The sequence below is a fragment of the Amycolatopsis sp. NPDC006125 genome (genome assembly GCF_040614195.1).
GTDB lineage: Bacteria > Actinomycetota > Actinomycetes > Mycobacteriales > Pseudonocardiaceae > Amycolatopsis_E > Amycolatopsis_E tucumanensis.
In genome coordinates, this window is the sequence record NZ_JBEXTZ010000003.1 from 54,088 (window position 1) to 101,227 (window position 47,140).

At 70.8% G+C, this 47,140-nt stretch carries 49 protein-coding genes and 1 tRNA gene (1 of these 50 cut by a window edge); 20 read left to right on the forward strand and 30 right to left on the reverse strand.

All coding sequences use genetic code 11. The annotated features are described in order from the left end of the window. Window positions 1-1,253, reverse strand: partial view of a PAS domain-containing protein gene (locus ABZ193_RS02665; RefSeq protein WP_237338315.1) — the 5' portion only. The gene continues 250 nt to the left of window position 1, outside the view; the window shows 1,253 of its 1,503 coding nt (coding positions 1-1,253); its start codon is at window positions 1,251-1,253; the stop codon falls past the left edge of the window. 75 nt (window positions 1,254-1,328) lie between these two features. Between ABZ193_RS02665 and ABZ193_RS02670 the strand changes: the two genes are divergently transcribed. The 8 genes from ABZ193_RS02670 (at window position 1,329) to ABZ193_RS02705 (ending at window position 11,155) form a co-directional block, all read left to right on the forward strand. Then, complete coding sequence (locus ABZ193_RS02670) at window positions 1,329-1,667, forward strand: PadR family transcriptional regulator (RefSeq protein ID WP_027931529.1); 339 nt, start codon at window positions 1,329-1,331, stop codon at window positions 1,665-1,667. Then, window positions 1,664-2,464, forward strand: a complete 801-nt coding sequence (locus ABZ193_RS02675; RefSeq protein ID WP_354708613.1) for an ATP-binding cassette domain-containing protein — start codon at window positions 1,664-1,666, stop codon at window positions 2,462-2,464. The genes ABZ193_RS02670 and ABZ193_RS02675 overlap by 4 nt, the downstream gene beginning before the upstream one ends. Next, window positions 2,461-3,153: a hypothetical protein gene (locus ABZ193_RS02680; RefSeq protein ID WP_020416651.1), complete on the forward strand. Its 693-nt coding sequence runs from the start codon at window positions 2,461-2,463 to the stop codon at window positions 3,151-3,153. The genes ABZ193_RS02675 and ABZ193_RS02680 overlap by 4 nt, the downstream gene beginning before the upstream one ends. Window positions 3,154-3,807: 654 nt before the next feature. Then, window positions 3,808-4,026, forward strand: a complete 219-nt coding sequence (locus ABZ193_RS02685; RefSeq protein ID WP_017981277.1) for a helix-turn-helix transcriptional regulator — start codon at window positions 3,808-3,810, stop codon at window positions 4,024-4,026. 44 nt (window positions 4,027-4,070) lie between these two features. Then, window positions 4,071-7,625, forward strand: a complete 3,555-nt coding sequence (locus tag ABZ193_RS02690) for a ThuA domain-containing protein (RefSeq protein ID WP_354708614.1) — start codon at window positions 4,071-4,073, stop codon at window positions 7,623-7,625. 65 nt (window positions 7,626-7,690) lie between these two features. Further along, complete coding sequence (locus ABZ193_RS02695; RefSeq protein ID WP_354708616.1) at window positions 7,691-9,286, forward strand: chitobiase/beta-hexosaminidase C-terminal domain-containing protein; 1,596 nt, start codon at window positions 7,691-7,693, stop codon at window positions 9,284-9,286. Window positions 9,287-9,311: 25 nt separating this feature from the next. Continuing rightward, window positions 9,312-10,232: a multicopper oxidase domain-containing protein gene (locus ABZ193_RS02700; protein ID WP_020416648.1), complete on the forward strand. Its 921-nt coding sequence runs from the start codon at window positions 9,312-9,314 to the stop codon at window positions 10,230-10,232. 20 nt (window positions 10,233-10,252) lie between these two features. After that, the gene (locus ABZ193_RS02705) at window positions 10,253-11,155 is read left to right on the forward strand and encodes a sugar phosphate isomerase/epimerase (protein ID WP_020416647.1); all 903 of its coding nucleotides are present in this window, start codon (window positions 10,253-10,255) and stop codon (window positions 11,153-11,155) included. A gap of 188 nt (window positions 11,156-11,343) precedes the next feature. On the opposite strand, the gene ABZ193_RS02710 is transcribed toward ABZ193_RS02705, so the two are convergent. The 5 genes from ABZ193_RS02710 to ABZ193_RS02730 all read right to left on the reverse strand — a co-directional run bounded on the left by ABZ193_RS02710 (window position 11,344) and on the right by ABZ193_RS02730 (window position 15,506). Continuing rightward, entirely contained in the window at window positions 11,344-11,547 is a 204-nt protein-coding gene (locus tag ABZ193_RS02710; RefSeq protein ID WP_354708618.1) for a LuxR C-terminal-related transcriptional regulator, read from the reverse strand. Between the two features lie 56 nt (window positions 11,548-11,603). Then, window positions 11,604-12,068 carry a hypothetical protein gene (locus ABZ193_RS02715; protein WP_354708620.1) on the reverse strand — a complete coding sequence of 155 codons (465 nt, stop codon included), beginning with the start codon at window positions 12,066-12,068 and terminating at the stop codon, window positions 11,604-11,606. A gap of 11 nt (window positions 12,069-12,079) precedes the next feature. Beyond that, window positions 12,080-13,183, reverse strand: coding sequence for a glutamate--cysteine ligase (locus ABZ193_RS02720; RefSeq protein ID WP_354708622.1), 1,104 nt, complete (start codon window positions 13,181-13,183; stop codon window positions 12,080-12,082). After that, window positions 13,180-14,985, reverse strand: coding sequence for an FAD/NAD(P)-binding protein (locus tag ABZ193_RS02725; RefSeq protein ID WP_354708624.1), 1,806 nt, complete (start codon window positions 14,983-14,985; stop codon window positions 13,180-13,182). Before ABZ193_RS02725 ends, ABZ193_RS02720 begins: the two co-directional genes overlap by 4 nt. A 448-nt stretch (window positions 14,986-15,433) precedes the next feature. Then, window positions 15,434-15,506: transfer RNA gene (locus tag ABZ193_RS02730), tRNA-Asn, on the reverse strand. Between the two features lie 143 nt (window positions 15,507-15,649). On the opposite strand from ABZ193_RS02730, the gene ABZ193_RS02735 reads away from it, so the two are divergent. Further along, window positions 15,650-15,892 carry a hypothetical protein gene (locus tag ABZ193_RS02735; RefSeq protein WP_017981268.1) on the forward strand — a complete coding sequence of 81 codons (243 nt, stop codon included), beginning with the start codon at window positions 15,650-15,652 and terminating at the stop codon, window positions 15,890-15,892. Window positions 15,893-15,946: 54 nt separating this feature from the next. Here ABZ193_RS02735 and ABZ193_RS02740 read toward each other — a convergent pair whose 3' ends face one another. Next, a complete protein-coding gene (locus ABZ193_RS02740; protein WP_237338337.1) occupies window positions 15,947-16,123 on the reverse strand; it encodes a replication initiator in 177 nt (58 codons plus the stop codon). A gap of 276 nt (window positions 16,124-16,399) precedes the next feature. Between ABZ193_RS02740 and ABZ193_RS02745 the strand changes: the two genes are divergently transcribed. Both ABZ193_RS02745 and ABZ193_RS02750 read left to right on the forward strand, forming a co-directional pair. After that, window positions 16,400-16,993: an XRE family transcriptional regulator gene (locus tag ABZ193_RS02745; protein WP_237338338.1), complete on the forward strand. Its 594-nt coding sequence runs from the start codon at window positions 16,400-16,402 to the stop codon at window positions 16,991-16,993. 5 nt (window positions 16,994-16,998) lie between these two features. Further along, on the forward strand, window positions 16,999-17,469 hold the full coding sequence (locus ABZ193_RS02750; RefSeq protein ID WP_237338339.1) for an NUDIX domain-containing protein: 471 nt from the start codon (window positions 16,999-17,001) through the stop codon (window positions 17,467-17,469). Here ABZ193_RS02750 and ABZ193_RS02755 read toward each other — a convergent pair. Together ABZ193_RS02755 and ABZ193_RS02760 are read right to left on the reverse strand one after the other, a co-directional pair. Continuing rightward, window positions 17,438-17,974, reverse strand: coding sequence for an HD domain-containing protein (locus tag ABZ193_RS02755; RefSeq protein WP_308191185.1), 537 nt, complete (start codon window positions 17,972-17,974; stop codon window positions 17,438-17,440). The genes ABZ193_RS02750 and ABZ193_RS02755 overlap by 32 nt on opposite strands. 57 nt (window positions 17,975-18,031) lie before the next feature. Further along, window positions 18,032-18,328 (reverse strand): winged helix-turn-helix domain-containing protein, encoded by a 297-nt coding sequence (locus ABZ193_RS02760; protein WP_237338340.1) that lies wholly within the window; start codon window positions 18,326-18,328, stop codon window positions 18,032-18,034. A 220-nt stretch (window positions 18,329-18,548) separates the two neighbouring features. Between ABZ193_RS02760 and ABZ193_RS02765 the strand changes: the two genes are divergently transcribed. After that, the gene (locus tag ABZ193_RS02765) at window positions 18,549-18,710 is read left to right on the forward strand and encodes a helix-turn-helix transcriptional regulator (RefSeq protein ID WP_308191186.1); all 162 of its coding nucleotides are present in this window, start codon (window positions 18,549-18,551) and stop codon (window positions 18,708-18,710) included. Window positions 18,711-18,749: 39 nt separating this feature from the next. Here the strand turns inward: ABZ193_RS02765 and ABZ193_RS02770 are convergent, their stop codons facing one another. From ABZ193_RS02770 to dnaG, 5 genes are all read right to left on the reverse strand, one after another. Next, complete coding sequence (locus tag ABZ193_RS02770) at window positions 18,750-20,993, reverse strand: hypothetical protein (protein ID WP_354708626.1); 2,244 nt, start codon at window positions 20,991-20,993, stop codon at window positions 18,750-18,752. A gap of 753 nt (window positions 20,994-21,746) precedes the next feature. Continuing rightward, complete coding sequence (gene lexA, locus ABZ193_RS02775) at window positions 21,747-22,406, reverse strand: transcriptional repressor LexA (RefSeq protein WP_020416640.1); 660 nt, start codon at window positions 22,404-22,406, stop codon at window positions 21,747-21,749. Window positions 22,407-22,423: 17 nt separating this feature from the next. Beyond that, window positions 22,424-23,179, reverse strand: coding sequence for a trans-aconitate 2-methyltransferase (locus ABZ193_RS02780; RefSeq protein WP_354708627.1), 756 nt, complete (start codon window positions 23,177-23,179; stop codon window positions 22,424-22,426). A 15-nt stretch (window positions 23,180-23,194) separates the two neighbouring features. Further along, complete coding sequence (locus tag ABZ193_RS02785) at window positions 23,195-23,716, reverse strand: hypothetical protein (RefSeq protein ID WP_354708628.1); 522 nt, start codon at window positions 23,714-23,716, stop codon at window positions 23,195-23,197. Between the two features lie 3 nt (window positions 23,717-23,719). Further along, the gene (gene dnaG, locus ABZ193_RS02790) at window positions 23,720-25,606 is read right to left on the reverse strand and encodes a DNA primase (RefSeq protein ID WP_020416637.1); all 1,887 of its coding nucleotides are present in this window, start codon (window positions 25,604-25,606) and stop codon (window positions 23,720-23,722) included. Between the two features lie 13 nt (window positions 25,607-25,619). On the opposite strand from dnaG, the gene ABZ193_RS02795 reads away from it, so the two are divergent. Then, the gene (locus ABZ193_RS02795; RefSeq protein ID WP_354708630.1) at window positions 25,620-26,603 is read left to right on the forward strand and encodes a sigma-70 family RNA polymerase sigma factor; all 984 of its coding nucleotides are present in this window, start codon (window positions 25,620-25,622) and stop codon (window positions 26,601-26,603) included. Here ABZ193_RS02795 and ABZ193_RS02800 read toward each other — a convergent pair. Both ABZ193_RS02800 and ABZ193_RS02805 read right to left on the reverse strand, forming a co-directional pair. After that, window positions 26,563-27,132 carry a carboxymuconolactone decarboxylase family protein gene (locus tag ABZ193_RS02800; protein ID WP_020416635.1) on the reverse strand — a complete coding sequence of 190 codons (570 nt, stop codon included), beginning with the start codon at window positions 27,130-27,132 and terminating at the stop codon, window positions 26,563-26,565. The genes ABZ193_RS02795 and ABZ193_RS02800 overlap by 41 nt on opposite strands. A gap of 219 nt (window positions 27,133-27,351) precedes the next feature. Then, on the reverse strand, window positions 27,352-28,530 hold the full coding sequence (locus ABZ193_RS02805) for an MFS transporter (protein WP_354708632.1): 1,179 nt from the start codon (window positions 28,528-28,530) through the stop codon (window positions 27,352-27,354). 65 nt (window positions 28,531-28,595) lie between these two features. Between ABZ193_RS02805 and ABZ193_RS02810 the strand changes: the two genes are divergently transcribed. Next, complete coding sequence (locus ABZ193_RS02810) at window positions 28,596-29,039, forward strand: MarR family transcriptional regulator (protein WP_237338350.1); 444 nt, start codon at window positions 28,596-28,598, stop codon at window positions 29,037-29,039. A gap of 116 nt (window positions 29,040-29,155) precedes the next feature. Beyond that, window positions 29,156-30,124, forward strand: coding sequence for an IS481 family transposase (locus ABZ193_RS02815; RefSeq protein ID WP_354708692.1), 969 nt, complete (start codon window positions 29,156-29,158; stop codon window positions 30,122-30,124). Here the strand turns inward: ABZ193_RS02815 and ABZ193_RS02820 are convergent. The 10 genes from ABZ193_RS02820 to ABZ193_RS02865 all read right to left on the reverse strand — a co-directional run bounded on the left by ABZ193_RS02820 (window position 30,121) and on the right by ABZ193_RS02865 (window position 40,370). After that, the gene (locus ABZ193_RS02820) at window positions 30,121-31,905 is read right to left on the reverse strand and encodes a glycosyl transferase (protein WP_020416632.1); all 1,785 of its coding nucleotides are present in this window, start codon (window positions 31,903-31,905) and stop codon (window positions 30,121-30,123) included. The two genes, ABZ193_RS02815 and ABZ193_RS02820, sit on opposite strands and share 4 nt — an antisense overlap. A 10-nt stretch (window positions 31,906-31,915) precedes the next feature. Beyond that, window positions 31,916-33,028: a serpin family protein gene (locus ABZ193_RS02825; protein ID WP_354708634.1), complete on the reverse strand. Its 1,113-nt coding sequence runs from the start codon at window positions 33,026-33,028 to the stop codon at window positions 31,916-31,918. Window positions 33,029-33,121: 93 nt separating this feature from the next. Then, a complete protein-coding gene (locus ABZ193_RS02830) occupies window positions 33,122-34,015 on the reverse strand; it encodes a YwqG family protein (RefSeq protein WP_354708636.1) in 894 nt (297 codons plus the stop codon). Beyond that, entirely contained in the window at window positions 34,015-35,265 is a 1,251-nt protein-coding gene (locus ABZ193_RS02835; RefSeq protein WP_354708638.1) for a deoxyguanosinetriphosphate triphosphohydrolase, read from the reverse strand. Before ABZ193_RS02835 ends, ABZ193_RS02830 begins: the two co-directional genes overlap by 1 nt. Before the next feature lie 212 nt (window positions 35,266-35,477). After that, window positions 35,478-36,110, reverse strand: a complete 633-nt coding sequence (locus ABZ193_RS02840; RefSeq protein ID WP_237337296.1) for a YdcF family protein — start codon at window positions 36,108-36,110, stop codon at window positions 35,478-35,480. Between the two features lie 25 nt (window positions 36,111-36,135). Further along, window positions 36,136-36,741 (reverse strand): response regulator transcription factor, encoded by a 606-nt coding sequence (locus tag ABZ193_RS02845; protein WP_020416627.1) that lies wholly within the window; start codon window positions 36,739-36,741, stop codon window positions 36,136-36,138. Then, window positions 36,738-37,853 (reverse strand): sensor histidine kinase, encoded by a 1,116-nt coding sequence (locus tag ABZ193_RS02850; RefSeq protein WP_237337297.1) that lies wholly within the window; start codon window positions 37,851-37,853, stop codon window positions 36,738-36,740. The genes ABZ193_RS02845 and ABZ193_RS02850 overlap by 4 nt, the downstream gene beginning before the upstream one ends. A 14-nt stretch (window positions 37,854-37,867) precedes the next feature. Then, complete coding sequence (locus ABZ193_RS02855) at window positions 37,868-38,596, reverse strand: ABC transporter permease (protein ID WP_020416625.1); 729 nt, start codon at window positions 38,594-38,596, stop codon at window positions 37,868-37,870. Then, complete coding sequence (locus tag ABZ193_RS02860; RefSeq protein WP_020416624.1) at window positions 38,593-39,510, reverse strand: ABC transporter ATP-binding protein; 918 nt, start codon at window positions 39,508-39,510, stop codon at window positions 38,593-38,595. The genes ABZ193_RS02855 and ABZ193_RS02860 overlap by 4 nt, the downstream gene beginning before the upstream one ends. Before the next feature lie 68 nt (window positions 39,511-39,578). Next, entirely contained in the window at window positions 39,579-40,370 is a 792-nt protein-coding gene (locus tag ABZ193_RS02865) for a hypothetical protein (RefSeq protein ID WP_354708641.1), read from the reverse strand. A 79-nt stretch (window positions 40,371-40,449) separates the two neighbouring features. Here ABZ193_RS02865 and ABZ193_RS02870 point away from each other — a divergent pair, with 79 nt between their 5' ends. Both ABZ193_RS02870 and ABZ193_RS02875 read left to right on the forward strand, forming a co-directional pair. Beyond that, on the forward strand, window positions 40,450-40,998 hold the full coding sequence (locus tag ABZ193_RS02870) for an XRE family transcriptional regulator (protein WP_354708693.1): 549 nt from the start codon (window positions 40,450-40,452) through the stop codon (window positions 40,996-40,998). Beyond that, complete coding sequence (locus tag ABZ193_RS02875; protein WP_354708642.1) at window positions 40,995-41,504, forward strand: GNAT family N-acetyltransferase; 510 nt, start codon at window positions 40,995-40,997, stop codon at window positions 41,502-41,504. The genes ABZ193_RS02870 and ABZ193_RS02875 overlap by 4 nt, the downstream gene beginning before the upstream one ends. Window positions 41,505-41,565: 61 nt before the next feature. Here ABZ193_RS02875 and ABZ193_RS02880 read toward each other — a convergent pair whose 3' ends face one another. Next, the gene (locus ABZ193_RS02880) at window positions 41,566-42,951 is read right to left on the reverse strand and encodes a glycine--tRNA ligase (protein WP_020416620.1); all 1,386 of its coding nucleotides are present in this window, start codon (window positions 42,949-42,951) and stop codon (window positions 41,566-41,568) included. A 173-nt stretch (window positions 42,952-43,124) separates the two neighbouring features. On the opposite strand from ABZ193_RS02880, the gene ABZ193_RS02885 reads away from it, so the two are divergent. From ABZ193_RS02885 to ABZ193_RS02895, 3 genes are all read left to right on the forward strand, one after another. Then, a complete protein-coding gene (locus ABZ193_RS02885; protein ID WP_020416619.1) occupies window positions 43,125-43,508 on the forward strand; it encodes a metalloregulator ArsR/SmtB family transcription factor in 384 nt (127 codons plus the stop codon). After that, window positions 43,505-43,933 carry a Fur family transcriptional regulator gene (locus ABZ193_RS02890; RefSeq protein ID WP_026152974.1) on the forward strand — a complete coding sequence of 143 codons (429 nt, stop codon included), beginning with the start codon at window positions 43,505-43,507 and terminating at the stop codon, window positions 43,931-43,933. The genes ABZ193_RS02885 and ABZ193_RS02890 overlap by 4 nt, the downstream gene beginning before the upstream one ends. 108 nt (window positions 43,934-44,041) lie before the next feature. After that, a complete protein-coding gene (locus tag ABZ193_RS02895; RefSeq protein ID WP_237337300.1) occupies window positions 44,042-44,458 on the forward strand; it encodes a nuclear transport factor 2 family protein in 417 nt (138 codons plus the stop codon). Window positions 44,459-44,590: 132 nt separating this feature from the next. On the opposite strand, the gene ABZ193_RS02900 is transcribed toward ABZ193_RS02895, so the two are convergent. From ABZ193_RS02900 to ABZ193_RS02910, 3 genes are read right to left on the reverse strand one after another with little or no spacing between them, the layout of a single operon-like run. Next, a complete protein-coding gene (locus tag ABZ193_RS02900) occupies window positions 44,591-45,313 on the reverse strand; it encodes a TIGR03943 family protein (protein WP_354708644.1) in 723 nt (240 codons plus the stop codon). Between the two features lie 12 nt (window positions 45,314-45,325). Further along, the gene (locus ABZ193_RS02905) at window positions 45,326-45,685 is read right to left on the reverse strand and encodes a hypothetical protein (protein ID WP_020416615.1); all 360 of its coding nucleotides are present in this window, start codon (window positions 45,683-45,685) and stop codon (window positions 45,326-45,328) included. Next, on the reverse strand, window positions 45,682-46,692 hold the full coding sequence (locus ABZ193_RS02910) for a permease (RefSeq protein ID WP_354708646.1): 1,011 nt from the start codon (window positions 46,690-46,692) through the stop codon (window positions 45,682-45,684). The genes ABZ193_RS02905 and ABZ193_RS02910 overlap by 4 nt, the downstream gene beginning before the upstream one ends. Between the last annotated feature and the right edge of the window lie 448 nt (window positions 46,693-47,140).

Sequence of the window (47,140 nt, forward strand, 5' to 3'; positions counted from 1 at the left end):
GCGATCAGGTGCTGCTCGGCCCGTTCGCCGAGCACGCCGTTGAGGCGGGGGTCCAGCCGCGAGGTGGTGGCGAACCCCTGCGCCTCGGCGGCGTGGTCGATGAGGTCCTGCAGCCGCTCGCGGAAGGTCCGGCCGTCCGGGCGCACTCCCGCGGTGCGGAACACCGCGGAATGCAGCTCCTGTACCACACCGTCCAGCGCGACGACCACACCGCGCACGCGCCGCGCCGGCTCGTCCCGGATGATCAGCTCGGCCGCGGAGCTCAGCTCGAGCCCGAGCTGGAACAACCGGCTCACCACCGACCCGTGCAGGTCGCGGGCGATCCGGTCGCGGTCCTCCAGCAGCAGCAGGCGAGCGGTGTCCCGCCGCCGGTCGCCCAGTTCCAGCGCCAGCTCGGCCTGCGTGGCGAACGGCTCCAGCGGCACGATGGCCGGGCTGCCCAGCCCGCTCCGGCCCGGCGGGTTCGTGACGACCAGGACGCCACGGACCTCCTCCTCGTGGCGCAGCGGCACCGCCACCGCGACGCCGTCGCCGGTCACCCGCACGCCGGGCCTGCCGGTGCGGCGGACCTCCTCGGCCAGCGCGGCCGGGTCCACGGCGGCGTCCCCGGCCTCCGCGGCGACGGCGAACCGGTCGCCTTCCCGCAGGAGGACGCACCCGCTCGCGGCGTCGGCGATCTCCTTGGCCCGCAACGCGATCAGCCGCAGCACCACCTCGGGTGGCGCGTCGGCGAGCATCGCGGTGGTGATGTCCGTGGCGGCGGCCAGGCGCTGGTTGGTGCGCTCCAGTTCCTTGCTGCGGGCGTAGACCTCCGCCTGCCCGGCCTGCATCTCGGCCGCGTCCTGCCGCGGCAGTCCCAGTTCGCGGAGGACCTCGGTGACCTCCTCGACGCGGTGCAGGATCATCCGGACGCTGCCGTCGTCGTCCAGGACCGGCACGTTGACCGGGCTCCAGAACCGGTGCTCGACCTCGTCCGGTCGGCCGGCCACGGCCACGTCGAACTTGAGCAGCGCCATCACGTTCCGCTCGGCGGTGGCCAGCACGCGGTCCAACGAGGCGCGCAGCGCGCGGGCCGCCTCCGGGTCGTCCGGGAAGGCCTCGAACACGTCGTGGCCCACGAGCTCGGCGCGCGGGCGCCCGGACACCTTCTCGTACGCGTCGTTGACCGCGACGATCACGAAGTCCCTGGACAGCAACGCACTCGGCGTCGCTCCCGCGCGGAACACCGCCTCGAAATCGACACGGTCCGACATCTCCACATTCCAGCTCACGCGACGCCGGGCGGGTAGGTAGCGGCGCAACCTAGATGGCTCTGCTACTTTGTCGGCGTGGATCAGGAGCGGCGGGCCCAGTGGTTGCGCGGCGTGCTGGACCCGTGCGTGCTGGCGCTGGTCGAGCGGCGCGAGTCCTACGGGTACGAGCTGGCGCAGGCGCTGGACGCGGCCGGGCTCGGCCCGATCCAGGGCGGCACGCTGTACCCGGTGCTGCTGCGGTTGCAGCGGACCGGGCTGCTCACCGCGAGCTGGCGGGAGGGCTCGGCCGGTCCCGCGCGCAAGTACTACCGGATCACCGCCGCCGGCGCCGAGAAGCTGCGCCTGACCAGGGCCGACTGGCGCGAGTTCACCGCCGGCGTCGCCGCGGTGCTGGGGGAAGGAGCGACGCGATGAACGTCGACAACTGGCTGACGGCGCTGGCCGGGGAGCTGCACCGGCACGGTGTCAGCCCGGACGTGGGCCGCAACGTGGTCGCCGAGGCGGCCACGCACCTGCGCGACAGCGGCGAGCACCCGTTGCGGGTGTTCGGCCCGCCCGCGGCCTACGCGGCGGCGGTCGTGGACAGCGTCGGCCGTGCGCCGCGCCGGGGCGGGCGGGTGCTGCTGGAAGCCGTGGGGATCACGAAGAAGTACGGCAAGCGGGTCGTGCTGTCCGATGTGGACCTGACGGTGCGGTCCGGGCAGATCGCGGCGGTGGTGGGCGCCAACGGCTGCGGCAAGAGCACGTTCCTGCGGATCTGCGCGGGCATGGTGGGCGCGGACGGCGGCGAGGTGCGGGTGCACGGCTCGCTGGGCTACTGCCCGCAGGCCGGTGGCACGGCGGACTTCCTGACGCCGGACGAGCACTTCGTGCTGATCGGCGCGGGCCGCGGCCTGACGCGGGAGGAGGCGCGCTCGTCCGGGCGCTCGCGCGCGGCGGTGCTCGACTGGCGGGCCGAGCCGGCGCAGGCGCGGCACCTGTCCGGCGGGACGCGGCAGAAGCTGAACCTGGTGCTGGCCGGTCTGGGTGATCCGGACGTGCTGCTGCTGGACGAGCCGTACCAGGGGTTCGACCGCGGGACCTACCTCGACTTCTGGGAGCAGGCGTGGCGGTGGCGCGACGCCGGGAAGGCCGTCGTCGTGGTGACGCACCTGCTCAACCAGGCCGACCGGGTCGACCTGGTGCTCGACCTGACCGGGAGGAACCGATGACCAGGTTCGCCACCGTGGCGGAGATGGCGCTGCGCGAGATGCTGCGGCGCCGGTCGGTGCTCGTCATCCTGGCGGTGCTGCCGCTGGCGTTCTACCTCAGCAGGCGGGGCGACCACCTGGGCCAGTCCGTGCGGTTCGTGTGCCTCGGGCTGGGGTGGGCGCTGAGCACGGCGGCGTTGTTCGCGGGGAGCGCGGCGCGGGAGATCGAGCCGCGCCTGCGGTTGTCCGGGTACCGCAGCCACCACCTGTACGTCGGGCGGCTGGCGGCGCTGTGGGCGGTCGGGGTCGCGCTGGCCGTGCCGTACTTCCTGTTGATCCTGGTGGACCAGGACGGCGTGCGGCACGGGCCGGTGGCGCTGATGATGGCGATCATGGTGGTCGTCTCGGCGCCCTTCGGGCTCGCCCTGAGTGCCATCCTGCCCCGCGAACTCGAGGGGACGCTGGTGCTGCTGGTGGTGGTCGGGCTGCAGATGATGACCGACCCGGGCAGCGCACTGGCGCGCGTGCTGCCGTTCTGGTTCAGCAGGGAGATCGGCACGTACGCGATCGACGGCGTGGACAGCGGGTACCTGGTGCGCGGGGTGCTGCACGGGGTGGTGTGCGCGGTGGTGCTGCTGGCCGGGGTGGCGGTGGCGTCATCCCTCCGCCTGCGGCAGCGGTCGCACCTGAAGTTCGTCGCACCCCGCTGATGGCCTGGGCCCGGCGTACCGTGGCCGGCCCATCCCGCGTGACGCCGGGCCGCCCGGGGCGAGCGCGGATTCGGCCATCCGGCTCCTGCCGGTGACGGCGCTCGTGCGGTTCCGCGACGAGCGACCGGAGGTGCCGGGGCCCGGACCGCCCGGGCCACCGACGGTTCGCCGCGCAACCTGCCCGCGCCCACTCATCCCGCCCGACGCCCGGGCCACCCGGCCCACTCCTCACCTTCATCCCGGCCCCGCCCACGAAGTGGCCTGACCACCTCGCCGGTCAACCCCTCGGCGCCCCGCCCACCCCGCGCGACGCCCGGACCGCCGACGTTCGCCACGTAATCCGCCCACCACCCGCCCACCCCGCCCGACGCCCGTGAACCCTGGTCCCCACTCGGCCCGCTCCCCCTCCGCCACCGGCGTCCGCGGAGAGGACTGAACCACCTCGCCGCTCGGCCCCACGAAAGTTGTGGTCCGAACGGAGTCACTTCTTCCTGTTCGCGACCTTCCAGTGGCCAGTTCGCGACAGACATCTTCCTACCGTGCGCAGAAGTGGTTAGTTTCCCAGAGCATCAGTAGCCCGCTGCTGGGAGGGCAGAGATCAATGTCGATCCGACCCCGAATCACGCTGCCGGCCGGTCTCCGGGCGGACGTGAAGTGACCGCGACGCTCGACCAACCCCTCAGAGTCCTCACCGGCGAGGAGCTGGCCGTCCTCGCCCTGCTCGCCGACGGCCTGCCGATCGACGCGGTCGCGCGGCGGCTCAACCTGTCCAAACGCACGGTGCAGCGCCGGATCAGGCGGATCTGCGACCGGCTGGACGTGCACGCCCCGATCCAGGCCGTGGTCTGGGCCGCGCGGCACAAGCTCATCTGAACCCGAGCGCGGGGAAAACCCGCGCAGTCCGAGCGAGGGATGGTATGCGCTACCGACGTGTCCACGAACCGAACCGGTCCAGACGCCGGTTCCGCCGGGTGCTGGCCCAGTTGTGCGGGCTGGTCCTGCTCACCGCCGTGCCAGTGCTGCCCGCACTCGCGGCGCCGGCACCCGCGCCGCAGCAACAGCAACAGGCCCCCGACCCCATCCGGGTCCTGGTCTTCCACGGCCCGTCCGACCGCCAGGCCGACCCCGTGAACACGGCCGCCGCGGCCGTCCAGGAACTCGGCCGCACCGGCGGGTTCCAGGCCGACGTGGCCGCCGACCCCGCCGTCTTCACCCCGGCCAACCTGGCCCGTTACCGCGGGATCGTGTTCCTGTCCGCCAACTCCGTCACGCTCAGCGCCGCGCAGGAGGACGCGCTCAAGGCGTTCGTCGCGGCGGGCAACGGGTTCGTCGGCGTCCACGACGCCGCCCGCGCGCAGTCCACATCGGACTGGTTCACCGGCCTGATCGGCACCCGGCCCGCCACCAGCCCCGATTCGGTGCAGCAGGCCGTGGTCGACGTGACCGACCGGCAGCACCCCGCGAACGCCGGCCTCCCGCTGAACTGGACCCGCTCCGACCAGTGGCTGAACTGGAGCCCGAACCCGGTCGGCCAGGTGCACACGATCGCGCAGGTCGAGGAGTGGAAGTACCAGCCGGGCCAGGGCAGCAACGGCGCGTTCCACCCGGTGTCCTGGTGCCGCGACTACGACGGCGGCCGCTCCTTCTACACCGGCATGGGCCGCACCGTCGAGAGCTGGACCACCGACCACCTCTTCCGCGGCCACCTGCTCGGCGCGATCCGCTGGACCACCGGCATGGTGCGCGGCGACTGCAAGGCCACGATCGCCTCGAACTACACCGTGGAGCGGCTCACCAAGCCGAACCAGCCCGGCCAGCTCGACCAGATCGGCGAACCGCACGGCTTGACCATCGCCCCCGACGGCAAGGTGTTCTACATCGGCAAGGCCGCCTGCCCGTCCGGTCCGATCGTGGACTGGAACGACCCGAACGTCGGCCTCGGCTGCGGCACCATCCACCAGTGGGACCCGAAGACCAAGCAGGTCAAGCTGCTCACCACGCTGCCCGTGATGGGCAACCGCGGCAGCGGTGACGAACTGGTCAAGAACGAGGAAGGCCTGGTCGGCATGACGCTCGACCCGGACTTCGCCCGCAACGGCTGGTTCTACGTCTACTGGATGCCGCACGAGTCCATCGACCGGGAGAAGCGGATCGGCCAGCGCACGGTGTCCCGCTTCACCTACGACGCCGCGCGGCAGACCATCGACCAGGCCACCCGCAAGGACCTGCTGCACTGGCCTGCCCAGATCCACAGCTGCTGCCACGCCGGCGGCGGCATGGCCTTCGACGACGCGGGCAACCTCTACATCGGCGTCGGCGACAACAACTCCTCCGGCGGCTCCGACGGCTACTCCGGCAACAACTGGACCGCCGAGTACCAGGGCACGTCGTTCCAGGACGCGCGCCGCACCTCGGGCAACACCAACGACCTCAACGGCAAGATCCTGCGCATCCACCCGGAGCCGGACGGCACCTACACGATCCCGCAGGGCAACCTGTTCACCGGCGCCGAGGAGGGCGGCGGCAAGACCCGGCCGGAGATCTACGTGATGGGCGTGCGCAACATCGCCCGCCTGGCGATCGACCGGCAGCACGACTGGCTCACCGCGGGCTGGGTCGGCCCGGACGCCGGCGCCCCGAACCCCGAACTGGGCCCGGCCAAGTACGAGACGGCCACCGTCATCACCTCGGCGGGCAACCAGGGCTGGCCGTACTGCATGGGGAACCGGCAGCCCTACCGCGACCGCAGCAACACCGACGCCAGCGTGCTCACCGGCTGGTACGACTGCGACAACCTGAAGAACACCTCGCCGCGCAACACCGGCCTGGTGGACATCCCGCCCGCGCGGGACAACGCGATCTGGTACTCGCCGCAGGGCGGCGGGCCGGTCTACCCGGCGCGCGCGGACGGCAGCGGCATCCCGTCCTATGTGGAGTCCGAGGCGACCTACACCGAGCCCTACCTCAAGGGCGGCGGGCAGGCCGTGATGTCCGGCCCGACCTACCACCGCGCCGAGGTGAACACCGCCAGCGGCGTCGCGTGGCCGGCGTACTGGGAGGACAAGTGGTTCATCGGTGACGAGTCCAACGGCAACAACCGCATCGCGGTGACGCTGGACCCGGCGCGCGTGCCGACTCAGGGCGCGCCCGCGTTCGCCGAGGACCTGCGGCAGATCATCAAGGGCGGCGGAGGCGAGGGCGGCCTGCAGAGCTGGATGGACGCCAAGTTCGGCCCGGACGGCGCGCTGTACCTGCTGGACTACGCCGGTGGCTTCTTCAGCCTCGACCCGAACCAGAAGCTGCTGCGCATCACCTACCACGGCGGCGCGGCGACCCCGGCTCCGGAGTCGGCGACCGTCGGGACCACCACCCAGGCCGGCCCGATGACCATGGCGTTCAACAGCGCCAAGGCCGGCGGCGTCGCGTGGCGCTGGGACTTCGGGGACGGCACCACCTCCACCGAGGCCAACCCCCAGCACACCTACCTGCGCGGCGGCACCTACTACGCGACGCTGGAGGTCACCTACGCCGACGGGACGAAGGCCACCGCGAACCTGCCGGTGACCATCAGCTGCCCGGCGCCGGACGCCCGGCAGAAGGTGTGGTTCCTGGACAACGAAACCGCGGTGCCCAACCGCAACATCGGCCTCGGCTGCACGATCAACGACCTTGTCGATGACGAGCGGCCGTGGGCGAGCCACGACGCGTTCACCACGTACGCCACCGACGTGGTCACGAAGCTGCGTGGCTTCGGGCTGCTGTCCGACAAGGAGGCCAACCAGCTGATCCGGGCCGCCTCGGCGTCCCAGGTGGGCCGGTCCACCGCCTACGAGTGGCTCTTCGACGGCACCTCGATGAACGGCTGGACCCAGGCGCCGGACGGCCGGTTCGACCTGCAACCCGACGGCACCCTGCACAGCGCCGGTGGCATGGGCATGCTGTGGTACTCCGGCAAGGCGTTCGGCGACTTCTCGGTGCGGCTGCAGTTCCGCGACGTGGCGCCGGCCGGCGACCGGGCCAACAGCGGCGTGTTCACCCGGTTCCCCGACGTGCGAACCCCGCTGGAGCAACGCCCGCCGGGCAGCTGCGGAACGGTCGGCTCGGCGCGGACGTCGCAGGCGTGGGTCGCGATCTACTGTGGACAGGAGATCCAGATCAACGACAACACCGCGGGGGATGCGCAGAAGACCGGTTCGGTCTACAACTTCTCCCAGGTGGGGCTGGACCGGGCGATGCCGACGCCGAAGGGCGTGTGGAACGACTACGAGGTGCGGGTGACCGGCCAGCACTACACGATCATCCGCAACGGCGTGGTGATCAACGAGTTCGACAACACGCCGGGCAAGCAGTCCTCGCGCGCCGGTGACCCGCCGACCGATCTGCGGCAGTTCTTCAGCGGGTTCATCGGTCTGCAGAACCACAGCGACCGCGACGTGATCGAGTTCCGCAACATCCGGGTGCGGCAGCTCTAGCAATCCCGATCCCCCGGTGGCGCCGCCGCGTGCGGCGCCACCGGCTCCACCCTGCGAGGAATCCCATGAGAATTCTGCGTGGCGCTCTGGTGGCCGCGACGGCGGGACTGTGCCTGCTCACCGGCACGACCACCGCCGCGATCGCCGAGCCCGTGCCGATCACCGCGGCGGCGGAACAGGTGCTGACCTGGACCGCCGACGACAGCCTGACCGAGTACGCCTCGGCGCCTGCCACGGCGGTCGCGGGCGCGGCGACCATCGTGTTCGAGAACAGCACCGAGACCGGCAACACCACCGGCATGACCCACACGCTGACCTTCGACACGTCGACGCCGGGCTACAACCACGACGTCGACCTCAACATCACCGCGAGCCCCCTGGACGCCGAGCACGGGCTGCACCAGGCGCAGGTGACCCTCACGCCGGGCAAGTACCGCTACTACTGCGCGATGCCCGGGCACACGATGAGCGGCGAGCTGATCGTCACCGAGAGCGGCGAGCAGGACACCACCCCGCCGGAGGTGACCGCGACCGTCGACGGCACCACCGACCCCGACGGCAACTACGTCGGCACCGCCACCCTCACCCTGACCGCGACCGACGACAGCTCCGGCGTCGGCACCGTCGAGTACACGCTCGACGACGACACCTACCGGCCCTACAGCGGCCCGGTCACCATCACCGCGCCGGGCGCGCACACCGTGCACTACCGCGCCACCGACAAGGCGGGCAACGCCAGCGACCCCAAGACGCTGGTGATCAACGTCGTGCAGCCGAACGAGGACACCACCGCGCCGGTGGTGAACGCCAGCGTCGCGGGCGAGCGCAACGACGCCGGGAACTACGCGGGCAGCGCGACCGTGACGCTCACCGCGACCGACGGCGAGTCCGGCGTGGCGAAGATCGAGTACACAATGGACGGCGGCGCGTACGCGACCTACAGCCAGCCGCTGGTGCTGGGCACCGGCACGCACACCCTGACCTACCGCGCCACCGACAAGGCCGGCAACACCAGCGAGCCGAAAACCCTGACGGTCAAGGTGGATCCGCTCGGCGACGTCACGGCGCCGTTCGTGACCGCCGACCTGGACGGTGAGCTGAACACCGAGGGCTCCTACGCCGGCAAGGCCACCCTCGTCCTGGCGGCCACCGACACCGAGTCCGGGATCGCCTCCATCGAGTACGACCTGGACGGCACCGGTTTCGTCCGCTACGGCCAGCCGGTGACCATCACCGCGGTCGGCACGCACATGCTGCACTACCGCGCGACCGACCGGGCCGGCAACACCAGCGCCGTGCAGATGCTGTCGTTCACCATCGCCGAAGCGGGCGACCTGACCCCGCCGGTGGTCACCGTGCAGCTGGCCGGGCCGCAGAACTGGTCGTGGGACTACGTCGGCCCGGTGACGGTCACCCTGGCCGCGACCGACGAGGCCTCCGGCGTCGCGCGCATCCAGTACTCCTTGGACGGCAACGTGTTCACCCGCTACAACAAGCCGTTCGTCGTCGACCGCGTCGGCACCCACACGGTCCGCTACCGCGCCACCGACGAGGCGGGCAACACCAGCGAGATCGGCAGCGTCACGTTCACCGTCGTGTCGTCGAGCGGCCCCTCGAAGCAGGAGCGGCAGCCGAACCCGGCGTTCGAACGCATGGTGTGACTCCTCTCCACGAAAGGACCTTTCCATGGCCAAGATGACGCGGCGCGCCGTGCTCGGCACCGCGGCGGCCGGGCTGGCCGCGTCGGTGCCCGGCGTCGCGGCGGCCGCCCCGGTGCGGGCGCAGGGCACGACCCGGCGGATCACGATGTACGCCGAGAAGATCTCCGACGAGCTGTACGGCTACGGGCTCGCGCCCGGCGGGGCGACGGTGCCCGGGCCGGTGCTGGAGATGTGGGAGGGCGACACCCTCGAGATCGACCTGGTCAACACGACCGACCGGGTGCTGTCGCTGCACCCGCACGGCGTCGACTACGACGTGAACTCCGACGGCACCCTGATGAACGGGTCCGCGGTGATGCCCGGCCAGACCCGGCGCTACACCTGGCGCAGTCACGTGGGTTACCGGCGGGCGGACGGGTCGTGGGCGGAGGGCACGGCGGGTTACTGGCACTACCACGACCACGCGATGGGCACCGAGCACGGCACCGAGGGTGTGCTCAAGGGCCTGTACGGGGCGCTGGTGGTGCGGCGGCAGGGCGATCTGCTGCCGAAGCGGCAGTTCACCGTGGTGTTCAACGACATGATGATCAACAACCGGGCGCACCACGACGCGCCGACGTTCGAGGCAAACCTCGGCGAGCGGGTGGAGTGGATCGCGATCGGGCACGGCAGCAACTTCCACACCTTCCACCTGCACGGGCACCGCTGGCTGGACAACCGGACCGGCATGCGCACCAGCGAGTACGACCCGAGCCCGCTGATCGACATCAAGGACCTCAACCCCGGGGTGTCGTTCGGGTTCCAGGTGATCGCCGGTGAGGGGGTCGGGCCGGGGATGTGGATGTACCACTGCCACGTCCAGAACCACTCGGACATGGGGATGGCGGGGATGTTCCTGGTCCGCAACGCCGACGGCACGATGCCGGCCGGTGTCCACGAACACTGATTTCTGGGAAGGAGAGCGTCATGTGTGGTGGAGTTCCGGTCGTCTTCGACCGGCGCAAGTTCCTGGCGGGCGTGGCGGCGACCGCGGCCGGGGTGGCGGTGGTGGGGGCTGCTCCGGTAGCGGCCGCGTCGCCGGGGCGGCGGATCCCGAACAGCCGGATCGGGCTGCAGATGTACTCGGTGCGGGACGCGTTCATGTCACAGCCGGAGGCGGTGCTGCGGGCGCTCGCGCGGGCCGGGTACCGGAACCTGGAGTTCGCCGGATTCCCCGGTGGCACGGATCCGGCGCACGCGCGGGAGATCCGGCCGCTGCTGGACAAGTACGGCCTGCGGGCGGTGTCCAGCCACCACGGGTACGCGGAGTTCCTCGACGAGGCGCGGGTCGGTGAGCTGATCGAGATGGCGCGGATCCTGGGGCAGCGCTACATCGTGTGCCCCGGCGGGGTGCCGGACACGGCGGAGGGTTTCGCCGAGGCCGGGCCCGCGTTCAACCGGGCCGGGGAGCGGATCCGCCGGGCGGGGATGAAGCTGGGGTACCACAACCACACCAGCGAGTTCACCGGTCATGGTCCGGATGGGCGGACCTTCTACCAGATCCTGCTGGACAGTTCCGATCCCGAGTTGCTGTACCTGGAGCTGGACATGGGGTGGTCGTCCGCGGCGGGGCTGAGCGCGCAGGAGAACGTCGAGCTGATCCGGGCCAACCGGGGCCGGATGCTGCTGGCGCACGTGAAGGACCTGGACGCCAACGGCAATCTGGCGGACCTGGGCACCGGGGTGGTCGACTACCGCACGATCCTCAGCGGGGCGACCCGCCTGGGCATGCGCGAGTTCATCATCGAGAACGACGACCAGAGCAACCCGCTGACCGATTCCCGGGCCGACCGCATGCACGACTACCTGGCCGCGCTGCGCCTGCGATAGCCGCGGCAGCGATAGCCGCGGCAGCGGCAGCGGTAGCCGCGGCAGCGGCAGCGGCAGCGGCAGCGGCAGCGGTAGCCGCGGCAGCGGTGGGGGTTCCGGCTCCGGCGGGGTGTGGCAGGCCCGCCGGAGCCGGACCCCCGCCGCACGTGCCCGCGCGCAGCACTCCCCAGTCGCCCGCCGGCGCGGGGTCAGATCACCCCGCGCCGGACGGCCCACACCACCGCTTCGATGGGCGTCGCCACGCCGAGGCGGTCGCAGACCGCCCGGATCCGGCGTCGCACGGTGCGACCGGACAGGCCCACCCGCCCGGCCACCTCCTCCGGCGACAGCCCGTCCGCGAGCAGGCCCAGCAGCACCACGTCGCCGCAGGTCAACTCGGTTTCGGTCCCCACACTGCGATCGTCATCGCTGGAGCCGCGGCCGGTCAATGACAGAACAAGACAAGACGTCACACGGCGGCGGCCGGGTCGAGCCGGTCCCACCCGCCGGTCGGCAGCGGCCGCACCTCCCGCACCCACGACGCCCGCACGTACGGCAGGCACACCTGAACCGGCTCGCCCACAACCGGCCCCAGGTCCCACGCGCACTCCCGCCCCTCCAGCGACGCGGCGAGGAAGTCGTTCCACCGCCCGTAGTCCGACTCCACGACCAGCTCCGCCGGCGCGTCGAACTCGATCGTCGCGAACCCGCGGCTCAGCTCGTGCTCGGCGTCGAACAGCAACATCGCGTCGATCAGCCGCAGCTCCCCGTGCCACGCCCACACCGGCGGCCGCCCACCGGTGCCGACCCCGGCTCGCTCCATCGCCGCCACCATCGCCCGGTACGGCGTCACGAGCCCGGCCGGCACGCGGTCCCAGTCGCCGACGAGGTCGCCGGTCACCCTGGACAGCGGCTGGAAAGTACGCAACAACACGATCACCGAGGCTAACGAGGGCCGCCCCGCGGCACCTCCGGGTAATTCCCGGAACCGGTGAGCAGCTCGACCACCGCGCCGACCCCGCCGCGCTCGAAGGCCGCCCGCTGCCGCGACGCCCCGCCGCCGGCCGCCACCAGCGACGGCACCGCTTGCTCGGCGAACTCCTTCGCCCCGCCGTCCAGGTGCGGCCGGACCTCGTCCAGCAACCGGGCGAGCACCACCGGAACCGGCCGCAGCACCCGGTCCACCGGGTCGACGCAGGTCCCGTCCAGGCCGTCCCGCGCCGCGCGCCACAGGTCGGCCCGCAGCACTTCCTGCGGCACCCGCGGCGCGTCCACCCCGTCGCCGATCCGGGCGAAAGCCGTGGCGGCGAGGCCCTGCGCGAGCACCGCGAGCAGCGCCGCCTCCCGTTCCGTCGCCGCCACGTCGCACACACGGATCTCGACCGTCGGGTGGCGCGGCGACAGGCGCATGTCCCAGTAGAGGTTCCCCGGGTCCATGATCGCGCCCGACCGCGCCATCTCGTCGACGAGCTCCTCGTACTGCCCGGCCGAGTCGGCGTAGGGCGGCGGGCCGCCGCTGGGCCAGCGGGACATCGCCAGGTACCGCCAGCTCGCGTACCCGGTGTCGGCCCCCTCGGCGAACGGCGAGTTGGCGCTGACCGCCAGCAGCACCGGCAGCCACGGCCGCACGTGGTTGATCACCCGCACGCCGGTGTCGGAGTCCGGGACGCCGAGGTGGATGTGGCACCCGCACACGTGTGCCGTGCTCATCAGACCCCGGAAGTGGTCGGCGATCCGCCGGTACCGACGGCCGGGGCTCAGCCGCACCGGATCGGCGCTCATCGGCGGGGACCCGGCGGCCAGCAGCCGCAGACCGGCGCTCGCCGCGCCGTCGCGCAGCCGCGCCCGCTGGTCCCGCAGGCACTCGAGCAGCTCGTCGGACTGCTCGCACACCGGCGTGACCGATTCGACCTGGCAGCTCACCATTTCCGGCTGCAGCTCCCCGGCCACGTCGTCGGACCCGGCGAGCACGGCAGGCGCCGCGGCCGCGAGCCGGTTCCGCCGGTCGACCAGCAGGAACTCCTCCTCGACGCCCACGGTGACGGTCATGCCGCCCCCAGCATCGCGGCCGCGATCGCGTCGGCGTCGCGGCAGAACGGGCTGTCCTGGCCGGGCCGTCCGGTGCCGACCTGGGTGAACCACCGGGTGTTCTGCGTGATCACGCCCAGCGCGTGGATGTCCGGGGCCGGCTCACCGCGCGCGTCGACGACCCGGAACGGCGCGGGCGTGACCGAGAGCCCGCCGGTGGCGAAGGACTCCCCCGTCGCCGGGTCGGTGTTGACGAACTCGCTGATCAGCCCGTCGGCGAGCATCTGCCGGAGCAGCGGGTTGCGGTCCCGCGCCAGGTCCGGGCCAGGGGCGCGCGCGTCGATCAGGGTGCCCGCGTTCCGCCGCGATCCGGCCACCCGCGGCGAGGAGATCGTGAACCCGGCGTCGATCCGCGCGTCCGGGCCGACGACGTCCAGCACACCGGCGTCGAGGAGCGCGACCAGCTGCTCCACGTGGTCCGGCGGCGGCCCGGCGGACAGCAGGAAGTTCGCCGGCACGAACCGGGACAGGAAGTCGCGGTGCGACGAGGGCAGCAGCCCGCCGAAGTCGACGATCCCGGGCAGCGCGGGCCGCAGGGTGCGCAGCATCTCCAGCGCCGCCTTGACCGGGCTGCCTTCCGGGCCGCGCCTGCTCTCCGCGACGTCCCGCACCAGGACCTCCCGCAGCCGCGCGCGGAACTCCGCCGGGTCCGCAAAGGACAGTCCGTCGAACGGGCGCGCCAGCTCCTCCGGTCGCAGGGGCGGCACGTCGGTGAGGCCGAACGCGGCGAGCACCTTGCCCGTGCGGCGTTCGTCCACGCGGTCCCGCTCGTCCACCACGTCCGGGAACGCGGTGGTGAAGCGCGTGGCCTCGTCCTCGCCGTCGCGGAGGCCGACGATCCGGCGGTAGTAGGCGTGCTCGACCTCCGCCCAGATCAGCGGTTCGACCTCGGCGGCGAAGTCCAGTTTGGTGCTGCCGCGCGCGTCCAGCGCGGCCGTGCGCAACCGGTCCAGGCGGGCGGTGGTGAGCAGCACCGGGTCCGGGGCGAGGTCGGGGCGGTGCACCTGGGCGCGCGCCAGGAAGGGCAGACCGCTGCGCGACCCGGCGACGATCAGCGGTTCGTCGCCGCTTGGCACGTACCGCAGCTTTCCGTCCGCGCGGGTGAAGCGGCCGCCGCGGCCGAGGGTCAGCGACCGGACGACGTCGTAGAACGTGAGGCCGAGCCCGCGAACCGCGACGGTCTCCCCGGCGAGGATGTCGTCGAGCGGCAGGTCGGCGGCGATGCCCGGCCCCAGGACCCGGCCGCTCGCCCGGAGCCGCCGGTCCTCCTCGGACGGTTCCAGGTCGCTGTGGCCGGTGGTCAGAACGACTTTGTCGGCGAGGATCGTCCTGTCCGGCAGCCGCAACCGCAGCCCACTCGCCGTGCGGGTCAGGCCGGTCACCTGCGTGGTGACAGGCCGGATCTCCACCCCGTCCGGCGCTTCGGCGCACAGCCGGTGGAACGTTTCCCGCAGGTAGGCGCCGTAGTGACGGCGGGAGGGATACTCGTGCGGCGCGACGGCCGACCACGCCGCGAAGTCCCGTCCGGGGAACGGGCTGTCCGGGGAGTGCGCGGTCAGTTCACCGGCCGTGGCGTTGGTGGCGTACCACCCGGACTGCCGGGTGCGCCAGACGCGTCCCGGCCCTGGCTCGACCGGCTCGACCGCCCAGATCGTCACGGGCCGCGGAGCAGCCGCGAGCCGCACCACGAGCCGTTCCAGCACGGACAACCCCCGAGGCCCGACGCCGATGACCGCCAGGGACAGGGGCCGTCGTGATCTCATACGGCTCGGGTACCAAAACGATCAGGAGCGAAACCCGTGCAGTGGGTGAGCCTCCCCTCCTCGGTGGGGGTGTGAGGCCTCGCTGTCGGACCAGGCTGTCAGCGCTCTGGATCGTGCTGCCTGCCGCCCGTCTGCGTTGCGCCCTCAAGGCGCACCCGCCGGGGCAGCTGGACGAGCTCGTGTTCATCACCCGATCGGGAGGGTGGTCGTGCCGAGGAACGTGAACACCGAGTGTTACGGAGAGCGAGCATCGATCGCAGCCGCGTGCATGACTTGCGCCACACCTGCGCGACACTGCTCCTGGAGGACGGGGTGACCATCCACGAGGTGATGGAACCAGGCGAAGAGGCAGATGGCCGAGCGGATGAACCAGTTGGCCGCGGGGAACTGATGTCACCCCTGGACGTCAAAAGGGCCCCGGAGAATCTCCGGGGCCCTGTTTGCACTGCTCCCCCGGCTGGACTCGAACCAGCAACCCTTCGGTTAACAGCCGAATGCTCTGCCAATTGAGCTACAGGGGAACGCTCTGGCCTGCCCGGATCGCTCCGGGCTGACGGGAGAGAACTCTAGCTCATGGGCGATCGCGCTCTGCAAGCACCCCCCGGCAGTTTCGCGCGCCTTGGGGGACAATGAGTGATCGAGCCGGACACACCAGGAGGCGGGCATGAAGACTTTCCTGCTCGGCGCGGCCGTCGGGTACGTGCTCGGGGCGCGGGCGGGGCGTGCGAGGTACGAGCAGATCGTGCGGACCTACCGGGCGGTCGCCGACCACCCCGCGGTCCAGGGCGCGGCTGGCGTCGTGCGCGCCAAGGTCGGCGAGAAGGTGGGTGACAAGCTGCCGTTCGCGCGCTCCCACAGTGGGCCGAACGGCCACCGGGCCCGCGAACCGAAGGCGACGCAGGCGTAGCGGCTCGCCTGCCGGGGGTCCGAGGGCTGTCGCGGGGTGGTGGTCACCCTGCGGTCACCGGGCCCGCGAACCGAAGGCCGGCGCGGTGAGCGTGACGAAGAAGCACGGGTGCTCGGCCACTGTCTCGGGCACGCGCTTGCCGCCGACGAGCCCTGTCTTCGCGAGCTGGTAGGTGTCAGTCCGATAGCTCTCCGCGCACGCCGGACAGACGAGGCGCGGCGGTTCTTGCACGCGACGTAGAGCAGTCCATCCGGGATGTCGTCAGTGACCCGCTCGACTTCACCGCCGCCCCAGTCCGCTTCCACATGAAGGCGCACAGGTCGGGAGCAGGCGGCCCCAGGCATGACGTCCAGTGGTAGTCGGGGCTGGTAGCGCGGCGAAGCAGATCCCGGGCAAGGTCTCGAGCGCTCAAACAGACACCGCCCCGAAACACCGAAGACGGTCGAGCGCTGGATCACCAAGGGCCGCACGCCCTACGCGAAGTCGCGGCACAAGATCGCCGCGATCTTGCAGGAGAGCGAGAGCTACCTGTGGCCTGACGCGCTGTCCGAGGCCAAGGCGAGCGAGGTCAGCAACTCCGAGATCGTGAAGGTTTACGCCCACCGCAACTCGGTGCCGGCCGACCTCTGGGACAAGCTCCTGGACGAGGTGACGACGTACGTGGACATGCTGGTCTACGTGGGCATGTTCATGACCGAGAAGCCCGGGCTGCTGGAGCTGCTGCGCCGCAAGGCCGAGGCAGGGGCACGGATCCGGCTGCTGTTCGGCGACCGGGACGCACCGGCGGTGATTCAGCGCAGCACCGACGAGGGCATCGGCCCGCACACGATCTCGGCGAAGATCGACCACGCCCTGGCCTACTTCCGCAAGCTCGACGGCGTACCCGGAATCGAGATCCGCACGCACCGAACGGTGCTGTACAACAGCATCTTCCGGTTCGACGACGAGATGATCGTGAACCCGCACGTCTACGGCAAGATGGCCGCTCACGCCCCCGCCCTGCACTTGCGGCGACTGTCGGCGGGTGACCTGTTCACCACCTACGCGGACAGCTTCACCGCCGTGTGGGAGCACGCTCAACCGCACAAGTGGGAGGACTGAGGCTCGTGCCGAAGAAGGACTACTACGACGACCCTGACGCCCCGGCGGCCAACAGCATCGTGCCTGCGGTCGCCGCTGTGGTGCGCAACGAGGCCGGCGACATCCTGATGATCGAGCGCACCGACAACGGACTATGGGCGCTCCCGGGTGGAGCCCAGGACCTCGGCGAATCGGTGGTGGATGCCGTACGGCGCGAGGTCGAGGAAGAGACCGGGCTGACGGTCGAGGTGATCGGGATCAGCGGCATCTACTCCGACCCGAAGCACGTGATCGCCTATGACGATGGTGAAGTGCGGCAGGAGTTTTCGATCTGCTTCCACGCCCGCCCACTTGCAGGCACGTTGCGGCCCAGCTCGGAGTCACGACAGGTGCACTGGGTGGCGCCGGAGCGCCTGAACGAGCTGGACATCCACCCCTCGATGCGGCTGCGCATCGATTACGCGATCAAGAACCCTGCGGACGTCCATTTGGGTTAGCCGCCGAGACGGCGGAAAGACGGCCCTTCGTGCGCTCGACGGCTGCCAGCAGTTCGGGAGTGGCGCCGGTGATGAACCGAGTCACAAGATGGTCAGGGCCGTAGCGCCGCTTGAAATCCGCGATGCGGTCTTCGGCGTCGACGGTCTCGCCGTCCGGCGAGGTGGTCAGGTCGCAATACCAGAGGGCGTCGCGGATCGAGCCGCGTTCGTCGTGGAAGTCGGCCAGTTCTTCGGTCAGCCCCCGCAGTTCGGCTTCGTAAACGGCGTAGGAGTGGTGTGCGACGAGGTGCACGAGCCGCTCGGGGGCATCGATCTTCACGAGATAGGTAGCGCCGTCGATGGGATGAAAGCCAGTGTCGACCAGATCGGGGGCATACCCGACGTCGTGAAGGATGGCCGCGGCTTCGAGCAGTTCGGCGTCCGATCCGGCGACTGGCGCGAGGGTGCGCGCCTGCCGAGCAACCCCTTGGACGTGGGCCCATCGTCGAGGCAGCGCGTCATGCAGCTTCGCCTCGGAGAGGTCGTATGCTCACGAAATCAGCGACATCCGCCCACCGTAACGTCAAGATTCAGCGGACGCACGAGGCCCGCGCACGAAGGTGCCCTTGGAGCGGACGGTCACGACCGGGCCGAGATCTCTGAGAATTCTGGTCGCGTGGCGGGCCGTGCCCAGTGAGACGCCGTACTCGGCAGCCAGCCGCCGTTCGGCCGGCAGTGGGGAGTTGGGCTTCAGTTGGCCCGCAGCAATGAGCCTGGCCAGATGATCGGCCAGCTGATCGTAGATGTACTTGTCCGGGTTGCCGTCCCGATCAAAGACGATGCGTTCGTCGACGGCCTGGCCGTCGAGGTCATCGCTCATGCTCCCTCCTGCCTGTCGGCAATACCGGTTGCGCGCCCCGCCGCGTGGCGGTGCCGCCCGTTGCGGCAGGGCACGAGAGCCGGAGTATCCGATTTTGGGATATCTGCTGGCTGTCCGGTCGCCTTGACAGGTGGAGAAGTCGATCTACTCGGCCGAGTACCAGCAGCTCTGCCGCCTCCTGCGCGAGCTACGCGAGGAGGCCGGCCTCACGTAGGCGCAGATAGCGGAGCAACTAGGGGTGCCGCAGTCGTTTGTCAGCAAGTACGAGGCTGGCGAGCGACGGCTCGACGTAGTCGAGCTGAAACACGTTGCCCTCGCTATTGGGCGATCACCGCTGGAAATCCTTTCAGCACTCGGCGCGGATTGGCGAAGTGCCCGCTAGCACAAGCTCACCTGCAGCAAGTGCAACCTCCTCCGAGGTTCAATCATTAGACTGAGCCCTATATGCTGCATCGCGGTCAATCCCTGAACCATTATGCCCACCGCGGTCCTCAAGTAAAAAATACTCGCGATTGAAGTCACTCTTGAGCTGATCGCAAATCCTCGCAATTGCAGCTGTCCTGCGCGCCTCATCCATGTCCTCGGCAGCGCCGACCTTTTCCATTATTTTATGAAATGTACCGGAGTCAATCCTTCTGCCTAATCGTACGCCAAGGGACGTGGGAAAGACGGCAGAAAATGCAGACCTAGCGTCAGCTGCCTTTGGAGCCAGCGTGAAAAAGTTGAGCAGAAAATCCGGGCGCATTACATAACGTGATCCATGTTCCCGCACCAGGGGTCGAGTGTGTTTCAAGATCGAGGTTTCGCCTGTCAACCACCAGGTCTGATACCCAAATTCCGACACGGTTGATGATTCTCGCCTCTTATTCCGACGTCCGTAAACTGCCAGAGCCATCAAAGCGTCATTGTACGCAAGGCGTCGATCTTTCTTGTCCGTCTCAAGGGCTGCCGTTAGTGATTCGACGTCGGAGTCACTACTGAAGGCTCTCAGTTCTTCACGGGTCCGAAATTCGAGACCGAATGTGACCTGAAGATACATCCGAACCGCGTCCTGCGCCGACGGTCGGCGTAAATCGCCATAATCGCAGAAGAGTCCCACAAAGGCCGGCCATCCTTTCGGCCGGCGTCTGCCTAGATCGTCACGCAAGCGTGCATACAGATACGCACGCAGTAAGATATGTGGAGCTTCGCGTGCTGCTTCGTACGTCAGGTGGCTTTCTCGGCCGGCGACATGGTTGTTATATTCTGCGTCGCAGACGCGCAGATGACCGATGACTTCTTCAAGGACAGGACCAGTGAGTATTAGTTTGGCGCCAAGACGTCGAGCCATCAGCAGAGTGTTCTTTGTCATTTGATCAGGAGTGTTGAGGTAGTATTCACTGAGTGCCCTAATCAACACATCGGAACCGACATAGAGGTAGAAGTCTCCCGCCATGTCTTGGAAAAACTCTACAAGCCGGGGTTCCGTGTTCAAGGTGAAGAGCAATGCGTACGTTTTCGCCAATTTGTGGAGATAAGTTCTCTCATCTTCATTCGAGTCGTAGAGAACTCGCCGAACCGCGTCGAACGCCGCAGCGCCGATACTCAAACCACGTCTGCCGGAATGCCCAAACTCGCTGAGAGCCTGCTTGATGGCGTCCGCGATAGCCGGATAGTCCGAACTCGCCGAGGGATCTTCCAGAAACGAAGAAAATTCTAGCCCCTCTTTTTCGAATGCTAATTGAAGCGCTCGCAATGAAACCTCTGCAGCACTGGCGATGCCTTTTTCTCCGAGTCCGTCGGGGTCAGCTTGCCGGATGCGTTGCTCAAGGCTTTGCTTGACGTCAAGAATCAGGCCCTCGTCCTTGACGTTCTCCCCTTCGAGCCTGGATCGGGTCTCATAGGGAAGACAGAACTTATTGTCTTGCTGGTACCACCGGACAGCTCTGCCGGTCTCGTAGCTCTTTCTAGACATGGCGCGAAGTCGCCGCCGCAACCTCGGTGCCACGAGCGCTTCAACGCTTGGCAATTCATGGATTATTCGTTCTCGCACCTGGTCTTCGGTTCGGAATTCACCAAGTTCCGGGTCCGTGCCCTCCAATGCCCACAAAATCAAAGCATCGGTCACCGCGTCAACTAACTTCTCATCTCCGCGTCGCCGTTCGACTTCCTGAGCTAGAAACACGAACACTGCGGGCGATTTGACATGCCTCGACGGTGCAATAAGGCTATTTCTTCCGATATTACGTAAGAAATCGGTGTAATGCCTGAGGTGCTCATTGAATGCAGCAATGGTGCGGAAACCGTCGTTGACGTGAGAAACGATATATTCCCCGTCGCGTATAACTATGGAGACGTCAAGTTCGTCCGTCAGGTCCGCTTCGACCTTGTCAATGTACTTGACGCGCTTGGATGTGATATATATAAGCCTCTCCGGTGATCTACCGAACTCACGCAGTCGCTTCACTGTGCGGCGGACCTTGGCCTGCGCATCCTGCTCAATACTAGCTTGGTAGAATACGTTAGTCGTGCGGTTCGATTCAAAAATTCCACCCTCGAACGCGTCAGCACCCCCATCCTTATTTCCTCCGAGCGGAACATAGCTCCCACCTGCAATCGCGGGATAGAACTCGTTGACAAATCGTTCAAACGAAGCGCCCTCTGTCTTTTCGAGAGCAATCCTCACAACTTCTGAAGATATGGGAGAGATAGACATCGCGCTCCCTTGGGAAACGGTGGAGTGGGTGAGAACTTTCTTTACGTCTTCAAGCCGCCCTGACGGGCGGGCGCGCGGGCCGAACTGGCGCGCGGCCGAGCTGGGCCGCTCCGCTCGGCACGGCCGCGCTCAACGCCGTCGGCCGGCGCGCGCGGGGCTGGGGAAGGCGCACAAGCAGGACACGGAGCACCCGAGGCAGGCGGCTGCCGGTCGGCGCCACCTTTCCGCGATCGCCGGATGGTCAAAGCCGGGCCGGGCGCCGTCAACCCCGCTTCGCGCCGATCACGCCTCCGGTGGTCGGGTCGTACACGCACAGTCACGTCTCGTAGTTCGGCTGTGCGGCGTGATCGGTTACAAGGGTTGACGGCACCCGGCCCGGCTATGGGCGGCTTTGGATCGCGGAAAGGTGACGAGCGGTCAGTCAGCAGCCCGTTGAACAGCGTTGTTTCGCCCGCGCTGGCCGCCGTAGCTGACATCCAATCGTGACATCAACCGCGACGGACGAGCGCGAACAGACCTGGTGAAAGCCGAGAAGACAGAACCAGCCGCAGCAGCAAAAGCCCAGCTCGCCAACCGCCACCATGTAGCTGTTAAACCGAAGGGTTGCTGGTTCGAGTCCAGCCGGGGGAGCTTCCACCCCAGGTCACCGACCTGGGGTTTTCTTGGCCAACCAAAAAAGGAGCACGCCACCGGCATGTGACGTGCCCCATGCCGAGAAAAAGATCAAACGCTCCGCAGCACCGACACCACGGCGCCCAGGATCACGGCCCGGTCGCCGTCGATTACCTCGTACGCTGGGTTTCGCGGCTCCAGGTACACGTGGCCGTTGCGGCGCCGGTAGACCTTCACCGTCGCCTCCTCGTCGATCATCGCCGCGACGATTTGGCCCGAGTGGGCTTCCGACTGCTGCCGCACGACCACGATGTCGCCGTCGCAGATTGCCGCGTCGATCATCGAGTCGCCGCGCACCCGGAGGCCGAACACGGTACCGCGGCCGGTCAGTTCCCTCGGCAGCGTCAGCGTGTCGTCCAGCTGCTCGATCGCCGAGATCGGTGTGCCCGCCGCGATGTCACCCACCACGGGCACCGGCACCGAATCATCCGACGAGGAACCAGGCGACGACGAACCGGACAGGAACGCCCGCACATCGATCGGCCGGGACATCGTCGCGCTGCGGCGCAGGAACCCCTTCTCCTCCAAGGCCGCCAGGTGCTTCGACACCGACGACGAGGACCGCAGCCCGACCGCCTCGCCGATCTCCCGCGTGTTCGGCGCGTACCCGTACCGGTTCACCCAATCGCGGATCGCGACCAGGATCCGCTGCTGCCGCTCGGGCAGTGACGCCACGTCCAGGTGCTCGAAAAGATCGTCGTAGGAGGCCACCCGCGGATGTTAGACGCTCACACCCGCGCCACCGCGAACACCCGCCGGAACGGGAACCACGTCGTCCCGTCCGCGCGCGGCGGATAGGCCTCGTTCAGCAACGGCGCCAGCTCGGCGCGGAACCGCTGCCACTCGTCGTCGTCCAGCGCCGCCCGCACCGGCCGCAACGCGGTCCCGGTGATCCACTCCAGCACCGCGTCCGGCCCGCTCAACCGCTGCACATACGTCGTCTCCCAGGCGTCCACCGAACACCCCGCGTCGGCGAACAACTCCGCGTACTCCGCGGGCGTGTCGACCGCGTCGACGCCCCGCAGGCCGCCCACCCGCGCAGACCACTCCGGCCGGGCCGCCACCTCCCGGACCAGCGTGTGCGACGGCGAGTCCATGTTGCCCGGCACCTGCATCGCGAACCAGGCGCCCGACGGCAGCTCCCCCACCCAGCGCCGCAGCAACGAACGGTGCTCCGGCACCCACTGCAACACCGCGTTGGTGACCACCACGTCCGTGTCCGGCTCCGGCGACCACTCGCGCACGTCGGCCACCCGAGCATCGAGCCCCGCGGTGCGCGCCGCCTCGACCATCTCCGGCGAGCTGTCCAGCGCCTCCAGCTTCGCCCCTGGCCAGCGCGAGGCCAGCGACAACGTCAGGTTTCCGGGCCCGCAGCCCAGGTCCACGACCCGCCGAGGCTCAGCCGCGTCGATCCGGCCGATCAGGTCGTAGAACGGGCGTCCCCGCAGGTCCGCGTAGTCGAGGTACTTCGCAGGATCCCACACAGTACGAGCGTACTGCTAAGCCTGGGGCGGCGCCAGCTTCTCCGCGGCCTCCCGCGCGATCGCCGCGACGACGTCGAGGTCGACGCCCGGATCCGGCCGCGCCTGCAGCACCACGCCGTCACGCCCGGGCAGTTTCCGCTGCACGAACCACACCCCGCCGCTGGTCAGCTCCGCCCGGTGGCGCGCCCGGATCGAGCCGTCCACGCGCTGCCGGACCAGCCACGGCACCTTGCCCGGCCGCGGCAGCTCGAACCGCACCGGCTCGCGGTCGCGCAGCACCACCGCGGCGCCTGCCGTGCCGGTCTCGTCGGCCTCGGTGACCGTCAGCGCCCCGTCACCCCAGACCGCCTTGCTGATCAGGTGCCAGCCGATCCGCCGGGCGCCATCGGGCACCGGAATCCACAGCCCCAGCTCGGTGACCACCAGGTGCCCGCCACCGCGGACCGGCGCCGACCCGACCGCGTTCTCCCCCTCGGCCAGGCGTCCGGGGAAGTCCTCCGGCAGCGGGTCGCCGATCAGCCGTCGCAGCCACCGCACGGCCTACCCCAGCCCGCCGATGGCCTGCGCCTTGAGCGCCTTGCGGTACTCCTCCAGCGCGACGAGGTCACCGAACAACGCGCGGTAGTCGTCGGCCGCCTCGATCGGCGACAGCCGCTGCAGCCGCGACTTGATCTCCGCGATCTGCCGCCCGACCAGGTTCTCCTGCACCGCGGCGATCATGCTGCCGATGTAGTGCCCGTCGGCCTCGCCCTTGGCGCGCAACGGTTCCACGGCCAGCTCGGACAGCAGCGAGCGCACCGGCCCGTCGGGCGTGTACGGGGTCGCCGCGTCGATCAGCGCCGGCCCGGCCAGCCCGCTGCCCGTGCCGCCGGCCTTGAGCACCGCGCGGTGCACCGCCACGTACGCCGGGTGGGTGAAGGCCTCCTCGGGCAGCGCGTCGTACTCCGGGCCCGCATACGCCGGCTCCTGCAGCGCGGCCTTGAGCACCTCGCGCTGCGCCATCAGCCGCGGGTCGTTCGGGTCCGGGCGCGGCACGTCCGCCGCCGGGGCGCCGTTGACCCGCTGCACCGGCTTGCGCCCGTTGGTCCGGACCGCGCCGCCCGCGCTCTCCCGCACGCGCCGCACGACCATGGCCTCGTCCTGCCAGCCGACCCACCACGACAGCTTGGTGGCGTAGCCGTCCCGCTTCGCGCGGTCCTTGATCTGCGCGACCAGCGGCACGGTGCGCTGCAGCGCGGCGACCTGCCCGTCGACCGAGTCGAGGTCGTACTCCTTGAGGATGCTGCGGATCGCGAACTCGAACAGCGGCGTGCGGCGGGCGACCAGGTCGCGCACGGAGGCCTCGCCCTTGGCGAGCCTCAGGTCGCACGGGTCCATGCCGTCGGGCGCGACCGCGATGTAGGTCTGGCCGGCGAAGGTCTGCTCGCCCTCGAACGCCTTGAGCGCCGCCTTCTGGCCCGCCTCGTCGCCGTCGAAGGTGAAGATGATCTCGCCGCGGAACGCGTCGTCGTCCATCAGCAGGCGGCGCAGCACCTTCATGTGCTCCTCGCCGAACGCCGTGCCGCAGGACGCGACCGCGGTGGGCACGCCGGAGGCGTGCATCGCCATCACGTCGGTGTAGCCCTCGACGACGACCACCTGGTGCCGCTTGGCGATCTCCCGCTTGGCCAGGTCGAGCCCGAACAGCACCTGCGACTTCTTGTAGATCGGGCTCTCGCTGGTGTTGAGGTACTTGGCCTGGATCGGGTCGTCGTCGTGCAGCCGCCGCGCGCCGAACCCGACGACGTCGCCGGACAGGTCGCGGATCGGCCACACCAGCCGCCGGTGGAACCGGTCGATCGGGCCCTGGCGGCCCTCCTTGACCAGCTGGGCCTTGAGCAGCTCGCTGAACTCGAACCCGCGGTTGAGCAGGTACTTCGTCAGCTTGTCCCAGCCCGCCGGTGCGTAGCCGCAGGTGAACGTGCGGGCCGCGGTCTCGTCGAAGCCGCGCTCGGCGAGGAAGTCGCGGGCGATCTGGGCCTCGGGCGTGCGCAGCTGCTCGGCGTAGAACTCGGCGGCGGCCTTGTGCGCCTCGACCATGCGGCTGCGCGTGCCGCGGTCACGCTGGACGCTGCCGCCGCCACCCTCGTAGGTGAGCCGGAACCCGACGCGGTCGGCCAGCCGCTCGACCGCCTCGACGAACGGGAGGTGGTCGATCTTCATCAGGAACTTGATGACGTCGCCACCCTCACCGCAGCCGAAGCAGTGGAAGGTGCCGTGCGTGGGCCGGACGTTGAACGACGGAGTCTTCTCGTCGTGGAACGGGCACAGCCCCTTCAGCGCTCCCCCGCCGGCGTTGCGCAGGGCCACGTAGTCGCCCACGACCTCGTCGATCCGGTTGCGCTGGCGCACCTCCGCGATGTCACTTTCCCGGATCCGGCCTGCCACGACGACCAGTCTAGTGACCGGCGGGGCCGGGTCGTACGGCACACTCGGGTGTGTGAGCACGCTGGATGGGGTCGCCGCGGAGTTCGCCGGGCTGCGCGCGCACCTGACCGCCGTCGCGTACCGGCTGACCGGCTCGGTGAGCGACGCCGAGGACGCGGTCCAGGAGTCGTGGCTGCGACTGGCCGCGCTGGACGAGCGCAAGCGTGCGGAGATCCAGGAGCTGCGGGCCTGGCTGACCACGGTGGTCGGGCGGATCTGCCTGGACCGGCTGCGCTCGGCGACCGCGCGGCGGGAGAAGTACGTCGGCCAGTGGCTGCCGGAGCCGATCGTCACACCGCTGGGCGCGCCGACTGCGGACGATCCGCTGGAGGCCGCCGTCCGCGACGAGGGCGTGCGGATGGCGGCGATGATCGTGCTCGACAAGCTCACGCCCGAGCAGCGGGTGGCGTTCGTGCTGCACGACGCGTTCGCCGTGCCGTTCGACGAGATCGCCGAGATCCTGGGCGTCACCACGGCAACGGCGCGGCAGCACGCGTCGCGTGGACGGCGTGCGCTGGACGACGCGCAGCCGCCGCCGCGCGCGGAACTGGCCGAGCAGCAGGAGATCCTCGACCGGTTCATGACGGCGCTGGCCAAGGGCGACGTGCGGGCGGTGGCCGAGGTGCTGCACCCCGACGTCGTGCTCATCGGCGACAGCGACGGCAAGGCCAAGACCACGGTGCAGGTCATGGTGGGCGCGGACAAGATCATCCGCTTCTTCCTCGGCCTGCTGCGGTTCTACCGCCCGGAGGCGCTGGCGGGCGGCCGTCCGCTGCTGGTCAACGGCGATCTCGGGTTCTACCTGCCGCCCGCCCCGGGCGGCGACGGCTACCGGCCGCTGGACGCGCACCTGGAGACGTTCACCGTCCGGGACGGGCTGATCACCGCGATCTACGACCAGGCCAACCCCGACAAGCTCAGCCGGCTTGCGGAACCCGGCACGCGTCCCCCGACGTGAAGCCCTGGTCGGTGATGTCGAGGGCGCTGTTGACGCGGGCGCGCTGGTTCTCCAGGCCGATCAGGTAGGTCAGCTCGATCAGCCCGGGCCGGCCGAACTCGCGCTCCAGCTCGGCGACCTGCTCGTCGGTGACCGCGACCGGGGTCTCGGACATCGCGTCGGCGTAGGCGAGGGCGAGGCGTTCGGCGCGGGTGAACAGCTCCGACGTGGCGTAGTCGTCGATGTTCTTCAGGCGGTCGATGTCCAGGCCGTGGTGCTTCTGCAGCATCGTGCCGAAGTCGACGCACCACGAGCAGCCCAGCCGCACGGCCGTCCGGTACTGGGCGAGCTCGGCCACGTTCACCGGCAAGTGCTTGATCGCCTTCTCGACGAGCATCTCGTGGATCCCGCTGGCGCGCATCAGGGCCGGCCGGTGCGCGGCGACGGCGAACGGCTCCGGCACGGCGCCGAAACGCTTGCGCGCGTAGCGGTAGACGAGCTTGGTGAGCAGGCCGGCGTCCTTTTCGGACACCGCGGGGATGCGTGGCATGTCGTCCTCCTTCGTGGTCCTGCCGAGGGGACGAGACGGCCGCGCGAGATGTGACAGCGAGTGGGTGGCGCCGGTCACCGCGCGGCGACGGCCGCGGCACAGGCCTCCGGATCGTCGGCAACCGCCGGCGCTACCGGGCAACGCTGACGAACATGGGCGCCCCCGGTACCTCGGCTCCGATCCCGCGCGGGCGATCGCGGACGGTCACGGCGGCACGAGCTACCTCGCCGTGTTCGAGGTCTTCAGGTCGACGGCTTCCCGGGGTGTGACGGCGAGCGCCACGGCCATCGCGAGAGCGGCGCACGCGAACGCGATCGTCAACCCCGGGCTGCCGAACCCGCCGGTGCACAGCACTGCGACCGCGCCGAGGCCCGCGGTGCCGACGACGCCTCCGGCCTGGCGCGCGAAGGCCAGCACACCCATGCTCGCGCCTAGCACTTCCTTCGCCGCGGTGGTCTGCACGAGCAGCGTGTACGCCGACGCGGTGAGCCCGAACGCGGCACCGGCCAGGAACAGCCCCGGCACGAGCACGGCCACGCCGGCGTGCGGCGCGAGGGCCAGCAGGACGAGACCCACAGCGCCGCTGGCGCAACCGAGCCGCCCCCACGCCGGCAGGTCCGGCCACCGGCGCGCCCACGCCGCGAAGGACGCCGAGGTGACCAGCTGACCGGCCGTCATCGCGGTGAGCAGCGCGGACGTGGCGCCGATCAGCGCGATGGCCAGGGAGACGTAGGTGAAGGTCCCGAACAACGCGAGCCCGGACAACGCGGTGACGACGACCGCGCGGCGGGTGGTGTGGTCGGAGAACATCGCGCGGACGGCGGGTCGCAGCGGCGGGGTCCGGCCGGTTCCGGTGGGCAGGCCGCGGAAACCGATCGCGAGGGCGGTCAGGCACAGCGGGAGGTTGAGCAGGAAGATCCACCGCCAGCCCGGTCCGGCGACGAGCAGCGCGCCGAGCGGCGGGCCGCCGACGGAGGCGAGCGCGAAGACCGCCGTCTGCCACCCGGCGCGGCGGATCAGCTGGTCGCGGTCGAACATCTCGCCGAGCGCGCTCATCGCGGTGACGACGATCCCGCTGCCGCCGACGCCCTGGACGGCTCGCCCGGCGACGAGCGTGGCGATGTCCGGTGCGGCGGCGCAGGCCGCCGACGCGGCGGCGAAGACGAGGACGGACCCGGTGAAGACGGCGCGCCGGCCATGGCGGTCGCCGAGCCTGCCGAGCACGAGCGTGGCGAACGTGACCGTGACCAGGTAGGCGGTGGTGACCCCGGCGACGGCCGTCCCCGCGGCGAGGTCGGCCTGCAGGGCGGGCAGCGCCGCGACGACGACGGTGGTGTCGAGCTGGGCCATCAGCATGCCGAGCAGCAGCGCGGCGAAGGCGCGGTTCTTTGCGTGCATTTCGCACATATTATGCGTGCGTTTTGCACGCATGCAAGGATGTCGGCTGACGGAGGGAGTTTTCGATGGCCGCGGGGCGCGCGTTGTTCCGGCTGGTGCGGTTCTGGTCCCGGCGCTGGGCGCCGGAGGTGGCGCAGCGGCTGGACGAGGACGCCCCGCGCACCGCGACCGTGCAGAACCTGTACGTCGTGGAAGCCGTGCACAGCGCCGCGCCGCGCGGGGAGGTCACCGTCGCCGACGTGGCGCGCCAGCTGGGCCTGGACCGCTCGGTCGCGAGCCGGATGATCGCCGACGCCGTGCGCGACGGCTACCTGCGGCGCGACACCTCCGCCGAGGACGCCCGCCGCGCGCGGCTGTCACTCACCGAAGCGGGCGCGGAGTTCCTCGCCGTGTCGCACGCGCACCAGGAGCAGGTATTCGAGGCGCTGGTGGCGCACTGGCCGGCCGAGGACCGGCGCCGCTTCGCGGGCTACCTCGACCGGCTGGCACGTGAGGTGCTGGACTCCTAGCTGTAGGGAGCATGGACGTTGTTGACGGTGTGGTCGGTGTGTCGGGTTGATCAAGGTGAAGACCTCCGTGTGGGGTGAAGGTGCTTGACGCCTTTCCCGCACGAACGGAGGTCTTCGTGTCTCACCGTAATGCCCGGTTGACGGAGTATGGGCGGCGGTTGCTGGTCGAGCGTGTCGCGGCGGGGCGGCCGGTGGCGCATGTGGCGGCGGAGATGGGGGTGTCGCGGGCGACCGGGCATAAGTGGGTGCGGCGGTTCCGCGAGGAGGGCCAGGCCGGGCTGGCCGATCGGACCAGCCGGCCGCACACCTCGCCCACTCGGGTTTCTGCCGAGGTGGAGCAGGAGGTCCTGCGGCTGCGGCAGGACCGCCGGCTCGGTCCCGCGCGGATCGCGGGAATCCTCGGCATGGTTGCCTCGACGGTGCACCGCATCCTGGTGCGGCGCGGCATGCCCAAGCTGGCCGGGCTGGACCGGCCCACCGGCGAGCCGATCCGCCATTATGAGCGGGACCGGCCGGGCGAGCTGGTGCATGTCGATGTGAAAAAACTCGGACGGCTCCGCGAAGGTGGCGGATGGTGGGCTCACGGTCGCGGCAGTGATCAACACAAGGCCGCCCGCCGCGCACCCCGGGTCGGGTTTGAGTTCGTGCACTGCGCCGTCGACGATCACTCCCGGCTGGCCTATGCCGAGATCCACCCCGACGAAACCGCCACCACCTGCGCCGCCTTCCTCCGCCGCGCCGCACAGGCCTTCGCCGCCCACGGCATCCCCGCCATTGAGCGGGTCATGACTGACAACGCCCTGGCTTACCGGCGCTCGCTCGCCTTCCGCACCGCGCTGGCCGACATCGGGGCCAGCCATCGCTTCACCCGCGCCTACCGACCCCAAACCAACGGCAAAGCCGAACGCTTCAACCGCACCCTCGCCGAAGAATGGGCCTACGCCCAACCCTTCACCAACTCAGAACAACGAGCCAACGCACTACCCGACTTCCTCCACCACTACAACCACCACCGCACCCACACCGCCCTCAACGGCCAACCACCCATCACCCGCGTCGACAACCTCACTGGGCACTACACCTAGCCGCGGAGGGCGCGGACGTCCCAGACCCACACGCCGTCCACGTAGACGGCCTGGCCGCCGAGCAGCTGGTCCACCGTCTGGTGCAGCGCGTTGCCGTTGGTCACGGGCGCGAGCACGACCGCGTCGGCCTTCCAGTACTTCAGGTCCTCGACCGCCTGGGCGCGCTGCTGGACGGTCACGTTCGGCACCTCGCCGCTGTCCCGCACCTCGGCCAGCAGGTCGGCCGTCGGGCGGTTCACCGCGCCGTACCGGCCGCGCTTGTCGTCCGGGCCGCTCGGGCCGACGAAGTACCCGTCGGCGAGCGGGAAGCCCAGGTCGGCCTCCACCTGCCAGTGCAGCGCCCGCGCGTCGCCGCCGTTGGGCAGCGGCACGACGACCACCGAGCCGGACCCGACGTACTGGCGCCACGCCCCGTCGGCGAAGAAGGCCGGGGTCTCGGGGCGGATGTAGGTCTTGTAGGGCGTCGGCGCGATCGGCAGCAGCACCGCGGCCAGCGCGCCCAGCCACAGGAACCGCACCGGCAGATTCCGGTCGCGGAAGCCCGGCGCCGCCTCGAACACGCGGTCCGTGGCGATCGCGAGCAGCGCCGCGACGGCCGGGATGCAGCCGATCGCCAGCCGCGATTCGAGCAGCGAGTCGAACAGCGGCAGCTCGGCCAGCAGCCGCCACGGGCCGGGGATCCCGGTCTCCTCGTGGTTGACGATCATCTCGACGCCCAGCGACAGCCACGCCATCAGGAACATCGAGATCGCGATGGCGCGGGCCACGACGTTGCGCCACAGCCACACGGTCAGCACGACCATCAGGATGATCAGCGGCCAGCCGAAGAAGGCGTTCTCCTCGGTGCGGTTCATCGACACGTCGGCGGCGGCCTCGGGGGTGCCCGCGATCGACTCGGTCGCGAACCGGGTGAACGCCGCGGTGTCGTTGCCGACCGGGCCGTGCTCCAGGGTGCGGTAGCTCTGCGGGCCGAAGAACTGCCACCACAGCGGGAAGATCGCGATGGCGATGGCGACGACCGCGGCGACGGTCAGGCCGCCCGCCATGGGCTTGACCATCCGCAGCGCCTCGCGCGGCCGCGACACCGCGTAGCCCGCGGCGAACAACACGAACGCCATCATCATGATCAGCAGCGGTTCCTCGCCCAGGAACACCTGGTAGGCCAGCATCAGGCCGAGGATGATGCCGTCGCGCACAGGCCGGTGCCCCTGCGCGAGCCGGATCAGCCGCATCACGATGAACGGGATCAGGAACAGCACCACGAAGTTCGGGTGCGCGTTGCCGTGCGAGATCATCGCCGGCGCGAAGCCGCAGAACGCGCCGCCGATCGCGGCGGCCGTGCGCGAGGTGACCAGGTGCCGCGAGAACACCCAGTACCAGGCGATCGAGGTGCCTGCCAGGCCGCCGGTGAGCGCGATCGCCCAGGTCACGGTGGGGCCGAACAGCTGCGTGATCGGCGACAGCGGGATGCCGAGCCCGAACATGGCCGTGTTGGCCATGAGGTTCACGCCGTCCGGGTAGTTCTGCAGGGTGGTGCCGAGCGGGTTCTCCCAGTTGAACACCGCGTGGGCGGTGACCGCGAAGAACCACTCCCACATGTTCTGGTCCTGGCCGCTGTTGTACATGTAGCCGCCGCTGCCCAGGTTGACCCACAACCCGGCGTAGAGGATGAACGCGGCGACGACGTAGATGCCGATGACCAGTGCGTCGGCGCGGCCGAACCGGCGCCGTTCCTCTCCGACCTCGGGCACGGTCTCGGGCGCCTGCAGCAAAGCGGTCACTCTTTCACCCTCAGGGCTCGACTACGCGGGCGAAAAAGTAGACCACACCCGTCCGGGCGTGCCGCACGAGGAGCAGGAAAGGCCGGTCGACGCGCACCTCGACCGGGTCGGCCGGGGTGACCATGGACATGGTGCGGATCATGACCGCGGTGGCCGCCGCGCCTTCGAGGCCCTGCTCGTCGAGCTTGAGGACCGCCTGGTGCTGGACGGCCGAGACGAACGCGCGCGGGTCCGGGGTGAGGCGGCCGAGCGGGGCCTCGCCGGGCTCGAAGAGGGTGCGCACGCCGAGGTGCTTGAGCGCGCCGGTGAGGTCGGCGGGGCGGTCGAGGTCGATCTTCGGCAGGCGCAGGTCGACCTGGACTTGCTTGGGGGCGGCGAGCAGGGTGGCCAGCCGGGTGTCGTCAAGGTCCGGCTCCTGGGCGGCGAGGTCGCCGTCGGGCAGCAGGACGGTCGCGGTGACGCCTGCCCCGGGCAGCTCGACTACCTGCCAGCCGTCCTGGCGCGCGTAACCGAGGCGCTCGGTCTGGCGCATCATCCGGACGCGACGCGGGCCGCCGGGGCTGTGGAACTGCTCGTCGCGGGTGGTGGCCTCGCGGAACGGGTGCTGCCAGGCGGCCTTGAGGTAGAGGGCGTTGACGAGGCTGGCGACGGTGTCCGCGCCGACCGAGTCCGGGGGCAGCAGTTCGGGGATGAGGTCGCGGGTGGTCTCGGCGACGTCGGCGTTGATGGCGCGGCGGGCGCCGTCGGGGTCGGTGACGAACGGGGCGGTCTTCGCGCTCGCGCCCGGCCAGCCCGCGAGGTCGGCGAGGAAGGTGTCGCGGACCGGCAGCTGGTCCCAGGCCCAGAGCGTGTTGGCGACGGCGAGGACAGGGTCCTCCTGGCGGGTGGTGTTGTCGAGCGTGGCGGCGGCGCGGAGGAGGTCGGCCTGCTTGGCGATGTCCGGGTCGCCCCCGGTGAGCAGGCGGAGCAGCTCCTCGGCGGCGGGGCCGTCCGCCGCCTGGCTCGCGAGGCCGAGCGCGCTGGCGATGGAGTACGGCGAGACCACCGAGTCGCCACTGGCGCCGGCGACGACCCGGTGAACCGCGAGGCTGAAGCGCAGATGGTCACGTTCGGGCGTGGTCACGACCCCGACGCTACCGGACCGGAGCGCGGCGCCGGGGGCTCTGCTGGGGCGGGTGCGGGGCGCTGGGCCGGGGAGGCGCAGGTGGGTGACAACTCATCCGCACTGCCACGTGAACGACGCCGCGTCGAACCGCCCGGCGGCGAGGTCCGCGGGACGGATCAGCCAGTGCAGCCGGCCCGCGTCGCCCCACATCATGCCGGTCTCGTCGTCGGAGTCGATCTGGGCGAGCGCGACCCAGCGCCGGGCTTCCTCCTGCACCGTGGGCCACGCCTGCTCGTCGCGCACGACGTCGGCGCGCAGGTGCGCCGCAGCGACGTCGAGTTCGACGGCGTCCTGGATCGGGAACGCGTAGCCGCCGATCTGGTGCGCCGGGCTCGGCACGGTCGCGGCCAGGGCGGTCATGAAGGTGTCGCCGTTGGCGTGGTCGTCGAAGAAGGACAGGACGTGCGCCGGCAGGTCCCGGCACGCGGCGCGGAACGACGGGTGGGACCAGTCCGGGCCGGTCAGCCGGTGCGCGGCGGCCAGCGGGATCCAGTCGTAGGGCTCGATGTCGGCGGGTGGTTCCCGTTCGGCGGTCGACACCCCGGCCGGGACGTGGACGACTCGCGCACCCGCGGTCAGCGACTCCGGATCCCGCCCGCCGACGGGGCGCGGCGGGAAGGCCGGGTCGAAGTAGCCGAGGGTGTCGTCGAAGTAGAAGAACAACAGCGTGCCGTCAGCGGGCAGGGCGAGGTCGATCGACTCGCGCGGCAGCTTCGCGCAGTCGACGGACGCCACGAAGCTCAGCGAGCCCTCCCCCGGCCACACCGGCCACTCGAAGTCGTGCGGCACGGCGGGGCAGCCGCCTAGCCGGCCGACCACCCGGTCGCCCCGGCGCGCGGAGCGCAGGCGTACGGCAGGCCGGATCAACGAGGTCCAGCGTTCGGCGATGGGTGGCGGCAGTGTCCGGCGCGCGACGGCGCGCAGTCGCGCCTCGTGGGTGGGCATCAGTGGCGTCCGGTGTGCCAGCGGTGCCACGCGTGCGCCTGCGCGTCCGTCAGGGAGGCGACCTGGTCGATGACCACGCGGAGCCTCGCGGGGTCGTCCGGCGCCGCGTGCCATGCCGGGTGGAACGCGGTCTCCAGGGGCTCCGGCGCGCGCTCGGCCAGGACCGTCACCAGCTCGGCCAGCAGTTCGCGCTGGCCGGCCTGCATGGCGAGCCGCCGGGGGTCGCTCATCACGTAGCGCAGCGCGAGCGCCTTCAGCAGCGCCACCTCGGCCGCCACGCGTTCCGGCATCACCAGGCTCGCGGCGTAGCGGGTGAGGGGGCCGTCGCCGTACTCGGCGCGCGTTCCGGTGACCGCGGCGGACGCGAACCGGCCGACCAGCTCGCTCGTCATCCGCTTCAGCGCGATCTGCCCGTGCGGCGTCGAGTCGACCCCGGGGCGCGCCAGCTCCGCCACCACGGGCAGGTCCAGCAGGTCACGCGCCGCGCCCTCCAGCGCGGACACCGACAACCGCGAGAAGTGCTTGGCCGCCAGCTCCGCCACGGCAGCCCGCTCCCCCCGGTCGGCCAGCACCGACAGCGACAACCGTCCCGACAGCACGCCGTCCTCGACGTCGTGCACCGAGTACGCCACGTCGTCGGCCCAGTCCATGATCTGCGCCTCCAGGCAGGTGCGGCCCTCCGGCGCGCCTGCCCGCATCCAGTCGAACACCTCCCGGTCGTCGGCGTACACCCCGAACTTCGCCGTGCCCGCCCGCCGCGGCCACGGGTACTTCGTCGACGCGTCCAGGCACGCACGCGTCAGGTTCAGCCCGGCCGAGTCGACCTTCGGCTCCAGCCGGGTGAGGATGCGCAGCGTCTGCGCGTTGGCCTCGAAGCCGCCGCACGACTGCGCCACCTCGTCGAGCGCCCGTTCGCCGTTGTGCCCGAACGGCGGGTGCCCGATGTCGTGCGCCAGCCCCGCCGTGTCCACCAGGTCCGGATCGGCCCCCAGCTCCTCGGCGATGCCGCGCCCGATCTGCGCGACCTCCAGCGAGTGCGTCAACCGCGTGCGGGGCACGCCGCTGACCTCGGCGCCCTCCCCCGGCCCGACCACCTGGGTCTTGCCCGCCAGCCGGCGCAGCGCCGCGGAGTGCAGCACGCGGGCCCGGTCCCGCGCGAAGGCACTCCGGCCGTCCGGCCGCGACCCGGGAAGCGCCGCCCGCTTCGGCGCTTCGTCGAGCCACCGCTGTTGATCGTGCTCGCTGTACACCCCGCAACTCTACGGGCACCCACCGACATTTCCGGGGTGCGCGGGCAGGGTTCTGACCAGGACACACGAGATGCCCACTCGTGCGGGCGCGACTGGAACATGAGCCGGAATGGGACTCGCGGACGCCGCGCCCGCCTGCGGGCTCTTCGGGAGAACAGGATCAAGGCAGCCCTGGAGCCGACCGGAGCCGGTGCGACCGCCGGGCGCGGACCTCAGCCCAGCCCAGTACCGCCGATGTTGTCGGCAGGTGTCTTGGTCAGCCGGTAGAACAGCAGCGCGCCCGTCTCGCGGTAGATGTAGGCGAACTGCGTCTCCCGCGTCTGCACGATCGGCCCGCGGTGCGTCGGCGAGGTCCAGGTCTCCAGGCCGGCGTCGTTGGCCATCGTGCGCGCCCGCAGGGAGTGCCACGGGTCGCTCACCAGCACCGCGGTCCGCCAGCCCCGCTCGCCGAACACGCCGGCCACCGCGCGCAGGCTGCCGAGCGTGTCGCTGCCCTCGCCCACCGCCAGCGTCGCCTCGCGGGGGACGCCCTGCTCGACCAGCCAGTTCGCCCCCGCCGAGGCCTCGGTGTAGGCGTCACCGGCCCGGTTGCCACCCGCGGTGACGATCCGCTCGGCGACCCCCTCCTCGTACAGGTCCATCGCGTGCCGCAGCCGCGCCTGGAAGATCGGCGACGGCTTCCCGTTGTACTGCGCCGCGCCGAGCACCACGATCGCGTCGGCGTGCGTGCGATCGTCCTCGCGCGCCACCTGCCACACCCGGAACGCCGTCCCGCCCACCACCATCAGCAACACCAGCACCGTGCCCAGCACGGCACGGCGCACCCAGCTCACCCGCTCACCCATCCCGGTCATCCTCCCAGACGGGTCCTCACAGCCAGCCGCGCTCCTCCGCCAACCGGACGGCCTCGGCCCTGGTGCGGGCGCCGGTCTTGCCGATCGCGGCGGACAGGTGGTTGCGCACGGTCCCCTCGGACAGGTGCAGCCGCCGCGCGACGTCCGACACCGTGCCGCCGTCGCTGGCCGCGCGCAGCACCTCGTGCTCGCGCGGGGTGAGCGGGCTCGCCCCCGTCGCCAGCGATTCCGCGGCCAGCGCGGGGTCGACCACGCGCAGTCCGTTGTGGACCCGCCGGACCGCGTCGACGAGCTGTTCCGGCGGCGAGTCCTTCACCACGAACCCGGCCGCCCCCGCGGCCATCGCCCGCGCCAGGTAACCGGGCCTGCCGAACGTGGTACACACGATGATCCGGCACGACGGCAGCGCCGCGTGCAGCTCGGCGGCCGCGGTCAGGCCGTCCGTGCCGGGCATCTGGACGTCCAGCAGCGCCACGTCCGGCGCGGTCTCCTTCGCCGCGGCGAGCACCTCGTCGCCGGACCCGACCTGGCCGACGACCTCGATGTCCGGCTCCAGCCCGAGCACGGTCGCCAGCGCGCCCCGCACCATCGCCTGGTCGTCGGCCAGCAGCACCCGGATCACGAAACCTCCACCGGCTTCGCCGCGGGCACCTCGGCCCGCAGCTGGAACCCCTCCCCGGGCCGCGCCCGGACCTGCAGCGTGCCACCCAGCTGGGCCAGCCGCTCCGCCAGCCCGCGCAACCCGTTGCCCGCCGCGGCCGGTTCGGTGCCGCGGCCGTTGTCGGAGATCTCCAGCCAGTTCCGCCCCAGCCGCACCTTCACCCGGCTGGCGCCGGAGTGCCGCAGCACGTTCGTTACCGCCTCGCGCAGCACGTACCCGAAGGCGCTCTGCAGCTCCGGCCGCACGTTGTCGACCGCGCTCGGCAGTTCCGCGTCGATCTCCGCGGCCCGCAGCGCCGCCCGCGCGCCCACCAGCTCGGCGGACAGCGACACCTCGCGGTACTCCGACACCGTCGCGCGCACGTCGGTCAGCGCGCTGCGCGCCAGCGCCTCGACCTCGCGGATCTCGGTGACCGCGCGCTCCTCGTCGGACGCGGTCTCGATCAGCCGCCGGGCGAGACCTGCCTTGACCGCGATGGTCGTGAGGCTGTGGCCGAGGATGTCGTGCAGGTCCCGCGCCAGCCGTTCCCGCTCCGCGCTCACCGCGAGCGCGGCGATCTCCTCGTTGGCCCGCCTGAGCCGCCGCACGGTCTGAGCCAGCCGTCCCATGAAGAACATCGTCGTGGTGATGCCGACGACCGTGCCGATGTCCGACGGCGTGCCGCGCACGTCGTTGTGGACGAGCAGCAGCAGCCCGCACCCGGCGACCGCGGCGCCGTCGAACACCAGCACCCACCCCGCCGGCATGCTCATCGCGATCGCCAGCGTGGCGTAGAGGAGCATGTAGATGCTGGCGCCCTGAAACAGCACCGCCCACCCGAGCACGAGCATCAGCACCGCGAACGGCAGCCGGACCCGCATCCGCCGGTGCGACAGCAGGAAGTACGGGAAGGTCACGTAGCACAAGCCGTAGGCGACGAGCAGCACGACGAGCAGCGGGTCGAGTCGCTGGCCGACCGGCACGGCGCTGGCCAGGTAGAAAATGGCCCCGGCGACCGGCCAGCGGCGCGCGAACCGCGGGCGGGGCCGTCCCGCGGCGTGCTCGTTCCACCACTGCGTCCTGTCCTCGGCCACCGTGCTTCTCCCCATCACACCCGCGCGGAGTCCTTACGGTAACGCCGGACCACCGCGACCCCGACCGCCGCGGTCCACACGGCCAGCCACAGCACGTCCTGCCCGAGGCTCGTGCTCAGGTCGGTGGTCACCGCGCCGCGCCCGACCTGTGCCATCCAGTAGCTGGGCAGCACGTGCGAGATCTGCAGCAGCCAGTGCGGCATCGCCTCGACCGGGATGAAGATGCCGCCGAGCAGGGCCATCGGCAGCATGACCAGCTGCGTGATCGGCTGGACCGAGTCGGCCGTGCCGACCTGGCCGATGAGCAGCCCGATCAGGGCGAACGGGATCGCGGCGAGCCACACCCCCAGGGTGACCCGCAGCCAGCTGCCCGCCCCGAGGGACACGCCCTGCGTCAGCGCGCCGACCAGCGGTACGAGGACCACCGGCGCGAGCGCGAGCGTCAAGCCGGTCGCGGCCTTCGCGCTCAGGTAACCGGCGCCGGACAGCGGGGTGAGCCGAAGCTGCCGTTGCCAGCCGGCCTTGCGCTCGACCGCCACCCGGGTGCCGACGAACAACGCCGCCGACATGGCGCCGAACGAGGTCATGCCGACCATGAGCGGCGCGACGGCGTCCTGGTCGCCGCGCGCGAAGATGCCGACGTAGAGCAGGAACATCAGGACGGGGAACGCCACGGTGAAGATGAGGAACCGCGGGGCGCGCAGCACGCGGCGGATCTCCAGGGTCAGGAACTTCAGGCTCATCGGTGGTTCTCCTCGTCGGCGGTGAGGGTCAGGAAGGCGCCTTCCAGCCCGATCGCGGTGATCTCGACGTCGTGCGCGCCGGGGAAGCGTTCGAGCAGCGCCCGCAGGGTGGCGTCGGAGTCCGAAGTGGACACCGCGATCCGGCCGCCGCGCACCTCGTACTCGGTGACGCCGGGCAGTTCCGCGACCGCCGCCGGGGTGGCCTCCGGCACGGCGGCCCGCAGCGTCCGCCCGCTCGCCAGCGCGCGGACCTCGGCGACCGAGCCGTCGGCGACGATCCGCCCGCCGCGCATGAGCACGACCCGGTCGGCGAACTCCTCGGCCTCCTCCAGGTAATGCGTCGCGAACAACACCGTGCGGCCGGTGTTCGTGTAGGCGTGCATGGACTTCCAGAACTCGCGGCGGCTGCCGACGTCCATCGCGGCGGTCGGCTCGTCGAGCACCAGCAGGTCCGGGTCGCTGACCAGGGCGACGGCGAACCGCACGCGCTGCTTCTGACCGCCGGAGAGCTTGGTGCCGCGCCGGTTGGCCAGGTCCTCGATGCCCGCGCGGCGCAGGGCCTCGGCGACGGGCATCGGCTTGCGGTGCAGCGACGCGATCATGCCGACCATCTCGCCGACGGTGGCGTCCTCCAGCAGCGCGGCGCCCTGCAGCATGGCGCCGATCGCGCCGCGCGCCACCGCCTCGGCGGGGGTCGTGCCGAAGATCGCGACCTCGCCGGCGTCGGGCGTGGTCAGGCCGAGCAGCATGTCGACGGTCGTCGACTTGCCCGCGCCGTTCGGGCCGAGCAGCGCGACGACCTCGCCGGGCGCGATGGTGAGGTCGACACCGTCCACGGCGCGCACCTCGCCGTAGTGTTTGCGCAGGCCCGTCAGCCGCACCGCGGCCCGGGTCAGGGTCTGTGTTCCGTCCATGTGCTCAGCGTGCCGCCGTCGCGGCCCCGCTTCGCAGGCCGAGCGTCATGATCCGGCCGTGACAAGTGTCAGGGTCCGATCGCCGTCGCGCCGCTCACGGTGAGCAGCAAGGGAACAGCCGCGCCCTCCCGTGCGGCCAGGTCGGCGAGGAAGCCGCCGAGCCAGCCGATCGCGTCCAGCGACCACTCGGCCAACGTGCCCTGGAACGTCACGCGGTGCCGGGGCGGCCCGTGCCAGAACGAGTCTGGCAACGGCGGTGGCACGGGTTCCCGCTCGACCAGGGACTCGCACCGGAAGACGTTCTGAGGCAGGCTGACCAGCCACCGGTGCATTCGTTGCGCCACAACCGGAACCACGGGATTCTGACCGCTGTCCACGGTGACGAGCACCGGTGTCGCGGCCCGCACGTCGTCGAACCAGGCCGCGGTGGACAGCGATGGCGCCCGGGCGTGCCCGGCGCGGGCCGACGTGTCCAGCCTGTTCGCGGGCAGCAGCACTTGTGCCGCATTGAGCCGCAGCTCGCCGAGTCGCGTCGTGACGTCTCCGGCGCAGCGGAGGAACGGCTGCACCGGTAAGGGCCGGTCGCCGGGCACGGATTCGATTCCCACCTGGAACCAGCTGACCAGCGCAGATCCCGGCGCGGCAAGCGGATGCTCGCGGCCGGCGTCGTTCATGCCCCACAGGTTGTCGAGCCAGCCCATCGCCTGCGCCCGGTCGTGGAACTGGATGTAGGGGTCGCGATCGGTGACCGGAACCCCGTCCGGGCGCGGCGTCAGCTCACCGTAGAGCGCGGCGAACAGAGTCCCCGCCCTGCGGCTGGGGCCCGGCACCAGGCCCGGCCGAGGCTCGTCGCTTGCCACCCACGCCCCCTCGTCACTGGCCGACCACGTCAAAGTACTCTCCTCTCAAATTTGGGATACAGTCTCTGATGTGAGAACCATGGAGGACCGCCTGGCCGCGCGCCTGGCGGAGTTGCGGGCCGAACGCGGTTGGTCGCTCGACGACCTCGCCGACCGCTCGGGGATCAGCCGCTCGACGCTGTCCCGCGTGGAACGCGGCGAAATCAGCCCGACCGCGTCCCTGCTGGGCAAGTTGTGCACCGTCTACGAGCGCCCGATGTCGCGCCTGCTCACCGAGGTCGAGGCCGAGGGCGCGCAGGTGGTGCGGGCGTCCGCGCAGAGCGTGTGGACCGACGAGGACAGCGGGTTCGTGCGGCGGTCGGTGTCGCCGCCGCACCCGGCGCTGCGGGCGGAGGTCGTCGAGGGCACGCTGCGGCCCGGCGCCGACATCCGGTACGACGCGCCGTCCGTGCCGGGGCTGGAGCAGCACCTGTGGCTGCTCGACGGGCGCCTGGAGCTGACGGTCGACGGCGAGACCCATGTGCTCGAACCCGGCGACTGCCTGCGGTTCCGGCTGTGGGGACCGACGCGGTTCGTGTGTCCCGGCCCGGAACCGGCCCGCTACCTGCTGGTCCTGGTGATGCCGTGATCACGCGACTGTCCACCGCGGACTTCGCCGCCGCCGTGCCCGCCCTGGGCGAGGTGCTCGCGGACTGCACGAACGGCGGCGCGTCCGTCGGGTTTCTGGCCCCGCTCGACCCCGCGTCGGCCGGGGCCTGGTGGAAGGGGCTCGCCGGCGACGTGGCCGAGGGTCGCGTCCTGATCTGGGCGGCCTGGGACGGCCCACGGCTGGTCGGCACGGTGCAGGTCCGGCCGGCGCAGCTGCCCAACGCGCCGCACCGCGGTGAGCTGGCGAAGCTGCTGGTGCACCGGGACGCGCGGGGCCGCGGGCTGGGCCGGGCGCTGCTGGCGGAGGCCGAACGGGGCGCCCGCGCGGCCGGGATCACGCTGCTGGTGCTGGACACCGAGACGGGTAGCCCGGCCGCGCGCCTGTACGCCGCGGCGGGCTGGGCCGAGGCGGGCACGGTGCCGGACTACGCCGCCGACCCGGCGGGCGCGTTGAAACCGACGACGTTCTTCTACAAGCGGATCTGACGACGCCGACATGAAAAAGCCCTGGTCACCGAGGTGACCAGGGCTTTTCCGGGGTTTTCCGTCAGCAGCCGGGGAGGCGGGCGGCGAGGTAGGCCTCGACCTTGTCGATCGCCACGCGCTCCTGCTGCATGCTGTCGCGCTCCCGCACCGTCACGGCCTGGTCCTCCAGGGTGTCGAAGTCGACGGTGACGCAGAACGGGGTGCCGACCTCCTCCTGGCGGCGGTAGCGCTTGCCGATGGAGCCGGCGTCGTCGAAGTCGACGTTCCAGTTGCGGCGCAGCGCGGCGGCCAGGTCCTTCGCCTTCGGCGTCAGGTCGGCGTTGCGGGACAGCGGCAGCACCGCGACCTTGAACGGCGCGAGCCGCGGGTCGAGCTTGAGCACGGTCCGCTTGTCGACGCCGCCCTTGGCGTTGGGCACCTCGTCCTCGTGGTAGGCGTCCAGCAGGAACGCCATCATCGGGCGGCCGACACCGGCTGCCGGCTCGATGACGAACGGCCGGTAGCGCTCCTTGGTGGCCTGGTCGAAGTAGGCCAGGTCGACCCCGGAGTGGTTGGAGTGCGTGGTGAGGTCGAAGTCGGTGCGGTTCGCGATGCCCTCCAGCTCACCCCACTCCTGGCCGGCGGAGAAGCCGAAGCGGTACTCGATGTCGACGGTGCGCTTCGAGTAGTGCGACAGCTTCTCCTTCGGGTGCTCGTAGTGCCGCAGGTTGTCGCGGTTGATGCCGAGGTCGGTGTACCACTCGGTGCGCAGGTCGATCCAGTACTGGTGCCAGCGCTCGTCCTCGCCCGGCTCGACGAAGAACTCCATCTCCATCTGCTCGAACTCGCGGGTGCGGAAGATGAAGTTGCCGGGGGTGATCTCGTTGCGGAAGGACTTGCCGATCTGGCCGATGCCGAACGGCGGCTTCTTCCGCGACGTGGTCAGCACGTTGAGGAAGTTCACGAAGATGCCCTGCGCGGTCTCCGGGCGGAGGTAGGCCAGGCCCTCCTCCGACTCGACCGGGCCCAGGTGGGTCTTGAGCATCATGTTGAACTCGCGCGGCGGCGTGTACTGGCCGCGGGTGCCGCAGTTCGGGCACGGGACGTCGGACAGGTCGTCCTCGGAGATCTCCTTGCCGGTGCGCGCGCTGTAGTCCTCGGCCAGCTGGTCCGAGCGGTAGCGGCGGTGACAGACGGTGCACTCGACCAGCGGGTCGTTGAAGGCGTTGACGTGACCAGAGGCCACCCACACCTGGCGGGGCAGGATCACGGAGGAGTCGAGGCCGACGACGTCGTCACGGCTCTGGACCATCGTGCGCCACCACTGGCGCTTGATGTTCTCCTTGAGCTCGACGCCGAGCGGTCCGTAGTCCCACGCCGACCGGGTTCCGCCGTAGATCTCCCCGCTCGGGAAGACGAAGCCACGACGCTTGCACAGGCTGACGACGGTCTCAATGTTGGCGGGCACTCCACGCTCTCCATCAGATGCGGGGACGGTTATCGGTTCCGTCCAGCGTATCCGGCCGTCGTCGCGGCCCGGCGCGGGGCTTGACATGGGCCCCGGGGAGGCGATAACGGCAACCACTACCGGCTGGCCACTAGGATGGTGTGACACCGACCGACTCGAGGCTGGAGATGGCTATGCCGATGGCTCGTCCGGACGCCGCGCTGCCCGGGTTGCCCGACGACGCCGACCAGGTCCACGCCGGCGACGAGCTGAAGCCACGCACGCCGCCCCAGCCCGCGGCGACGCTGTCCGAGGCGGGCGAGCTGTTGCGGGCGCTGTCGGCTCCGGTGCGGATCGCGATCGTGCTGCAGCTGCGGGACGCCGACCGGTGCGTGCACGAGCTGGTGGACGCGCTCGACGTGGCGCAGCCGTTGATCAGCCAGCACCTGCGGGTGCTGAAGGCGGCCGGGGTGGTGCGGGGTGAGCGCCGGGGCCGTGAGGTGGTCTACCGGCTCGTGGACGATCATCTTGCGCACATCGTGATGGACGCGGTGGCCCACGTCCAGGAGGGTTCATGACGAGTAGCGACGTTCGCCGGGCCCCGGTGCCCGGCCGCCGGTCGACGAAGCAGCGCGCGGCCGTGGTCGACCTGCTGTCGGAGGTCGACGACTTCCGGTCGGCGCAGGAACTGCACGACGAGCTGCGCAAACGTGGTGACGGCATCGGGCTGACCACGGTCTACCGGACGCTGCAGTCGCTGTCCGAGGCCGGTGAGGTCGACGTCCTGCGGACCGAGTCGGGCGAGGCGATCTACCGCCGCTGCTCGACGCACCACCACCATCACCTGGTGTGCCGCCACTGCGGCTTCACGGTGGAGGTGGAGGGCCCGGCGGTGGAGCGCTGGGCGGAGAAGGTCGCCTCCGGCAACGGCTTCTCGGACATCCGGCACACCGTCGAGATCGTGGGCACCTGCACCGACTGCGCCAAGCGCCTGGGGAGTTAGGTCCCGGCCACACCGCCGGGGGACGGGTCACGGCCTGGTGCCGGGCCCCGTCGAGGCGTAGCGTTTTGTCTTTGCGCCTCCTGATGACACCGGTGAGGAGGACGACGCATGGCTCAGGCAATCAGCGAAACCACCGCGACGACGGTCGACGACTACGACGCGATCTGCCGGGCCGTCCAGCTGTGCCTGGACGGTGAGGCGACGGGTAACGCCGACAAGGTGCGGGAGTCCTTCCACGAGGATGCCCGCATGTTCGGCTCCTTGGGTGGCGAACGCTACGACGTTCCGGTCTCGGAGCTGGCCGAGATGGTCGCGAGCGCACCGGCGGACACCGGGCACTACCGTTCGCGGATCCTCTCGGTGCAGCAGACCGGCGACGCGGCGTTCGTGACCGTGGCCGAGGAAGGTTACTGGGGAACGGTCTCCTTCCTCGACTACCTGTCGCTGGCGCGCATCGGCGGCAACTGGAAGATCGTGAACAAGCTGTTCGCGCACACCGGCGGCGAGCCGCCCGACCTGGGCTAGACGCTAGGTCCGCGGTCTGAGCGGTGTGGGGAGACGGTGACGGCGGGCCGAGATCGATGCACCTGGTCTGCACCGGCCTGCCGCCCGATCCCTGGTCGCCCGCGGCCACTGATCGAGCTCGGCGTCACTCGTCTAGTACTCATAGGCGTCCTGGGGTGCGGGGATCGGCTGGAGTGCGATGACCGTGACGTCCGGGGTGTAGCCGTTCGCGGCGACGGCCGTGCCGGGGACCACCTGCCCGGTCACCTCCAGCCACGTGTCGTCGGGGTAGCGGGCCGCCTGGGGGCTGGTCAGGCGGACCGTCATCGGCGCCGCGTCGGCCGCGCAGCACCGGATCACCATTCGCGCCAGCAGCACGCCTTCCTTGCCGTGCACGACGAAACCGCTCAGCCGGACCGTCCGGCCATTGAGGGAGCCGCGGGAATCCCAGCCCGCTCGCGTCACGAACTCGGTGAGGGTCAGCGGCACCACGTCGCCGGCCGGGAGCGGCGGGAAGGCGGCGGCGTCCTGGGCGACGGCCGAGCGGGGCGCGCCCGCCGAGGTGCGGATGACCGAGTCGGAACCGAGGGCGGGCGGCGCGACGAGGAACACCGCCAGCACCGGGACGACCAGCAGCCACGCCGACCGCGCCGGGTGGTGGTGGTCGTGGCCCGCGGTGACCGTCCTGGCCTGGCGCGCGGCCAGCACGTCCCGCACGATCGCGACCGCGCCGAGCAGCAGGATGACCGCTCCCCCGGCGACCACCCACGGCTGCTGGGCGGGCTTGACGTAACGCAGGTAGTCGCCGTTGACGCCGATCTTCAACAGCGCCCCGCCGAGCAGCACGAGCAGGATGTTCTGCGTTTCGCGACGCACCTGGTTCCTCCCCTACCGTGTCGGGACGACGGTCAGCCAGTCGGCCGCGGACACCACGAACGCGACGGCGCCGGCCAGCGCGAGCAACGCGGCGAGCGACCCGAACACGATCCCGGCGCGCGCCAGGCCGCCCGCGGCGTCGCGGCCCAGGACGCCGAACAGGACGGCCAGCACCGCCAGCACCAGGATCAGGACCCACAGCGCGCCGAGCACCAACGTGAGCACCACGGCCAGCGGCGACGGCAGCGCGTCCCCGGCCCGCGGCCGGACGAACGCCCACGTGACCCACACCGACATGGCCATCACGATCCCGACGGCGCCGAGCGCGGCCGACGCGACGGCGAGGCCGGTCCGCGGCTGTTGCTGGATCATCTCGCACCTCCCAGGACGAGGACCCCGACGATCACCGCGCAGGCGGTCGCCACGACGAACGTCACCGGGGCGAACCGTACCGCGAAAGACCGTCCGAAGGTGCCTGCCTGCAGGGCGAACAGCTTCACGTCGATGGCCGGGCCGACCACCAGGAACACCAGCCGCGGCAGCAGCGGCAGCGCGGTGAGCGAGGCGGCCACGAACGCGTCGGCCTCGCTGCACAGGGCGAGCACCACCGCGAGGACGGCCATGACGAGCACGCCCAGCACGATCTGGTTGCTCAGGACCTCGAACCACGCCGCGGGCACGAGGACGTTCATGGCGGCGGCGATGAGGGCGCCGAGCACCAGGAACCCGGCCGACTCGACCAGGTCGGCGCGGGCGGTCTCGGTGAAGGTGCGCCACCGGTTGCCGCCCTCGGGCAGGCGCTCGAGGGCGCGCTGGACGATCCAGTCGAGCTTGCCCCACTTCGCCCAGAGCAGGCCCATCACGACGGCGGTCGCGAAGGAGGCGAGGAACCGGGCGAGCACCATCTCGGGCTGCCCCGGGAAGGCGACCGCGGTGGCGACGAGCACGACGGGGTTCACGGCCGGCGCGGCGAGCAGGAAGGTGAGCGCGGCGGCAGGTGCCACACCCTGCCCGATGAGGCGGCGCGCCACCGGGACGGACGCGCACTCGCAGCCGGGCAGGGCGACCCCGGCGAGCCCCGCGACGCCCACGGCGCCCGCCTGGTTGCGCGGGATGACCCGCCGCAGGACGCGGGCAGGCACGAACGCCGCGATTGCCCCGCTGATCAGCACGCCGAGCACGAGGAACGGCAGGGCCTGCACGCACACCGCGACGAACACCGTGGAGCCGGTCCGCAGGGCGGGCACGTCGAGCACGTCGCGCAGCCAGCCCTGCCCGAGCACGGCGACGACGAGGAGGGCGCAGAGCACCTCGATGGAGGTGATCCGCCCGCGACGCCGCTTGCCCTCGGGCTCGGTCCGGTCCAGTACTTCGCTCACCGGGCCGATACTGCCAGGCACCGGCGACAGGATGCCTCGGTTGGGTCGACGAGTGGGTCATCTCGTGCGCTGAGGCGCATGAAGTGGCCAGTCGTGCGGGTGCGAGTGGCGGGTTGGTGAGGTGGGGGTGGGGCGGAGGGAGGTGGGTGGTTGGTGAGTCAGGGGGTGGACGGCGGGGCGGAGGGAGGTGGGGGTTGGTGAGTCGCGGGTGGTGAGCGGCGGGCGGCTCGGGGTTGGGACATGAGGCCGCGGGAACGCCGGGCGGCGAGAAGGCCGGACCGTGGGACCGCCGGGCGCGGGAAGGCCGGGTGGCGGGAACGCCGGGCGCGGGAACACCGGGCGGCAGGACCACCGGGCGCGGGAACACCGGGCGGCAGGACCACCGGGCGCGGGAACACCGGGCGGCAGGACCACCGGGCGCGGGAACACCGGGCGGCAGGACCACCGG

Excerpts from the sequence above, each read along its gene's own strand:
- ABZ193_RS02675 (WP_354708613.1), top strand. The coding sequence starts at position 1,664 with ATGAACGTCGACAACTGGCTGACGGCGCTGGCCGGGGAGCTGCACCGG.
- ABZ193_RS02680 (WP_020416651.1), top strand. The coding sequence starts at position 2,461 with ATGACCAGGTTCGCCACCGTGGCGGAGATGGCGCTGCGCGAGATGCTG.
- ABZ193_RS02690 (WP_354708614.1), top strand. The coding sequence starts at position 4,071 with ATGCGCTACCGACGTGTCCACGAACCGAACCGGTCCAGACGCCGGTTC.
- ABZ193_RS02695 (WP_354708616.1), top strand. The coding sequence starts at position 7,691 with ATGAGAATTCTGCGTGGCGCTCTGGTGGCCGCGACGGCGGGACTGTGC.
- ABZ193_RS02700 (WP_020416648.1), top strand. The coding sequence starts at position 9,312 with ATGGCCAAGATGACGCGGCGCGCCGTGCTCGGCACCGCGGCGGCCGGG.
- ABZ193_RS02705 (WP_020416647.1), top strand. The coding sequence starts at position 10,253 with ATGTGTGGTGGAGTTCCGGTCGTCTTCGACCGGCGCAAGTTCCTGGCG.
- ABZ193_RS02720 (WP_354708622.1), bottom strand. The coding sequence starts at position 13,183 with ATGACCGTCACCGTGGGCGTCGAGGAGGAGTTCCTGCTGGTCGACCGG.
- ABZ193_RS02725 (WP_354708624.1), bottom strand. The coding sequence starts at position 14,985 with ATGAGATCACGACGGCCCCTGTCCCTGGCGGTCATCGGCGTCGGGCCT.
- ABZ193_RS02735 (WP_017981268.1), top strand. The coding sequence starts at position 15,650 with ATGAAGACTTTCCTGCTCGGCGCGGCCGTCGGGTACGTGCTCGGGGCG.
- ABZ193_RS02760 (WP_237338340.1), bottom strand. The coding sequence starts at position 18,328 with ATGAGCGATGACCTCGACGGCCAGGCCGTCGACGAACGCATCGTCTTT.
- ABZ193_RS02800 (WP_020416635.1), bottom strand. The coding sequence starts at position 27,132 with ATGCCACGCATCCCCGCGGTGTCCGAAAAGGACGCCGGCCTGCTCACC.
- ABZ193_RS02805 (WP_354708632.1), bottom strand. The coding sequence starts at position 28,530 with ATGCACGCAAAGAACCGCGCCTTCGCCGCGCTGCTGCTCGGCATGCTG.
- ABZ193_RS02810 (WP_237338350.1), top strand. The coding sequence starts at position 28,596 with ATGGCCGCGGGGCGCGCGTTGTTCCGGCTGGTGCGGTTCTGGTCCCGG.
- ABZ193_RS02830 (WP_354708636.1), bottom strand. The coding sequence starts at position 34,015 with ATGCCCACCCACGAGGCGCGACTGCGCGCCGTCGCGCGCCGGACACTG.
- ABZ193_RS02840 (WP_237337296.1), bottom strand. The coding sequence starts at position 36,110 with ATGGGTGAGCGGGTGAGCTGGGTGCGCCGTGCCGTGCTGGGCACGGTG.
- ABZ193_RS02855 (WP_020416625.1), bottom strand. The coding sequence starts at position 38,596 with ATGAGCCTGAAGTTCCTGACCCTGGAGATCCGCCGCGTGCTGCGCGCC.
- ABZ193_RS02860 (WP_020416624.1), bottom strand. The coding sequence starts at position 39,510 with ATGGACGGAACACAGACCCTGACCCGGGCCGCGGTGCGGCTGACGGGC.
- ABZ193_RS02870 (WP_354708693.1), top strand. The coding sequence starts at position 40,450 with ATGGAGGACCGCCTGGCCGCGCGCCTGGCGGAGTTGCGGGCCGAACGC.
- ABZ193_RS02885 (WP_020416619.1), top strand. The coding sequence starts at position 43,125 with ATGCCGATGGCTCGTCCGGACGCCGCGCTGCCCGGGTTGCCCGACGAC.
- ABZ193_RS02890 (WP_026152974.1), top strand. The coding sequence starts at position 43,505 with ATGACGAGTAGCGACGTTCGCCGGGCCCCGGTGCCCGGCCGCCGGTCG.
- ABZ193_RS02895 (WP_237337300.1), top strand. The coding sequence starts at position 44,042 with ATGGCTCAGGCAATCAGCGAAACCACCGCGACGACGGTCGACGACTAC.
- ABZ193_RS02905 (WP_020416615.1), bottom strand. The coding sequence starts at position 45,685 with ATGATCCAGCAACAGCCGCGGACCGGCCTCGCCGTCGCGTCGGCCGCG.